Origin of the sequence: Sphingomonas aliaeris, from assembly GCF_016743815.1 — a bacterium.
GTDB lineage: Bacteria > Pseudomonadota > Alphaproteobacteria > Sphingomonadales > Sphingomonadaceae > Sphingomonas > Sphingomonas aliaeris.
In genome coordinates this window covers 111,576-167,180 of the sequence record NZ_CP061036.1, presented here as the reverse complement: position 1 = coordinate 167,180, position 55,605 = coordinate 111,576, and the positions used below count along the sequence as shown (strand labels likewise).

At 64.2% G+C, this 55,605-nt stretch carries 59 protein-coding genes and 2 pseudogenes (2 of these 61 running past the window's edge); 26 read left to right on the top strand and 35 right to left on the bottom strand.

All coding sequences use genetic code 11. The features are described from left to right. Both H5J25_RS19560 and H5J25_RS19555 read left to right on the top strand, forming a co-directional pair. Positions 1-631, top strand: the 3' portion of a protein-coding gene (locus H5J25_RS19560) for a hypothetical protein (RefSeq protein ID WP_093067984.1). 5 nt of this gene lie to the left of the window's left edge; the window shows 631 of its 636 coding nt (coding positions 6-636); its start codon lies off the left edge, out of view; it ends in the stop codon at positions 629-631. Between the two features lie 515 nt (positions 632-1,146). Next, positions 1,147-2,121 (top strand): HWE histidine kinase domain-containing protein, encoded by a 975-nt coding sequence (locus tag H5J25_RS19555; protein ID WP_125945982.1) that lies wholly within the window; start codon positions 1,147-1,149, stop codon positions 2,119-2,121. A 6-nt stretch (positions 2,122-2,127) separates the two neighbouring features. Here the strand turns inward: H5J25_RS19555 and H5J25_RS19550 are convergent, their stop codons facing one another. Next, positions 2,128-2,316, bottom strand: coding sequence for a hypothetical protein (locus tag H5J25_RS19550; RefSeq protein WP_114688876.1), 189 nt, complete (start codon positions 2,314-2,316; stop codon positions 2,128-2,130). A 256-nt stretch (positions 2,317-2,572) separates the two neighbouring features. Here H5J25_RS19550 and H5J25_RS19545 point away from each other — a divergent pair, with 256 nt between their 5' ends. The 3 genes from H5J25_RS19545 (at position 2,573) to H5J25_RS19535 (ending at position 5,244) form a co-directional block, all read left to right on the top strand. Continuing rightward, on the top strand, positions 2,573-3,052 hold the full coding sequence (locus H5J25_RS19545) for a DUF892 family protein (RefSeq protein WP_114688875.1): 480 nt from the start codon (positions 2,573-2,575) through the stop codon (positions 3,050-3,052). A gap of 354 nt (positions 3,053-3,406) precedes the next feature. Next, the gene (locus H5J25_RS19540) at positions 3,407-4,396 is read left to right on the top strand and encodes an aldo/keto reductase (protein WP_114688874.1); all 990 of its coding nucleotides are present in this window, start codon (positions 3,407-3,409) and stop codon (positions 4,394-4,396) included. Then, positions 4,393-5,244, top strand: coding sequence for an SDR family NAD(P)-dependent oxidoreductase (locus tag H5J25_RS19535; RefSeq protein WP_225883564.1), 852 nt, complete (start codon positions 4,393-4,395; stop codon positions 5,242-5,244). Before H5J25_RS19540 ends, H5J25_RS19535 begins: the two co-directional genes overlap by 4 nt. A gap of 519 nt (positions 5,245-5,763) precedes the next feature. Here H5J25_RS19535 and H5J25_RS19530 read toward each other — a convergent pair. From H5J25_RS19530 to H5J25_RS19515, 4 genes are all read right to left on the bottom strand, one after another. Further along, the gene (locus H5J25_RS19530) at positions 5,764-6,441 is read right to left on the bottom strand and encodes a sigma-70 family RNA polymerase sigma factor (protein WP_225883563.1); all 678 of its coding nucleotides are present in this window, start codon (positions 6,439-6,441) and stop codon (positions 5,764-5,766) included. A gap of 177 nt (positions 6,442-6,618) precedes the next feature. Continuing rightward, positions 6,619-8,232: an ABC1 kinase family protein gene (locus H5J25_RS19525; RefSeq protein ID WP_116462998.1), complete on the bottom strand. Its 1,614-nt coding sequence runs from the start codon at positions 8,230-8,232 to the stop codon at positions 6,619-6,621. Further along, the gene (locus H5J25_RS19520; protein WP_225883562.1) at positions 8,232-8,906 is read right to left on the bottom strand and encodes a TetR/AcrR family transcriptional regulator; all 675 of its coding nucleotides are present in this window, start codon (positions 8,904-8,906) and stop codon (positions 8,232-8,234) included. The genes H5J25_RS19525 and H5J25_RS19520 overlap by 1 nt, the downstream gene beginning before the upstream one ends. A gap of 125 nt (positions 8,907-9,031) precedes the next feature. Then, a complete protein-coding gene (locus tag H5J25_RS19515) occupies positions 9,032-9,940 on the bottom strand; it encodes an MlaD family protein (RefSeq protein ID WP_225883561.1) in 909 nt (302 codons plus the stop codon). Positions 9,941-10,094: 154 nt separating this feature from the next. On the opposite strand from H5J25_RS19515, the gene H5J25_RS19510 reads away from it, so the two are divergent. From H5J25_RS19510 to H5J25_RS19485, 6 genes are all read left to right on the top strand, one after another. Next, positions 10,095-10,508 (top strand): PaaI family thioesterase, encoded by a 414-nt coding sequence (locus H5J25_RS19510; protein ID WP_165800952.1) that lies wholly within the window; start codon positions 10,095-10,097, stop codon positions 10,506-10,508. 75 nt (positions 10,509-10,583) lie between these two features. Then, the gene (locus H5J25_RS21750; RefSeq protein ID WP_202096533.1) at positions 10,584-10,910 is read left to right on the top strand and encodes a PaaI family thioesterase; all 327 of its coding nucleotides are present in this window, start codon (positions 10,584-10,586) and stop codon (positions 10,908-10,910) included. Between the two features lie 33 nt (positions 10,911-10,943). Then, complete coding sequence (locus H5J25_RS19500; RefSeq protein ID WP_114688869.1) at positions 10,944-12,182, top strand: HlyD family secretion protein; 1,239 nt, start codon at positions 10,944-10,946, stop codon at positions 12,180-12,182. After that, positions 12,182-13,708, top strand: a complete 1,527-nt coding sequence (locus H5J25_RS19495) for a DHA2 family efflux MFS transporter permease subunit (protein ID WP_114688868.1) — start codon at positions 12,182-12,184, stop codon at positions 13,706-13,708. The genes H5J25_RS19500 and H5J25_RS19495 overlap by 1 nt, the downstream gene beginning before the upstream one ends. After that, the gene (locus tag H5J25_RS19490) at positions 13,708-15,135 is read left to right on the top strand and encodes an efflux transporter outer membrane subunit (protein ID WP_083949046.1); all 1,428 of its coding nucleotides are present in this window, start codon (positions 13,708-13,710) and stop codon (positions 15,133-15,135) included. Before H5J25_RS19495 ends, H5J25_RS19490 begins: the two co-directional genes overlap by 1 nt. A gap of 100 nt (positions 15,136-15,235) precedes the next feature. Then, complete coding sequence (locus tag H5J25_RS19485) at positions 15,236-15,667, top strand: MarR family winged helix-turn-helix transcriptional regulator (RefSeq protein WP_096362248.1); 432 nt, start codon at positions 15,236-15,238, stop codon at positions 15,665-15,667. A 66-nt stretch (positions 15,668-15,733) separates the two neighbouring features. On the opposite strand, the gene H5J25_RS19480 is transcribed toward H5J25_RS19485, so the two are convergent. Then, positions 15,734-16,144, bottom strand: coding sequence for a DUF4142 domain-containing protein (locus H5J25_RS19480; protein WP_225883560.1), 411 nt, complete (start codon positions 16,142-16,144; stop codon positions 15,734-15,736). Between the two features lie 20 nt (positions 16,145-16,164). Between H5J25_RS19480 and H5J25_RS19475 the strand changes: the two genes are divergently transcribed. Then, positions 16,165-18,009, top strand: coding sequence for a DUF4403 family protein (locus tag H5J25_RS19475; protein ID WP_225883559.1), 1,845 nt, complete (start codon positions 16,165-16,167; stop codon positions 18,007-18,009). Positions 18,010-18,089: 80 nt separating this feature from the next. Then, positions 18,090-18,767, top strand: coding sequence for a phosphoribosylanthranilate isomerase (locus H5J25_RS19470; RefSeq protein ID WP_083949045.1), 678 nt, complete (start codon positions 18,090-18,092; stop codon positions 18,765-18,767). Positions 18,768-18,833: 66 nt separating this feature from the next. Here H5J25_RS19470 and H5J25_RS19465 read toward each other — a convergent pair whose 3' ends face one another. The 3 genes from H5J25_RS19465 to H5J25_RS19455 all read right to left on the bottom strand — a co-directional run bounded on the left by H5J25_RS19465 (position 18,834) and on the right by H5J25_RS19455 (position 21,915). After that, the gene (locus H5J25_RS19465; protein ID WP_066516394.1) at positions 18,834-19,211 is read right to left on the bottom strand and encodes a response regulator; all 378 of its coding nucleotides are present in this window, start codon (positions 19,209-19,211) and stop codon (positions 18,834-18,836) included. A gap of 514 nt (positions 19,212-19,725) precedes the next feature. After that, positions 19,726-21,069 (bottom strand): IS1182 family transposase, encoded by a 1,344-nt coding sequence (locus H5J25_RS19460; RefSeq protein ID WP_202096655.1) that lies wholly within the window; start codon positions 21,067-21,069, stop codon positions 19,726-19,728. A gap of 177 nt (positions 21,070-21,246) precedes the next feature. Beyond that, positions 21,247-21,915 (bottom strand): recombinase family protein, encoded by a 669-nt coding sequence (locus tag H5J25_RS19455; RefSeq protein ID WP_066516455.1) that lies wholly within the window; start codon positions 21,913-21,915, stop codon positions 21,247-21,249. A gap of 249 nt (positions 21,916-22,164) precedes the next feature. Between H5J25_RS19455 and H5J25_RS19450 the strand changes: the two genes are divergently transcribed. Genes H5J25_RS19450 through H5J25_RS19440 form a run of 3 tightly spaced genes read left to right on the top strand, consistent with a single transcriptional unit; the run spans position 22,165 to position 24,247 of the window. After that, positions 22,165-22,413, top strand: a complete 249-nt coding sequence (locus H5J25_RS19450) for an AbrB/MazE/SpoVT family DNA-binding domain-containing protein (RefSeq protein WP_018251286.1) — start codon at positions 22,165-22,167, stop codon at positions 22,411-22,413. Next, on the top strand, positions 22,406-22,804 hold the full coding sequence (locus H5J25_RS19445) for a type II toxin-antitoxin system VapC family toxin (protein ID WP_093068112.1): 399 nt from the start codon (positions 22,406-22,408) through the stop codon (positions 22,802-22,804). Before H5J25_RS19450 ends, H5J25_RS19445 begins: the two co-directional genes overlap by 8 nt. 48 nt (positions 22,805-22,852) lie before the next feature. After that, a complete protein-coding gene (locus tag H5J25_RS19440; RefSeq protein WP_093068110.1) occupies positions 22,853-24,247 on the top strand; it encodes a toll/interleukin-1 receptor domain-containing protein in 1,395 nt (464 codons plus the stop codon). Between the two features lie 305 nt (positions 24,248-24,552). Here H5J25_RS19440 and H5J25_RS20995 read toward each other — a convergent pair whose 3' ends face one another. Continuing rightward, a complete protein-coding gene (locus tag H5J25_RS20995) occupies positions 24,553-24,789 on the bottom strand; it encodes a hypothetical protein (RefSeq protein ID WP_225883558.1) in 237 nt (78 codons plus the stop codon). 22 nt (positions 24,790-24,811) lie between these two features. Between H5J25_RS20995 and H5J25_RS20990 the strand changes: the two genes are divergently transcribed. Beyond that, positions 24,812-25,780 (top strand): argonaute/piwi family protein, encoded by a 969-nt coding sequence (locus tag H5J25_RS20990; protein ID WP_225883557.1) that lies wholly within the window; start codon positions 24,812-24,814, stop codon positions 25,778-25,780. 420 nt (positions 25,781-26,200) lie between these two features. On the opposite strand, the gene H5J25_RS19430 is transcribed toward H5J25_RS20990, so the two are convergent. The 3 genes and pseudogenes from H5J25_RS19430 to H5J25_RS19425 form a co-directional block, all read right to left on the bottom strand. After that, entirely contained in the window at positions 26,201-27,760 is a 1,560-nt protein-coding gene (locus H5J25_RS19430; RefSeq protein WP_450097631.1) for an ATP-binding protein, read from the bottom strand. A gap of 45 nt (positions 27,761-27,805) precedes the next feature. Then, positions 27,806-28,453: pseudogene (locus tag H5J25_RS21830) on the bottom strand (PAS domain-containing protein); the annotation flags it as partial. A 203-nt stretch (positions 28,454-28,656) separates the two neighbouring features. After that, the gene (locus H5J25_RS19425; RefSeq protein ID WP_225883556.1) at positions 28,657-29,100 is read right to left on the bottom strand and encodes a MerR family transcriptional regulator; all 444 of its coding nucleotides are present in this window, start codon (positions 29,098-29,100) and stop codon (positions 28,657-28,659) included. A gap of 69 nt (positions 29,101-29,169) precedes the next feature. Here H5J25_RS19425 and H5J25_RS19420 point away from each other — a divergent pair, with 69 nt between their 5' ends. Both H5J25_RS19420 and H5J25_RS19415 read left to right on the top strand, forming a co-directional pair. Next, complete coding sequence (locus tag H5J25_RS19420) at positions 29,170-29,832, top strand: cation transporter (RefSeq protein WP_202096530.1); 663 nt, start codon at positions 29,170-29,172, stop codon at positions 29,830-29,832. Positions 29,833-30,170: 338 nt separating this feature from the next. Continuing rightward, on the top strand, positions 30,171-30,620 hold the full coding sequence (locus H5J25_RS19415; RefSeq protein WP_199860798.1) for a hypothetical protein: 450 nt from the start codon (positions 30,171-30,173) through the stop codon (positions 30,618-30,620). On the opposite strand, the gene H5J25_RS21745 is transcribed toward H5J25_RS19415, so the two are convergent. The 18 genes and pseudogenes from H5J25_RS21745 to H5J25_RS19325 form a co-directional block, all read right to left on the bottom strand. Continuing rightward, on the bottom strand, positions 30,551-30,697 hold the full coding sequence (locus tag H5J25_RS21745; protein WP_225883583.1) for a YHS domain-containing protein: 147 nt from the start codon (positions 30,695-30,697) through the stop codon (positions 30,551-30,553). The two genes, H5J25_RS19415 and H5J25_RS21745, sit on opposite strands and share 70 nt — an antisense overlap. 347 nt (positions 30,698-31,044) lie before the next feature. Further along, positions 31,045-32,043: pseudogene (locus tag H5J25_RS19405) on the bottom strand (HAD-IC family P-type ATPase); the annotation flags it as partial. A gap of 208 nt (positions 32,044-32,251) precedes the next feature. Next, the gene (locus H5J25_RS19400; protein WP_159513023.1) at positions 32,252-32,458 is read right to left on the bottom strand and encodes a hypothetical protein; all 207 of its coding nucleotides are present in this window, start codon (positions 32,456-32,458) and stop codon (positions 32,252-32,254) included. Positions 32,459-32,514: 56 nt separating this feature from the next. Beyond that, the gene (locus H5J25_RS19395; RefSeq protein WP_202096529.1) at positions 32,515-32,757 is read right to left on the bottom strand and encodes a hypothetical protein; all 243 of its coding nucleotides are present in this window, start codon (positions 32,755-32,757) and stop codon (positions 32,515-32,517) included. A 55-nt stretch (positions 32,758-32,812) separates the two neighbouring features. Beyond that, positions 32,813-33,730 carry an NAD(P)/FAD-dependent oxidoreductase gene (locus H5J25_RS19390; RefSeq protein WP_202096528.1) on the bottom strand — a complete coding sequence of 306 codons (918 nt, stop codon included), beginning with the start codon at positions 33,728-33,730 and terminating at the stop codon, positions 32,813-32,815. 79 nt (positions 33,731-33,809) lie between these two features. Continuing rightward, positions 33,810-34,217 carry a CopM family metallochaperone gene (copM, locus tag H5J25_RS19385; RefSeq protein WP_225883555.1) on the bottom strand — a complete coding sequence of 136 codons (408 nt, stop codon included), beginning with the start codon at positions 34,215-34,217 and terminating at the stop codon, positions 33,810-33,812. Between the two features lie 59 nt (positions 34,218-34,276). Further along, a complete protein-coding gene (locus tag H5J25_RS19380) occupies positions 34,277-34,963 on the bottom strand; it encodes a ZIP family metal transporter (protein ID WP_202096527.1) in 687 nt (228 codons plus the stop codon). After that, the gene (locus tag H5J25_RS19375; protein ID WP_202096526.1) at positions 34,951-35,292 is read right to left on the bottom strand and encodes a hypothetical protein; all 342 of its coding nucleotides are present in this window, start codon (positions 35,290-35,292) and stop codon (positions 34,951-34,953) included. The genes H5J25_RS19380 and H5J25_RS19375 overlap by 13 nt, the downstream gene beginning before the upstream one ends. A gap of 68 nt (positions 35,293-35,360) precedes the next feature. Continuing rightward, on the bottom strand, positions 35,361-35,717 hold the full coding sequence (fliE, locus tag H5J25_RS19370; RefSeq protein ID WP_202096525.1) for a flagellar hook-basal body complex protein FliE: 357 nt from the start codon (positions 35,715-35,717) through the stop codon (positions 35,361-35,363). A 59-nt stretch (positions 35,718-35,776) separates the two neighbouring features. Further along, entirely contained in the window at positions 35,777-38,260 is a 2,484-nt protein-coding gene (locus H5J25_RS19365) for a heavy metal translocating P-type ATPase (protein WP_202096524.1), read from the bottom strand. Next, positions 38,253-38,870 (bottom strand): cation transporter, encoded by a 618-nt coding sequence (locus tag H5J25_RS19360; RefSeq protein ID WP_151989788.1) that lies wholly within the window; start codon positions 38,868-38,870, stop codon positions 38,253-38,255. Before H5J25_RS19360 ends, H5J25_RS19365 begins: the two co-directional genes overlap by 8 nt. Then, positions 38,867-39,244 carry a hypothetical protein gene (locus H5J25_RS19355; RefSeq protein WP_151989789.1) on the bottom strand — a complete coding sequence of 126 codons (378 nt, stop codon included), beginning with the start codon at positions 39,242-39,244 and terminating at the stop codon, positions 38,867-38,869. Before H5J25_RS19355 ends, H5J25_RS19360 begins: the two co-directional genes overlap by 4 nt. Further along, positions 39,241-39,729, bottom strand: a complete 489-nt coding sequence (locus H5J25_RS19350) for an SRPBCC domain-containing protein (protein ID WP_202096523.1) — start codon at positions 39,727-39,729, stop codon at positions 39,241-39,243. The genes H5J25_RS19355 and H5J25_RS19350 overlap by 4 nt, the downstream gene beginning before the upstream one ends. A 55-nt stretch (positions 39,730-39,784) precedes the next feature. Continuing rightward, positions 39,785-43,003: an efflux RND transporter permease subunit gene (locus tag H5J25_RS19345; RefSeq protein ID WP_202096522.1), complete on the bottom strand. Its 3,219-nt coding sequence runs from the start codon at positions 43,001-43,003 to the stop codon at positions 39,785-39,787. Between the two features lie 4 nt (positions 43,004-43,007). After that, a complete protein-coding gene (locus H5J25_RS19340) occupies positions 43,008-44,180 on the bottom strand; it encodes an efflux RND transporter periplasmic adaptor subunit (RefSeq protein WP_151989792.1) in 1,173 nt (390 codons plus the stop codon). After that, entirely contained in the window at positions 44,177-45,490 is a 1,314-nt protein-coding gene (locus H5J25_RS19335) for a TolC family protein (RefSeq protein WP_151989793.1), read from the bottom strand. The genes H5J25_RS19340 and H5J25_RS19335 overlap by 4 nt, the downstream gene beginning before the upstream one ends. A 57-nt stretch (positions 45,491-45,547) precedes the next feature. Then, on the bottom strand, positions 45,548-45,880 hold the full coding sequence (locus H5J25_RS19330; RefSeq protein ID WP_151989794.1) for a hypothetical protein: 333 nt from the start codon (positions 45,878-45,880) through the stop codon (positions 45,548-45,550). Between the two features lie 32 nt (positions 45,881-45,912). Continuing rightward, on the bottom strand, positions 45,913-46,563 hold the full coding sequence (locus tag H5J25_RS19325; protein ID WP_202096521.1) for a cation transporter: 651 nt from the start codon (positions 46,561-46,563) through the stop codon (positions 45,913-45,915). Positions 46,564-46,633: 70 nt separating this feature from the next. Between H5J25_RS19325 and H5J25_RS19320 the strand changes: the two genes are divergently transcribed. After that, positions 46,634-47,026: a MerR family transcriptional regulator gene (locus tag H5J25_RS19320; RefSeq protein ID WP_202096520.1), complete on the top strand. Its 393-nt coding sequence runs from the start codon at positions 46,634-46,636 to the stop codon at positions 47,024-47,026. Between the two features lie 320 nt (positions 47,027-47,346). On the opposite strand, the gene H5J25_RS19315 is transcribed toward H5J25_RS19320, so the two are convergent. Further along, positions 47,347-47,730 (bottom strand): MerR family DNA-binding protein, encoded by a 384-nt coding sequence (locus H5J25_RS19315; RefSeq protein ID WP_151989797.1) that lies wholly within the window; start codon positions 47,728-47,730, stop codon positions 47,347-47,349. Further along, positions 47,727-49,988 (bottom strand): heavy metal translocating P-type ATPase, encoded by a 2,262-nt coding sequence (locus H5J25_RS19310; protein ID WP_263973989.1) that lies wholly within the window; start codon positions 49,986-49,988, stop codon positions 47,727-47,729. Before H5J25_RS19310 ends, H5J25_RS19315 begins: the two co-directional genes overlap by 4 nt. A 415-nt stretch (positions 49,989-50,403) precedes the next feature. Here H5J25_RS19310 and H5J25_RS19305 point away from each other — a divergent pair, with 415 nt between their 5' ends. Beyond that, positions 50,404-50,736 carry a four-helix bundle copper-binding protein gene (locus H5J25_RS19305; protein WP_202096519.1) on the top strand — a complete coding sequence of 111 codons (333 nt, stop codon included), beginning with the start codon at positions 50,404-50,406 and terminating at the stop codon, positions 50,734-50,736. A gap of 34 nt (positions 50,737-50,770) precedes the next feature. Here H5J25_RS19305 and copD read toward each other — a convergent pair whose 3' ends face one another. Beyond that, a complete protein-coding gene (copD, locus tag H5J25_RS19300) occupies positions 50,771-51,700 on the bottom strand; it encodes a copper homeostasis membrane protein CopD (RefSeq protein WP_202096518.1) in 930 nt (309 codons plus the stop codon). A 2-nt stretch (positions 51,701-51,702) separates the two neighbouring features. Next, on the bottom strand, positions 51,703-52,074 hold the full coding sequence (copC, locus tag H5J25_RS19295; protein ID WP_202096517.1) for a copper homeostasis periplasmic binding protein CopC: 372 nt from the start codon (positions 52,072-52,074) through the stop codon (positions 51,703-51,705). A 119-nt stretch (positions 52,075-52,193) separates the two neighbouring features. Here copC and H5J25_RS19290 point away from each other — a divergent pair, with 119 nt between their 5' ends. The 5 genes in view from H5J25_RS19290 to H5J25_RS21825 are tightly spaced (at most 45 nt apart) and all read left to right on the top strand, a layout consistent with a single transcriptional unit that may run on beyond the window. Next, on the top strand, positions 52,194-52,466 hold the full coding sequence (locus H5J25_RS19290) for a hypothetical protein (RefSeq protein ID WP_202096516.1): 273 nt from the start codon (positions 52,194-52,196) through the stop codon (positions 52,464-52,466). Further along, complete coding sequence (locus H5J25_RS19285; protein WP_202096515.1) at positions 52,463-52,903, top strand: periplasmic heavy metal sensor; 441 nt, start codon at positions 52,463-52,465, stop codon at positions 52,901-52,903. The genes H5J25_RS19290 and H5J25_RS19285 overlap by 4 nt, the downstream gene beginning before the upstream one ends. Then, on the top strand, positions 52,900-53,493 hold the full coding sequence (locus tag H5J25_RS19280; protein ID WP_056025241.1) for an RNA polymerase sigma factor: 594 nt from the start codon (positions 52,900-52,902) through the stop codon (positions 53,491-53,493). Before H5J25_RS19285 ends, H5J25_RS19280 begins: the two co-directional genes overlap by 4 nt. A gap of 45 nt (positions 53,494-53,538) precedes the next feature. Beyond that, on the top strand, positions 53,539-55,515 hold the full coding sequence (locus H5J25_RS19275) for a copper resistance system multicopper oxidase (RefSeq protein WP_202096514.1): 1,977 nt from the start codon (positions 53,539-53,541) through the stop codon (positions 55,513-55,515). After that, a protein-coding gene (locus H5J25_RS21825; RefSeq protein WP_202096513.1) for a hypothetical protein crosses the window boundary here: on the top strand, positions 55,512-55,605 show its beginning. 170 nt of this gene lie beyond the right edge of the window; only the first 94 of its 264 coding nucleotides appear in the window; it begins with the start codon at positions 55,512-55,514; the stop codon falls past the right edge of the window. The genes H5J25_RS19275 and H5J25_RS21825 overlap by 4 nt, the downstream gene beginning before the upstream one ends.

The following is a 55,605-nucleotide window of genomic DNA, read 5'->3' as shown; positions in this document are numbered from 1 at the left end:
GGCCGTCCAGACGTCGACGGACGACGTCTTCATCAATTGTCCCTTCGACGACGCGTTCGCGCCGACGTTCCGGGCGCTGATCTTTGCCATCCTCGTCTGCGGCTTTCGCCCGCGCTCGGCGCGCGAGCTAGATGACGGTGGCCAGACCCGGATCGACAAGATTTTTGCGCTGATCGAACAGTGCCGCTACGGCATCCATGACCTGTCGCGCACCGAGCTGGACGCGGTTAACAACCTGCCGCGCTTCAACATGCCGCTCGAACTCGGGCTGTTCCTTGGCGCCAAGCGGTACGGCGGCAAACATCAGAAAGCCAAGCGTGTCCTGATCCTCGACGTCGAGCAGTTCCGCTACCAGCGTTTCATCTCCGATCTGGCCGGCATGGACATCCACGAGCATGGCGGCGACCCGGCTCGGGCGCTCCGCGAGGCGCGTGATTGGCTCGCCAACGTGTCGCGCCGCGAGTTGCCGAGCGCCGACCGCGTGCAGCGCGTCTATGAGGCGTTTCTGGCCGATTTGCCCGATTTGGCGGCCGTGCTAGAGTTCGACCCCGATCGGATTCCGTATGTCGACTTCGAGCGGATCGTCGGGCGATGGCTGATCGAAGCGCCCGCGGCGATCGGGGCCGCGTGAGACACCTAAAAAGCCGTTACGCTTCCGGTCCGATAACATAGATTATGTTAAATTCGCGTGTTGTGCGGTGTGAGAGGGAGGATCCGGCGAGGAAATCCGCTGGTCGTCGGCTGAACCTCAGCCGCGTTGACGGACGCACAGACCAGTTCCTGCACGAGATTTAAGAGACGCGACAGCGCAGCACTTATGAGCGCCTCCTCGTCGCGGCACACCCGTCGGCTGCGTAAGGCGGGAACCACGTTGAAACGGAACGGTTTCCTTTTGTTGCGCTTCTCCTCTATCCCGCAGGTGCGACAATGCGGCCTGATCAAGAGAATGTCAGAGAACATGAACCGGCACAATCCGGCACTCGCCGGGCGAGTGTTCCGGGAACTCTTCTCGAAAGCTATGGCCTCTGCTCGCGCGGAGAATGCCGGCAGGGAGCGAAGCAGGCGATTTGATTGAGACCTGAGCGCGGAACGAAGCTCGGGGCTACAAGCGGGGCCACAGAGCAGATCGAATGGAAGAGGATCGTCGTGGATAAAGAGGCAGCGGAGCGAACGGCGGCCGTTCTTGCTCGGAGAGCGCTGAGCTTGTTGGACGGCGTTGACGCCGGCGGCAGCCTCTTTGCTTGTCGTCTCTCCGAGGCGCTGGATGTCGCCGTACCGAATGCGACCGACATGGCACCGCGGTCCTCAATGATGGAGCTGGTCTCTCCCGGCCCGCACGCGGCTACGCCGCTCGCCACCTTTGGCTTGGCTGATGGCCAAGTCGTTGCGATCAATCCCGCTACCGTGTCGCACCTGTGCAGCGACGATTTCGCGACGACAATTCGCTTCCTTGATGGCTCGCAGGTGCAGCTCAAGGTTCCGTACGAAAAGGTCGTGATGGGGCTCGGTCTGCCCTCCAAAAGTCAGCCGCCAGCAAATGGCTTCATGCCAGTCAATGGCGCTCGCCATGTTCTTCGAAACCTGCTCACCATCGTCTCAGCGACGACCAATCAGGTGTTGGACGGCGACGAGCCTCTTCTTGAGAAGGGCCGAGAGCTGTCAGCCCGGGTGGCGATGCTCAGCAGGATCAGCGACTTGATCGTGCAACCCGAGGCCCACGTCACCGATCTTCAGACACTGGTCGAGCTGGCGCTTGCCGAAGGGGGTCGTAGTCGCGTTCGCATCGTCGGCTCACCTGTTCCGGTAGGACCGAGCACGGCGGCGGCCCTTGCGCTCGCTGTTCACGAGCTGGAGGTGCATTCGCTGCGCTACGGCGCCTTAAGTGAAAAAGACGGATACGTGTCATTACGTTGGGAGGTCAACGTCACGGACCAGCCGCACATCTGGCTTCAATGGGCAGAACGTGACGGTCCGCAAGTAAGGACGCCGCTTTGCACATGGAGTGAACGCTTGCTCGAGGTCGCCACCCCAAAGCGGCTAGGCGGTGTTGGAGGCGTCGATGACCTCCCAACCGGGCTGATCTGGTCGCTTCATGCACCCGTCGCTGCGCTTCAGGCCTGAACTGCTTTAGTGACGGTCGCCCGGTTCGCTGAGGTTCTGTTCGACAAGCGCCTCGACCGCAGCACTGCTGATCCGCTCGGCCGTACGCAACGCTGCTTTTGGCGTCATCACGACGTCGACGGCATCCGGGCCTTTAACTGCGACCAGGCCGTGGTTCGCCTCCGCTTCCGAAGGGGCGTCGTGTACCTCTTTCATAGTTCTGCTCCTCTCAAGTGGGAACGCAAGAGCTCTTGCCAAGGTTTCCACGATCACGTTGGCGACGATTGCTCAGGTGGGCGCGCGGTTCCTAACTCATTCCGACGCCGGTGCCTTCCCCAGGCGATCATCCGCGATCGACAAAGGGTATAGTCCATACTCCCGCCTCGTGTTCCGACGGAACTTCAATCGCCTTCAAGGTTAATGAACAAGCCGCTCTTCGTTCGAGCCGGCCGCAGGATGAGGATGAGGCTCCATGGAAAAAGACAATCTGCAGAAGCTCGTAGTTCAGGGACTGGCTGCGATGAAGGCCGGCAGTGATGTGGCTGCAAAGGCAACCGACGAGGTCAATAATGATGCCCGCCACCCGGCCCTGAAAGCGGCGCTCGAGGAAGGAAACCGGGCATCCCGGCAGTGGGCCGATAAGATCGAGCGTGCTGTCCAGCAGACGGGGTCGGGTGAGCAGCAGGACAACCCCGTGCTCGAAGCCCATTACGAAGTAAGTCGCAGGATCCGCCAACAGGCTGCGGACGACACCTCACGGGACCTCGGCATTATTGCAAGCGGACAGTTGGCGCTGCACTACTGGGTCGCATCCTTCGGCACGATGGCGAGCTATTGCGGACACCTTGGGATGGAGGACGTGGCGCGTGACATGAAGGCGTGCGCGGACGAGGCAAAAGAGGCGGACGCCAAGCACACCGAACTCGCCGAACAGCTGCTAAGCGGGAACTGAGCGACAAGCGTTTCGAACGGCCTCAGAACTCGTCCGGGATCGAACGGTTTCAGCAAGGCGAAGGAGCAGTGGGTGATTGTGCCCCTGCCCTTTCGCCTGGAACGCAATGATCATGGATACGGCTGGTAAGCGCCTCGAAGCCAGGACTGCGCGCTAGGTTGTACCACACGAACTGCACAGGCCGAGGGCGCGCCGCCAGTCGGCCGGCTCGTGTGGCATGTCGGTATCAGGACGGCCGAGTCCCGGTCGGAACAAGAAGTGAGCGGCGCCGCTGAGTTCGCCACAATCGCTGATTTGCACAATGGGAAGCGGGCCCAGACTTGGCACACTCGCCCGAAGACGAGAGGATCAACAATGACGGTAAAACAACGAACGCTGGGCGGTGAGTTGCGCGTGTCGGGGCTGGGACTGGGATGCATGGGTATGTCCGAGTTCTACGGACAGGCCGACGACGCCGAGGCGGTAGCAACGATTCACCGGGCAATCGAACTCGGCGTGACCTTTCTCGACACGGCCGATATGTATGGCGTCGGCCGTAACGAGGAGCTGGTCGGGCGCGCGATCCGCGATCGTCGTGACAAGGTCGTGCTTGCGACCAAGTTCGGCAATGTCCGGGACGAGGACGGGAGCTTCAGGGGCGTGTGCGGGCGACCCGATTATGTCCGAGCGGCCTGCGAAGCGAGCCTGCGCCGGCTAGGAATAGAGGTGATCGATCTCTTTTATCAGCACCGTGTGGACCCCGACACGCCGATAGAGGACACGGTGGGTGCGATGGCCGATCTGGTCCGCGAGGGCAAGGTGCGCCACCTCGGCCTTTCGGAAGCGGCGCCCGCAACAATCAGGCGCGCGCACGCCGTTCATCCGATCGCGGCGCTCCAGACCGAATATTCGCTTTGGAGCCGTGACCCGGAGGGCGAGATCCTGGAAACCATTCGGGAGCTGGGGATCGGCTTCGTGCCGTACAGCCCGCTTGGCCGAGGCTTCCTGACGGGCGCAATCCGGCGGGTGGAGGACCTCGCACCCGATGATTATCGCCGGCACAGTCCGCGATTCCAGGGCGACAATCTCCAGCGTAACCTGGAGCTTGTCGCCGCGGTCGAGGCGCTTGCGCGGGAAAAGGGCTGTACGCCGTCCCAGCTCGCGCTCGCCTGGGTGCTGGCACAAGGCGAGGACATTGTTCCGATCCCGGGCACCAAGCGCCGCCGCTATCTGGAGGAGAATGTCGCCGCGCTCGACGTCATGCTGAGCCGGGAAGAACTGGAACGTCTTGATTACGCGGCGCCAAGGGGGGCTGCCGCGGGCGAGCGTTACGCGGCACCTCAGATGCAGGCGCTAAACAGGTGAGCGCGCCCGAGGAGCACGGGCTCGCCGGCCAAGTCGCGATCGTCACGGGCGGCGGTCGCGGGCTGGGCCGCGCCATGACGCTGGGGCTAGCGCAGGCCGGCGTGCGGGTGATCGCCACCGCTGCACGCGAGCTTGCCGAAGTCGAGGCGGTCGCAAAGGAGGCAGAGCGTGAATGCGGCGACGATCGGGTGCGGCCGCTGCTCGCCGACGTGACCCGGGCGGCGGATTGTGCCGCGGCGGTGCGCGAAGCGGTCGCGCGGTTCGGCCGGCTCGACATCCTCGTCAACAACGCCGGGCGCGGCATGAAGTATGTAAGCGATACCTTCCTGACCGAACCGACCCGATTCTGGGAGGTCGCCCCCGACACCTGGCGCCTGGTGATCGACACCAACGTCAACGGACCGTTCCTGATGGCGCGCGCGGCTGTCCCGGCGATGCTGGAGAGAGGCAGCGGGAGGATCGTCAACGTCTCGATGAACCGCGAGACGATGCGGCGCAGAGGCTTCTCGCCCTATGGCCCGTCCAAAGCGGCGCTGGATTCAGAAACCGCGATCTGGGCGCAGGACCTTGCTGATAGCGGCATCACGGTGAACGCGCTGCTGCCAGGGGGCGCAACGCTGACCGGCATGATCCCCGAAGGGCTGCCGGACAGTGCCCGCGCCGGGCTGCTGTCGCCCGAGATCGTGGTCCCGCCGCTGCTCTGGCTCTGCTCCGACGCTGCCGCGACGGTGACGGGCAAACGGCTGGATGCCTGGCGGTGGACGGGGGCGCAGTCGGCGGGCGAGCCGGGGCATGACGCGATCGAGGATGCCGCCTGGCAGGACAGCCACGGGGCAGAACTCGCCTGACCAGCCGAGACCGCGTCCTTTCACGATCGCAGCGTCGTCCAGACGCGTAGTGCCCAGCGTGGCAGCGCCGAACGATCCGCAATCGTCCGATCGCCCCACCTTCCCCAAGCGACGCCCAGACGCGAACCAGCGCGTTCAGCTGCTGCTCCCGGACAGTGATGGCGTTGAGCTCGACCGCGAAGAGGTTTCTGTGGGCATCAAGCTCGTCGAGGTACGAGGCATAACTCCGCGGTAACGATCGCGAGCGAGATTCGACGGTCGCTGCAGGATCGACCGTCGAACCGAAACGTGGACGATCTGTTCCCGTAGCACCTGCTCGCTTGTAACCAGGGCGCAACGATCAGAGGTGAATGCTAACGAAAATACATGATCCAGGGAAAATCGCCTGTTTGGCAGCGATTAACGGGCAAACTCGCGAGACGACTCCATCGCGCCATCATTAACTCGTGGCGCCACGGGGGCTCATCGCGGGTCTGAAACGGAAGGGACACAAACGAGATCTGGTGGATCCTAAGAAAGTCATCCGACGGCGCAGCGAGCGGCCGCACGCTCCGCGCGCCACCTTCGCAGCAGTTCGATCTGCTTTGAGTGTTCATCATCAACGCGCGACGGCTCATACCGAGGGGACGAATCGACCGACAGGATCCGGGATGCTGTCCCCTTGGCTGGCACGACGTTCGCTTGATCCAGGAGTGCGCGCAGCATCTGCCGCCCTCTCACCACGCGGCTCTTGATCGTACCGACAGGAACCTGTTCGATCGTGGCTGTCTCTTCGTAGCTCAAACCCTCGATCCCGACAAATTGGATGCACCGCTGCTGCTCGGGTGTCAGGCGCGGCCACAGGCGGCGAACATCGCCCAATGTCACGACCGATTCTTGATTTGACGCCACCGGAACATCAATGAGTTCGGCGGTCTCGCCTGCCTGTCCCGCACCTTTACGACGAACCTGCGACAAAAAGGAGTTGCGAAGGATACGGAAGGTCCAAGCTTTCAAATTCGTGCCGGCCTCGAAGGACGCACGGCTGCGCCAGGCTTTCAGCACGGTATCCTGAACGAGATCCTGTGCAGCATCGGGATTTCTTGTTAGCGATCGCGCATAGCTCGCCAGCCTGGGCATCAAGTCGCTCAGTGCAGCACCGAAGTCAGACAACTCCTCAGCCGGTACATGCGCTTCGTGATCCGGTTGTTCCGACACGCAAAAGCCCTCGCTCGATCGAACCAGGGTGCGGTTTATACACCGCCTGGTTTACTTGTTCGGAAACGCCCCCTCTCGTGGGTTGTTCCACTTCTCAGCGAGGAGCCGGATACCCGAACAAGCGCGCGAAAGGGTAAGGGTGGAGAGTCGGGTGTGGGAAGGTCGGGCAGCAGGAAGTCAGCGCCTCTGCCTGCTCGAAAACCAAGCCCAGCCTGCAGGCAGCACCGCAGACGCCATCAACATCGCGCCGACAACATCATGGTCGCGCTGAAGGATCGCGCCCGCGACAAGCAGTCCGGTGGACAGAATGTTGGGATCGGCGCGCCGGGGCGATGCCGGAGTTGGGAAAACCGCGCCTCCCTGCAATTCGATCGGCAGCGCACCCGACCGCGCAACCCGCTCGGCGAAGGCCACCAGCTCGGGCGAGGCGGCGGCCAGACGGCCCAGGCTCGTCGCCAGCCGGCGTCCGCCACGCTTTAGGCCGGCTGGGCCGATCCGCTCCCGCAGCAGTTCGCGCGCGATCGGTGCCGCGCGCGCGGCAATGTCAAAGCCGGGATCAAGCCGTCGCACGAATCCTTCGGCGATCAGCAGGGTGCGCAGCAGCAGGGCGAGGTCGGGTGGCAGCGCCAGGCGGTAGGTGCGCAGCAGCGCGAACACGCGGCCGAAGATGTCGGCGAGCTCGATCTGCTGGAGTACCGCCCCGCGGAACTGGTCGATCAGCGCGTCGAGGTCGCGGGTCAGTGCCGGGCGATCGACGTCGGTCTCGCCCGACCATTGCAACAGTACGTCCGTCACCGATCGTGTGTCCTCACCCGCGATGGCAAGGACGAGCGTGACAACCTCGTTCCGCCGGGCGGGACTGAGCACGCCGACCGCCCCGAAGTCGATGAACGCCAACGACCCGTCGGCCAGAACAAACACGTTGCCGGGATGGGGGTCCGCGTGGAACCGGCCGTTGAAGATGATCATCCGCAGCACCGCATCGGCATATCTGCCGGCGACGTCGGCAGCGCCCTGACCCGCCCCGTCCTCACCCGCTCGGTCGAGGATCGCGCGGACCGGCACGCCGTCGAGCCGTTCCTGCACGTTGATCCGGCGACCAACCTGATCCCAGTAGAAGCCGGGCGTGCGAACGCCGAGCGGCTGCAGGAACACGCCGATGCTCTCGCAGGCTGCCGCTTCGGCGCTGAGGTCCATTTCCTGCGACAGGCTCTCAGCGAAGAACCGGAGCAGTTCGTCAGGCTTGAGGCGACGGATCTCCGGTGAGTGTCTCGCGGCGAGCCGCGCAATGCGGCGAAGCAGCCTCAGGTCGGCATCGACGCGTTCCGCGATCCCCGGTCGGCGTACCTTTACCACGACCTCGGTTCCGTCGCGCAGGATGGCGCCATGAACCTGCGCGATCGAGGCCGCGGCGATCGGTTCGCGGTCGAAGCTCGCGAACACGTCCGCGATCGGGGAGCCAAGCGCGGTCAGGATCGTCGGCTCCAGCGCCTCGAACGGCAGCGGGGTCACCCGGTCCTGCAGCGTCGACAACGCGCGCACCCATTCCGGCCCGAGCAGGTCTTCACGGGTCGCGAGCACCTGCCCCAGCTTGACCGCGACGGGTCCAAGGTCTCGCAGCAGCGCGACGACCCGCTCGGGGGTACCGACGTCCACCGGCTGCTCCGAACGACCGGGCAGCAGGCCCAGGCGCGAGGCGAGCCCGTTGAAGCCATGGCGCCCCATGATCTGGAGGAGCTCGGCCAGGCGCGCGCGCTCACCGATCTGAGGTTCGTCGTCGGTGGTGGGCATCAGGCGCTGCAACCATCCGCCTCGCGCGGACGGCAGCCATCGAGGAACAGGTCGATACCGCGAGAGATACGATCACGTGCGGCATCGTCGTACGCGGGAGGAGACAGCCCGAGCGCTGCGCGGCGCATGGGTGCGACCACTACGAGGGTGACGAACTGCTCGGCGGCAAACACCGGGTCTGCCAGCGATAGCTCACCCTTTGCATCGGCATGGGCGAGGATCGAGGCCACCCACTGCACGGCCCGCTGGTAGCCGAAGTCGTGGATGTTTGCCGCAAGCGCTGGAAAGCGCACGGCCTGCGCGATGACGACGCGTTCCATGGAGGTGATCCGCGGCGTCAGCAGCCACTCAAGCAGACGATCGGCGATTACGCGAAGCCGCGATCGGATGTCGGGTTCGTCGCTGCCGGAAGGTTCGAGCGCGCGCAGCTGCGTATCGATCTCGTCGAGGATCACCGCCTCGAACACGCGGGCCTTGCTGCCGAAGCGCGCGTACAGGGTTCGCTTGGAGATACGCGCCTGTTCGGCGATCATGTCGGCACTGGCGCCGTCAAACCCGTGTGCGAAGAACATCTCGCGGGCGCTCTTGAGGATATGCGAGGTCAGGCGAAGCGCATCCTCGGTCGTGGGTCTGCCCATCTTCCTGGGCCGACCTTTCTTTTCGTTGTCGCTCAATCTCGTTCTCCTGGATCGACGGTAGCCTGATCCGGACAGGTTGACGAGAAATCACGCCGAGAGGGTCGCTTGCTCGCCTGCCAGCTCGATCTCAGCCCAAGGCTGTGCTTTTGTATCGCCGTCGCTCAATCCTGTGACGTTGGCTTGTAGACGGGAAGAGACGCAGCACCCACGCCCAGTCCCTCCTGATCGATGCGAACGGCCGTATCCCTGACAGCACCGACCTTGTTCCTTGCTGAACGAATGGTCTCACGCAGTTGAGCCTGTTTGGCAGTCGTGCCGCGGATCGCGGGTCGAACCGCCTCAACGCGCGCCACAAATCGCTCGGCTCCGTCTCGAGCGTTCACCAACGTGCGGTTCGCTCTCGCGAGAACGGTCGCGCTGCGTTCGTCCACTGCCGCTCTCAGCTGTTGGGCGCTGTCGCGGGATCGCTGCAAGGCGTCGCCCACGGCAATCACGCGGCCGCGCGCACCGGTGAGAGCATCGGACGCTGCTCCGGCTTTGTCTGCCCAACCGGCGGAACTTTCCGCAAGCGCCGCCAGTCGATCGCTGGCCCGCTGCTGCTGAGCGGCGTCGAGGTTGCGAGAAACAGAATCCACGGTGCGGCTGATCTTTTCGACCAGTGCGACGGGGTCCCCTCCGCCGCCAAGGAGCCCGCCTTCCTTGGCGGGAATGACGGGAAGCTCGGTGTCGCTCGCCGCAACGATCGGGGGCGCACCAGATGTAGCGCCGTCGAGGCTGATGTTCGCGGTGCCGGCCAGTGCCGATCTTGCGATCGACGCTTTTACGCCTGCGACGATGGGGATCCGCGGGTCAAGGCTGACGGTGACGAGAACCGCTGACGGGTCATCCTTATCGAACCGTATCGATGTGACATGACCGGCCGGTACGCCCGAGAAGGTCACCGGCGACCCCTTCTCCAGGCCGGCAACGCTCCCGGTGAAGCGGATCATATAGGGATTGCCGTCTCCATCGCGTGCATCAAACAGCCACAGGGTGAAGATCAGGAGCGTGCCAAGCAGAAAGCCGGTCACTACGAGCACCAGGAATTTGTTCGACCGCGTTTCCATGCGAGACCATAACCATTAAGAAGCAGGACCATATATGTAAACCGTACCGTTTCCCAGGTGGCTGGAGCAAAGGCGGCCTTTTAAGCTGGCAAGGCCTGATCAGGACGAGGATGGAATCGTGGCTGGAGACTGGAGCCTGCAACCAGGCGACATACCGTGGGGCAACAGGCTTGGCCTGGAGCTGGTTTCGATCGGCGATGGCCTCAGCTCGCTACGTGTCGGTTGGCGTGAGGAGCTGGCGGACGACGACGAGACTTTAGCAACGGGCGTGTTGACGAGCCTTATCGATCAGGCCTGCGGCGTTGCTGTAATGTCCCGACTGGGAAGGCGATTGGCAATCTCGACTCTCAACCTGAAGGTGGACCATGTGCGGTCCCCCGAGGCGAGATGCTCCGCGACAGCGTGGGCGCATTGTTACGACGCCACCGAGCACCGTGCGTTCGTACGGACCGAAGTCTGGGATACCGATCCTTCTCACCTGATCGCGACTGCCCAAGGCGTCTTTTCGATCAATCGGGCTGTCGGGTCATGAGCGGCTTCCGCGCAGCTGCTAGGCTCCACGATTTCGGAGAGCGGTGACGCCTTTGTTTTGACGCCAGTGGAATACATGATCGGCAACCCCCTCCTTCCCGCCTTGCATGGCGGAGCTGTGGCATCCTTTCTCGAAGTGGCAGCGAAGCGTGCCCTTGCACGCCAACTTCCGCATGGGCACGTCCCGAAGCTCATCAGCGTGAACCTCCAGTTCCTTGCCTCTGCTCGGCCCGATGCCCTTGTCACGACGCCTAAGGTCAGGCGTGTCGGGCGTCGGATCGCAGTCGTTCACGCCGAAGCATTCCGCCGCGGAGATCCCGCGGCTGTATGCTTCGCGCAGCTTGAGTTTGCTGTGCACGAGCCCATCAGAGTGGGTGGCAATGCCGACCGACACACACTATGATACGGCTTAGTTTACATACGATAGGGTTGCTGGGTGGCTGACGAGCAGGCTGAAGATCGAGGCGGCGACGCGCCGCATGACCACTCGGACGCAAATTCCCAGCAAAAAGCCGGGTCAGAGGACGGTTCCGAGGAGAAGAATGGCGAAAAGAAGCCCTCGCTTCTCGAGCGCTTTCCGATCATCCGCTACGTCCTCATCGCCGCGCTCGTTGCGGGCATCCTCGCGGCGGTCGTCTGGTACCTGAACTACCGCGCGAGCGGCCAATACCTGCAGTCGACCAACAACGCCTATGTGCGCGCGGACTTCGTGACCGTTTCACCGAAGGTGGGCGGCTATGTCGAGCGAGTGCTCGTCGCCGACAACCAGCCTGTCGGCCGCGGCCAGCTGCTTGCCGTCCTCGATCCTCGTGACTACCGCGCCAATGTCGAACAGGCGCAAGCTCAGATCGCCGCCGCCGGCGCCAACATTACGACTGCGCGCCGGACGCTTGACGAACAACAGGCCACTGTCGCTCAGGCCGCCGCCCAGGTTGCGAGCGCCGAGGCTGCCGCCGCAGCGGCAGAGAACGAGGTAAGACGCTACGAACCCCTTACTCGGACAGGAGCGGAATCGCGTGAGCGTCTGGCAAACCTTGTCCTTCAGCGTGATCGAACCGCCGCAGAGCTGCGCGCGCAGCGAGCCGCCTACCTCGCCGCCCGTCGTAGTGTCGCGACGCAAGCGGCTCGCATCGGCCAGGCGGAGGCGCAGCGTGGCACCGCGCAGGCGCAGCTTGCGCGCGCCTCGACGGACCTCGGTGCGGTCGAGATCCGCAGCAGCATCGACGGCATTGTCGCCGACAAGGCGGTCCGGGCCGGGCAATATGTCCAGCCGGCGACCCGGCTGATGTCGGTGGTGCCAGTCGATCAACTCTACATCGAAGCCAATTTCAAGGAGACCCAGGTCGCACTGATGCGCGTCGGGCAACCCGTGACCATCAAGGTGGATGCACTGGACGGCGCCGAACTGCGCGGCCGGGTTGCGAGCTTCTCGCCAGGCACGGGCGCGCAGTTCTCGCTCATCCCGCCCGAGAATGCGACCGGGAACTTTACCAAGATCGTTCAGCGAGTGCCCGTGCGGATCAGCATTGAAGCCGGGCCGGAGGCGCGCCGGGTGCTGCGTCCCGGCCTGTCGGTCGAGGTCACGGTCGACACGATCAGCGCAAAGGGAAGTCGTGACCGGATCGAGCAGGAAACCGAGCGGCTGAAGCGCGACGAGACGCAGGGCTCGCGCTGATGGCGTCCGAACGCGCCGGCCTGCGCGACTGGCTCGCCGTTGCGGCGGGCACGATCGGGTCGTTCATGGCGCTGCTCGACATCTCGATCGTCAATGCGGCCTTGCCCACCATTCAGGGCGAGATCGGCGCGAGCGGCACCGAGGGCACCTGGGTCGCGACCTCCTATCTCGTGGCAGAGATCGTCATGATACCGCTCAGCCCCTTTCTCGTGCGCCTGTTCGGCCTGCGCAACTTCCTTCTGGGGGCAGCGGTCAGCTTCACTGGCTTTTCCATCGTGTGCGGGATCTCGACGACGCTGCCGATGATGATCGCTGGCCGCGTGGGCCAAGGCTTCACCGGCGGTGCACTGATCCCGACCGCCATGACCATCATCGCGACACGGCTGCCGCCGTCGCAGCAGCCGATCGGCACCGCCGCGTTCGGCGGCACCGCAATCCTTGGTCCGGTGCTCGGGCCGATCATCGGCGGTTGGCTCACCGACAATTACAGCTGGCATTACGCCTTCTTTCTAAATGTGCCGGTCTGTGCAGGGCTTGTCCTCCTCCTGCTGTTCGGGCTCAAGCACGAGCATCTGCGGCTCGACCAGCTACGCCATGCCGACTGGTTCGGGATCGCGGGACTCGCGATCGGCCTGGGTGCGCTCACCGTCATGCTCGAGGAGGGGCAGCGCGAGATGTGGTTCGAGTCCGCCATGATCGTGAAACTCGCGATCGCCACGGTCTTCGGCTTCGCGCTCATCACGATCGGACAGGTCCGCTCCGCGCATCCCGTGCTCAAGTTGTCGCTGATCTTCAGCCGCTCCTTCGGTAGCGTATTCGTCCTCAGCCTCATCATCGGCGTCGTGCTCTACGGCGTGACCTTTCTCATCCCCCAGTTCCTCTCGTCGATGGCGGATTATAGCGCGCTGCAATCGGGCAAGGTGGTCTTCGTCTCCGGTATCCCCGCCCTGATGCTGATGCCGTTCCTGCCGCTAGCGTTCAAATATCTTGACGTTCGCCTGGCGGTTTTCGTCGGCATGACGCTGATCGGCGTCAGCTGCGCCATGGACTGGCACCTCACCGCGCAGTCGGCTGGGGGCGACCTGACGGGTTCACAGCTCGTCCGGGGCTTCGGGCAGATCTTCGCCATGATGTTCCTCAACCAGGCAGCGATCAGCGCTGTAGCACCCGAGGATGCTGGTGATGCGTCCGCGCTGTTCAATGCGGGGCGCAATCTCGGCGGATCGATCGGCCTTGCCATGATGGCGACCCTCCAGGACCGGCAGACCTTTCTCCACTTCAATCGGCTGGGCGAAACGGTGTCGGCCAATGCAGCGACCACGCAGGAATGGTTCGCGAAGGCTATGGCCATGCCGTCCGGCGAAGCCGGCGCCTATCGGCAGCTTGCGGGTCAACTCCTGGAGCAGTCCACCGTTATGGCCTATAATGACCTGTTCTTCGCGCTCGGCGTTGCGATCGCGGTCACGACGCCGCTGGCACTGTTCCTCCGCCCGATCTCCTCCGACACGCAGATGGCGATGCACTGATGAAGCGACTCAGCTGGGCCATTCTGCCCGCCCTCCTGACCGGATGCGTCGTCGGGCCCAACTATGGAGGGCCGCCGGGCGTCGCGAGTGGGGAGCGCTCCGGATCGACATTTCGCCGCGCAGATCAGGCAGTCACGTCACCGCAGCTCCCTATCGCACGCTGGTGGGAAGGCATGGGCGACCCGCAGCTCACGACCCTGGTCAACCGCGCGCTTGCCTCCAATCCGGACGTGGCGATCGCCGAGGCGCGCATCCGCAAGGCGCGCGCCAGCTTGCGCGAACAGCGCGCGAACCAGCTTCCCACCGTGTCGGCGTCAGGCACTGCGATCGTCGCCGATCTTCCCGCAGGCTCGCTCGCGCTGCCGACGCAAGGCGAGCAATCCGATCGTATCAGGGCCGAGTTCTATAATGCCGGCCTGGACGCATCGTGGGAGATCGATCTGTTCGGCGCGCGACGCCGCGCTGCCGAAGGTGCCGAGGCCCAGGCTCAGGCGGCCGAAGCCAATAAAGCTGATGCGCAGGTTCGTCTGTCGGCGGAGGTTGCCCAGAATTATGTGACTCTGCGCGAACTTCAGCAGCGCCTGATCCTGGCTCGCCGCTCCGCGCAGCTTCAACAGCGATCACTCGCCCTGCTTCAACAGCGCGAACAACGCGGTGCATCGTCGCGCGACGAGGTGGTTCGGCTGAAGACCGAGCTGACCCGCACGGAGGCCGGGCTGTTGCCGCTCGAGGGACAGATCGCGACCACGCTCGACCAGCTTGCCCTGCTCACCGGCGACGAGCCCGGAACACACGATGCCTTGCTGTCCACTCCTGCCCCGATCCCGATGATCCCAGGAACTGTCGCGATCGGCGACCCGGCCGCGATGCTGCGACGCCGGCCTGACATTCGCGCAGCCGAGCGGCAGCTGGCGGCATCGAACGCGCAGATCGGGGTCAACGTCGCCCGGCAGTTCCCATCGGTCAGCATTATGGGGATCATCGGGCTCGGTGGTCCCAATATCGCCGATGTGGTTGATCCTGACAGCGTCGCGGGCCTGCTCCTGCCGCGGATCAGCTGGAGCTTTCTCGACTTCGGCCGTAATCGTGCCCGGGTCGAGCAGGCGCGGGCTGACCGAGACGAGGCGGAAGCACAATACCGCAAGGCGGTTCTCGGCGCGCTGTCTGATGCTGAAACCAGCCTGACCCGCTTCGGCAATCAGCGCCGTAACCTGTTTTCGTCTGTCGCGAGCCGTAACGGTGCCAGACAGTCAGCGACCTATGCCGGGCAGCGATATGCACAGGGAGCGATACCGCTGACCACGTCCATCGATGCCGAACGCGCGGCGCTGGCTGCCGACCAGTCAGTGCTGGAAGCGACCGGCGAACTTGATCGTGCCTTTATCGCCCTCCAAAAGGCGATGGGACTTGGATGGAGCCAGCAGTGACAGTCTTGCAGCGATGCGAGGGGAGGGCACCGACCGCGTGACGGCTCCGCTTCTGCCGCCTCCTGCCCAGTATCTGCGTGATGACGCGATCAGGGGAGGAATGGATCTGATGTTCTTTGCCCACAGATCCCATCTGGCGCATGCCGACGCCGAGCTGGCAACGCGTACCCTCGGACGGGCGCATCACCGCGCCCTGTACTTCCTCGGCAGGTACCCGGAAATCTCAGTCAGCGAACTACTGGACGTTCTCTGCGTCACAAAGCAATCGCTCGGCAGGGTAATGCGGGATTTGATAGACCGCGGGCTAGTCTGCGGACGTGTCGGGGAGCGCGATCGACGGCAGAAGCTGCTGTCGCTCACCGACGAGGGACGTGCGCTCGAGCACGCGCTGTTCGAGGAGCTCAGGCGTAACATGGCGAACGCGTATCAGGCGGCAGGAGAGACAGCCGTCACGGGCTACTGGATCGTAATGCAGCATCTCATGCGCGGTGAAGCACGGGACCAGTTCCGCAGGCTGCACTCCCGTCAATAATCGCCATAAACAGGTACCGGACCAGGTCTAAAGGGGGCTTCATCGACCTGGCCCGGTGGGTATCACCTATCCTGCAAGCCCGGAGGGAGTAAGCGACTTGCCGGTGGTGAGCTCGTTTTCCAGCACCGGGACCGCGGTGCCGGCGACCTGCTGCAGCGCCGGGTCGGTCCCGTCCTGCGCGTAACCCTTGTGCACGGCCCAGGCGGCCTGCTGAACCTGCGCGGACTGCGTCAGATACAGATTGTCAAAGGCGCTCTTGGGCGCCTTCTGGAGCAGCTTGAGGAGGGCAGCGCGGTCGGCGGACAGGCTCGAGGACGGCGCCTTGATCGTGCGCTGATCATTCTTCAGCGCCGCCAGCAGCGCCTTGTGGCTGCTCTGCGTTTCCGCCAGCACGCGCTTTGCATAGGCCTTGACGTCGTCTCTCTGCGCGCGCGTCGCGGCAAAGCTGCGCGGCCTTGATCTGGTAAAGGTTCGCATCGGCCGCAGCGAGCACGTAATTGGGTCCGCTCTGGCTCGCGATCGGCGAGACGCCGACGTCAGCGCTGGTCATTGTTCCCGAAGTGGCGGGCGAAACGGCCTGCGCCAGCACTGGTACCGGCGCCAGGGTGAGCAGCGCAGCGACAATCGCAATCTTCATCGAGGTTCTCCGTTGGTGTTGTCAGGCATTGACCGAAATCAACGGGTCGAACGATAAGGAAACGGAACGGTTCCCTTTCTTGCGACGCACCTCGGCGCTCTGCTGGAGAGGTGGCCGCTCGGACGTCTGGAGGTACGCGGCGATGATGAACATGGCGGCTCTTGAAGCCGTTCCAATGCCGGTTAAGTCGAAATCTGAAGCGGCAGACCGAATTGCGAGGTTTTCCTTGCGCAAAAGCGACGTCTCCCGCGCCTCGATCGTGTTCGCTCTGCTCTGCGTTGCCATCCTCACTGGCTGCGACCGAACTCCTCGCGAGGCGCCTCCGCGAGCGAAGGACACGATCAGCGTACCGCCGCAGACCTCCACCATCGACGTGCCGATCGTCGCGGACCTGGGCAAGCTGGCGGCAACTCTCGAAAAGGCGGTTCCGCGTCGCCTTTGGTCAATCGACAAGCCGGAGCAGACCTGCGTCCCGCCGAAGAAGGTCAAGATCCTCTTTGCGAGAATTAAGACGCCCGCGATCCGGTGCCGCATCACGGGCACCGTAGTCCGAGGGCCGTTGGTGCTGGAGGGCTCGGGCAAAACGATCACCGTCACCATGCCGCTTCACGCCGCGATCAGCGCCCGGGACGTGGGAGGCGTGCTCAGCCGGGAAACAGCCGAGGCGGACGCCCGCGTTCGGGCAGTAGCCAGGCTCGACATCGCCGGCGACTGGTCGCCGCGCGCAACGGTATCGATCGCCTACGACTGGACCGACGAGCCGCACGTCGACTTCCTGGGCCAGCGTATCGAGTTCACCAGCAAGGCCGACGCCAAGCTCGCCGGCGTCGTCGCGCGCCTGGAGCACACTCTGCCGCAGGAGCTCGGCAGATTGCAGCTGCGCGAGCAGATCGCGCAGGTGTGGGGCGCGGCGTTCACCTCCGTCCAGCTGAACCGGGCGAACCCGCCGGTGTGGATGCGGATCACTCCCCGACAGTTGAGCTACGGAGGCTACACTATTTCGCGCAATCGGGTGAACCTGGCGCTGGGGCTGACGGCGGGGACGGAGACCTTTGTCGGCGATCGGCCGCCTGATCCGCAGCGCCAGCCGCTCCCCGCCATGACGCGCATGCAGCCTGGACCCGGCCGCATCCTGTTCGCCATACCCGTCATCGCCGACTATCGTCAGCTGGAGCCGGTGCTCGCAAAGGCATTGGTGAAGCGTTCCCGCCGCCCCTTCGAGGTGCCCGGTGTCGGTGCGGTGCGCGCGCAGTTTTACCAGGTGACCATCTACGGCACGACGGGCGGCAAGATCGCGGTCGGGCTCCGCTTCAGTGCGGCAGCCGAAGGCGGGGAGCCTTCGCGGGGCACGATCTGGCTTACCGCCACGCCGCGCAACGCCGTCAATGATCGCCGTGTCGCGTTTGACGATCTCACCGTCGCAGGTGTGACCGACTCGGTCCGAACAAGCCTGCTTCTGAAGCTCGTCAACGCCCCCGGCATCTCCAGCACCGTGTCCGCCGCGCTGACGCAGAACTTCGAAAAGGATTTCGACGAGCTGCTCGCCAAGATCACCCGTGCGATCGACGAGAAGCGGATCGGCGACCTGATCGTGCGCGCCCACATCACGGACGTGCGCACGGGCCAGCTGAAGGCGGCGGGGCAAGGCGTGTACCTTCCCGTATGGGGGCGCGGCACGGCCACGATCCGCCTTGCTCCACGATAGAGGACGCCCGACCTCACGACGGCAACCGGCACGGACCGGCGCATTGCCCTTGCATCGGCCTGGCGGCATGTCTCCATCCCATGAGAACTCGTATAAAGATTTGCTGCATCGCCTCGCCGGATGAAGCGCGGATCGCGATCGCCGCGGGGGCGGATGCGCTGGGGCTGGTAGCACGCATGCCCTCTGGTCCCGGTCCGATCTCCGACAGGGCGATCGCAGAGGTGACGGCGCTCGTGCCACCGCCGGTGGCCACCTTCCTGCTGACATCCGAGACGACCGCCGACGCCATCTCCGCCCATGTCCGCGCGACCGCTCCGTCGGCGGTCCAGATCGTGTCGCACATCGATCCCGCGGAGTCGGGCAAGCTGGCAGCGCTGGAGCCGCACGTCCGCCGGATACAGGTCATCCACGTCGAAGGGCCGGAAGCGCTACAGCTGATCCCGGCCTATGAGCCTTGCGTTCATGCCTTCCTGCTCGACTCCGGCAGGCCCAACGCCCCGGTCGCTGAGCTGGGCGGAACCGGCCGCGCGCATGACTGGGCGGTCAGCGCCGCTTTCGTCCGTGCGACCGAGAAGCCGGTGTTTCTTGCCGGGGGCCTGACCGCCGCTAACGTGGCGGAAGCGATCGGGCAGGTTCGCCCCTATGGTGTCGACCTGTGCTCCGGCGTCCGGACGGGTGGTCAGCTCGACCCGCAGAAGCTGTTCGCCTTCGTCACCGCGGTCCAGCAGATCGACCGGGAAATGGCGCGGGCGATGTGACGGCACTGGCACCGGCGTGAACGCCTTCCTCCGCCGGAGTCCTGTGCAGTTAAGGTTAGCCCCCCGTCACAGACTTGCCGCCTCCAGTTCGCGAAGCAGGCGATGCGGATCGAACGGCTTGGGCATGAACGCGGTTCGGACCGGCAGATCCTCGCTGTCCAGGGGCACGTTGCCCGACACCACGAACAGGACGGTTGGCGGATAGCGCCCGCGCACGTGATGAGCGAGTGCAAGGCCGTCCATCGACCCAGGCATGTTGACGTCCGTCAGAACAGCGCCGATCTCCCTGTGACGATCGAGCAATTCGATGGCGCTCTCGGCATTCGTGGCCTCGAACACTTTCCAACCTGCATGTTCGAAGAAGTCGACCAGATCGAACCTGAGGATGGCTTCGTCTTCCACGATCAGGATCGTCTTGTTCGCAATCGGCTTACGCTGGCCCACTAATTGTTTCCATCATTGATCGAGACGTCTTCAAGGCGTGCATGGAGGGTGAACGTGAACCCTTCCGCATCGAATGCAGCTTCCGTCTTGCCGCTGGTGTACGCGCTCAACGATCGCTCGATGAGAACTGAGCATCGCCATCGCGCGCCGTGTAGGTCGCGCACGCATCAGAGGAAGCGCGAGCGCGGCCAGCGCCATCCAGCCTGCCAGCACGCCCAATCCGCCCGGCGACGCGCCCCACCGCTCGATAAGGCCCGCCAATGACGCCGCGCCGTAACCCAGCAGCAGGATTAGCACGGCCGCGACAGAGAGCGAGGCCATGCGGCTCGGAGGGTAAGGTGCGGCAATCGCCATCGAAATACGATAGCGTGAACCGGTTGCCTTGAAATTAAAGTTCGGCAGTAATTTCCGCAGGCTCGGGTGTCACAACCGGACGAGACCGTTGAAAAAGGCCTGCGCGAAATCGGCGTGGCGGATGGCTGGTGACGCCGGACACCGGAGGATGCGCCGCGTATCAGGCTGGCGCGGCCTGCCGGGCGAGCAGCTGAAGGTTGTATGCCGCGGCGGCCATGGTGAACTCCTCGGCGGCTCCTGACAGGCCCCGCAGCTTGAGCGTTCGTAGCCCCAGGTTGCGTTTCAGGTGGCCGAACACGCGCTCGATCCGCTGTCTTCGACGCCGTGCGTGCACATAGGCGTTGGTGCCGGCAAGGGCGCGCACGGTATCGCGGGCTTCCTCGCTGACGAGCCGGGTGACACCCCGCTTCGGACTGATGGTGCATTGCGGCTTCAGCTCGCAGGCGGCGCAATCGGCCGGCCGGCTTCGGTAGACGCGCACCTGCTTGGTCCGGTTGGTGCCGCAATAGCCGAGCAGCTTGTCCGCCGGACAGCGGTAGGTATCCGCTTCCCGGTCGTAGCGGAAGGCATCCCGGGTGAAGAAGGCGTCCCGCTGGCGGGTCCGGTCGATGACCGGGATGTATGGCGTGATGTTCCGGTCGATCAGCCAACCGAGCAGCGGACCGCTACCATACGCCTTGTCGGCCGAGAGACTGGCGGGTTCGATGCCCAGCCTGGTGCCGGCGCGTGACACCAGCGTCCGGGTCGCCCCCACCTCGGCTGCGAAGCGGGCGGGCGTCGCCTCCACATCGAGGATGCAGTCGGTATCAAGGTCGAGCAGCGGGTTGATGGCGTATGCGTACCGCGCTGGCCCATGCTTGCAGGTGAGCGCCGCCTGCGGGTCGGTCGGCGAGATGCTGGTCGGATCGACGGACGCAGGTTCGTCGGGATCTGGCGGCAACGCGGCATCCAGCGCCGCCAGATATTCGGCGACGGGTCGCGATATGTTTTCCCCGGCACGAAGCTCGTCTGCGGCGTTGGCCCCCTTCAGCTTCTTCTCGCGACTGGCGTCGGCCATGATCGTGCTGCCGTCCACCGCCAGGTCGCGCCCCGCTACCAGCCCGGCCGTGGCGCATCGCGAAACTACCTGCTCGAACAGCAGACGATGTAGGTCGCAGGCGCGGAAGCGGCCGTGCCGGTTCTTGGAGAAGGTCGAATGGTCGGGCACCCGGTCAGCCAGATCGAGCCGGCAGAACCAACGATAGGCGAGATTGAGGTGCACCTCCTCGCACAGGCGGCGTTCCGAGCGAATGCCGAACAGGTAGCCGATCAACAGCATCCTGAGCATCAGTTCCGGATCGATCGAGGGCCGCCCGCTCGTGCTGTAGCTCGCTGCCAGCGCATCGCGCACGAAGCCGAAGTCGAGCAGCCCGTCGATGCGTCTGAGCAGGTGGCCGGCCGGCACATGGTCGTCGAGCCGGAACCCGTAGAACAGTACGCCCTGTGCCACCTGCCGACCCATCATGTCCATGCCCCCCCGAAGCCTTGCAGGAGTGAATCACGCCCTCGTCACCGTCGCAAGCAGCCGTTTTTCAACAGTCTCGGACGGTTGTGACGCCGTCCCGCTGCCCCAGCCTTTCCAAGGTTTGCAGGTGTCAGAACCCCGTGTCAGATCACCGATCAGGATTATGGCGGCAGTTGGCTACCTACTGTTGTCGGCTGACGCACTTGAAGGCGGTGCTGATCTAGCGCGATGGATCGCCGTCACCCGCTTGACGTGAGCGATGCTGCACCCAGCGAGCTCAGCCGTCTTCGCAATGCTCATACCAGCCTCGCGCAAGCCTACGATGCGGCGGTGATGGGCTAGGTCAGGTTTGCGACCGGTGTACCGCCCTGCCTTCTTCGCGATCTCAATGCCCTCGCGCTGCCGCTCGCGCCGGGTTTCGTAGTCGTCGCGCGCTGTTTGGAGTGCCACGCGCAGCAGCATGTCCTGCACCGCCTCCAGCACGATGCGCGCCACGCCCGCGCTGTCCGCCACCAGATCGGACAGATCGACGATCCCGGGCACTGACAGCCGCGCCCCCCTGCCCCTTATCGCCTCCACGAGCAGTTCGGCTTCCGGCAGCGGCAGGCGGCTGATTCGGTCGATTTTCTCAGCGACCACCACTTCGCCCGGCTGCAGGTCCGCCACCATGCGCAACAGCTCCGGCCGGTCAGGTCGCGCGCCAGACGCCTTCTCCCGGTAGACCGCCGCGACGTAGAAGCCGGCAGCCCGCGCGCCAGCAACGATGCTCTCCTGCCGCGTCAGATCCTGCTCGTCCGTGCTCACCCGCAGGTACACCCGCGCCGCCCGTACCTCGCTGCCTTTCACGTGGTCGTTACTCCTGCCCGGCTTAGTTAGGTACACCCTTGTGAGCCAGTCATGCAGCAATCGGCTCAGAACGGCAACTACCGGTCCTACGTAGCCTAGCTAAGCGGACCGGGTCTAAGTAGCTGCCCCATTATCGATGAACGCTATTTCGGTGATCGGCCGTGCATTAATCCCTGCCTTCACGCTGGCGTCCGACTTTGCTCTCCGGTACAAGGTCTTGGACGGGTTGTATCAGCGGGTTTGGTGCAGATGGAAGCACAGAGGGTCAAGATCGTGGACGGTGGTAAGCTCGTGATCCCGGCGGCAATGCGCCGTGAGCTCGGGATCACCACGGGTGACACCGTCCTCGTCGATGTGGACGATGGCGAGCTGCGGGTACGTTCCGTACCTAAGGCACTTGAGCGTGCTCGCGCGATCCTGCGCAAGTATGTGCCCGAAGGCGTCGGCTTGGCTGACGAGCTGATCGCGGAGCGTCGGCGTGAGGCGGAGCGTGAGTAGCAAAGTCGTACTCGACGCCTCCGCCCTGCTCTGCCTTCTAAACGATGAACCCGGGGCGGATCGGATAATCGACGTCCTGACCCGCAGCATCATCGGAACAGCCAACCTCGCGGAGGTCGTTTCCAAGCTACGGGACCGAGGATTGCCGCTCGACGAGGTACGTGAGGCACTTGGCGGGCTGCATCTCGATGTCCGGCCGCTCACTCCTGCCCAGGCGCTCATAGTAGGCGACCTTCGGCCAGCGACGAAGGCGCTCGGTCTGTCCCTCGGCGATCGGGCATGCCTTGCCTTGGCGATCGACCTGCAAGCTGAGATGCTTACAACGGACGAGCCACTTGCGAGCGCCGATGTAGGCATCACCATCACCAACGTGCGCCCCTTGGCAGAGTAGTCGCACATTCGTGCTTTTAGGTTCGGCACTCTGCTGGCGGGGACTCCCATGACTACCGCTCCGACACCGGTGCGCGACACAATTCTGATCACGCACGCCAATCCTGAGGACAATCGCTTCGCCCGGTGGCTTGCCGGGCGCCTAACCACGGCCGGATACAAGGTCTGGGTCGACGTTCGCGCGCTTCGGGGCGGCGACGATTTCTGGGACAAGATCGAGCACGTGCTGCGGCACGAGGCGATCAAGCAGATCGTCGTCGTGTCCGAGCACATCGGCAAGCAAGGCGTAAAGAAGGAACTCGCCCTCGGCGACGTCATGCGTCGCAAGCTAAACGACCCGGAGTTTATGGTCCCAATCCGGATCGCCGCCGTGGACTTCGGCGATTTCCCCACAGAGATCCTCCGCCAGAACGCACACAATGCGTTCCCTAACTGGGCAGCCTGCCTTCAGCCCTTGTTCGAGACGCTCGACACCTCACGTGTACCGAAGGTCGAGCATCCGGACGCCGAGCAGCTTGCGATGATCGTCGCTGCCCAAGAGGACGGTCGAAAGCTGGTCACGCTAAATTCCGAGACGCTTTACAGCAACTGGTTCGAACTCCGGGCGAGGCCTGACGTCTGGATCCTGGAGGCGAAGGGAACGACTGCGCAGCTGGAAGCGTGGAGCCAGTTCACCAAGGTTCCCCACGTCCTTCACGAGGGAGGCGCTATCGCCTTCTGCGGACCCGATGCGATCGAGCGTCTCGATAATGGCGCGCCGCCGTTGAAGGCACGCGCTAGCCTGCCCTTCAACGGCGTGATCGACGGTACATATAGCCGCCACTTCGGTGAGCGTTCCAACGCGCGGCGGATCGCCGTCAACCTGATGCGTCAGCATTGGGACCTGGCCATGCATCGTCTCGGGCTACTTCCTGTCGATTTCGCCTCGGGCGCCCGAGGCCGCTTCTTCCCCGACGGACTCATCGACGGAAGGGTGAAGCTGACGCTGAGCGACGGCCATCGGGTCGACCGTGTCCTGAGCGGCAAGTTCAAGGACCGGCGCTGGCATCTGTGCCTTGTCGCTCAACCCAAGCTCTGGCCGGATGCTCTCTTCCGGGTCCATGCCAATGTTGCGGTGACGACCAATGGCCGAACCCCGCTCCCGGGTGAACAGCTGCAGCGCATCCGGTTGCGCCTCACGCGGTCTTGGTTCAACGACAAATGGCGCGACATGCTGCTTGCCGCAATGGGCTGGCTTGCCGAAGGTGATGCGACCTTAGATATTGCCGCGTCCGGTGAGCGCCTCGCGGTCGCTAGCCTACCAATGAGCTTCGACTTTCCGGTCAGCTTCGCCGCGGAAGAAGACCGCCGAGCCGAGGAAGACGAGGGAGGCCAGATAACTCTGTCAGAGGACTTCGAAACGGCCTTCGACCGGGATGGGATACCGGAGGAGGCCGACGCATGAGCATCCTCACGCACCGCATCGCCGAGCCTTTGCTCGAGTTCGGTCACGGGCAGCAGATGGAAGCGCCAAAAGATGGGCTCTTCCTCTTCGGGCCGCTCGAAGGTCCAGATGGCCGCTCCCAGGTCCGCTTGGGCGTCATCGGGACGGAGAGCGGCGTCGGCCTATCCCGCCGCTGGTTAGAGCGGATCAGCCTGCATATTCCCGGTAAGGTCGATGCAAAGGGCAAGCCCGTCCTATGGGCACCCGCATGGCCAGGCTTCGAGGCCTGCTTCGGCATCGCGCTGCCGACCCGCGGCATGGTCGAGCTAGCGGTCAAGAGCGGCGACATCGATCATTGCATCAAAAAGAACAATCGCGCCGACGCGGTTCGTTCCACGGTGCTGCTGTTCGCCGACGCGATCCGCGCGCACATCCGCGCCGAGGAGCGCCGTCCCGACGTCTGGCTCGTTGTCGTTCCGGACGTCGTCTATCGCTATGGACGCCCCCAGGTCGCACCACCGCCCAAGGACGAGCGCACCCCTCTCCGACATCACGAGCTTCAAGGACGCCAAACGCTTCTTCCAGATGGGCGGCGACCTGTTCCCCGACACGGTGCGGGATGCCGAGACCTACCTGTTCTCAAGCAATTTCCACCATCAGCTGAAAGCCGAGTTGCTGCAGGACGGCGTCGTCCTGCAGCTGATTCTCGAGAGCACGTTGGTCGACCGCAACCTCAACATTGCCAACGACCGCCGGCGCGGCCTCCAGGACGAGGCCACGGTTGCCTGGAACTTCTGCACCACGCTCTACTTCAAGATGGACGCCAAGCCGTGGGCGTTGGCTCATGTCCGTCCTGGCGTTTGCTACGTCGGACTGGTGTTTAAGAACGACGACACGCCTGCGGCAACGGGCGAGGCCTGTTGCGCCGCGCAGATGTTCCTCAACTCAGGCGACGGCCTCGTCTTTCGCGGCGCCCTCGGCCCCTGGTACTCCGACGAGCGCAAGGAATATCACCTCTCGAGGAGCGCGGCGGCGAATTTGATGACCTCCGTGGTCGAGGGCTATAAGCTCAAGCACGGCAAGCCACCGAACCAGCTGTTCATTCATGGGCGTCACCGCTTTTCCAACGATGAGTGGGACGGCTTTTGCAGCGCAGTGCCCACCGAAACACAGCTGGTAGGAGTCAGGATCAAGCAGCTCGATGATGTTCGGCTGTTCCGTCCCTCTGCGTCGACACCCGTCCTCCGCGGCACGGCCCTCACCGTGGGTGACTGGTCAGGTTACCTTTGGGCGCGGGGGTTCGTGCCTCGGCTGGCAGGGTATCAAGGGTTCGAGACCCCCAAGCCGCTCACCGTCGACGTGACGCATGGCGAAGGGGACATCGTAGAGGTGCTCGGTGACATCCTTGCGCTCACCAAGGTCAACTATAACGCCTGCGATTTCGCGAGCGCCCTGCCCGTGACGCTCAAGTTCGCCGATCGGGTAGGTGAGATCCTGATGGCGTCGCCACATACCGTTACCGCACCGCCGCTGCCGTTCCGGCACTACATCTGATCCCATGAGCGCCGACTGAGGCAGATGGGAGTTCGATCCTAAGGCGAAGACGCTGACGTCCACCAATTTAGGTACAAATCCGCTGTTTTGGGTGCGTGCCGCTGGGCAGATGCCGTCCACCATTTCAGGAAAACCTACAGTCCTGGTGTTGGTTCTCTCGGAAATATTGAAACCTCCACCCGAGCGACATCCATCGGCGATTGTCGTCCGAAGCAGTAAACGGTCGGATGGAGCAGGAAGTCGTGGGGTGTCACGCGGCACGGGTGGGAGTGACCGAAAGCTCCTTGATTTTCGAAGGCGTCTCTACCCAATTGATGATCGGTTTTGAGACAGTCTTTTGAGACGATCAGCGGCTTTCCGATACGGTCCTAGAAATCTTCAGTTTGACCGTTGCCGCATGAGAGCGGCCACCGAACTCCGTCATGAGGTGCCACCGGCGTTCATCATCTCCGCGACCTTAGCCGCGAGCCCTTGCATCGTGAAAGGCTTGGTCAGCAGCTCCATGCCGGGTTCGAGGTGGCCGTTGCCGACCGCTGCGTTCTCCGCATAGCCAGTGATGAACAGCACCTTCAGGTCGGGGCGGAGAGAGCGTGCGGCGTCAGCGACCTGTCGGCCGTTCATGCCGTTCGGCAGACCGACGTCGGTAATCAGCAATTCGATCTTCGCGCCCGATTGCAGCACCTTGATGCCCGATACGCCATCTGCCGCGCCGATCACGGTGTAGCCCTGCTCGTCGAGCACCTCGTCGATGAGATGCCGAATCGTCGCTTCGTCGTCGACCACCAGGATCGTCTGACCGCTGGCAGCAGCGGCGGAAGCGAGCGCTTCTTCCTCCTCGACCAGCAAGGCATCGCCGGCATAGCGGGGAAGATAGATACAGATCGTGGTCCCCTGGCCCAGCTCGGAGTAGATCCGTACTTGGCCACCCGACTGACGAGCGAAGCCGTAGATCATCGACAGCCCGAGCCCGGTTCCCTGGCCGATCGGCTTGGTGGTGTAGAAGGGCTCGAAGGCGCGCTCGATTGTCGCTGGCGACATGCCCGTGCCGCTATCCGTGACGCAGATCGACAGATATTGCCCTGCCGACAGGTCGCGCGCACGAGCCGCCCGGTCGTCGAGCCACTTGTTCGCGGTCTCGATCGTGATCCGACCGCCATCGGGCATGGCATCGCGCGCGTTGATGCACAGGTTGAGGATGGCGCTTTCGAGCTGGGTCGCGTCGATCATGGCAAGCCACAACCCCGCCGCTCCCACAACCTCGATATCCGTGGTCGGCCCCACCGTCCTGCGTAGAAGGTCTTCCACCCCTGCGACCAGGCGATTGACGTCGGTTGGCCTTGGATCAAGCGTCTGCCGCCGCGAGAAGGCGAGCAGGCGCTGAGTCAGGGAAGCAGCGCGCCGCCCGGCTCCTTGCGCTGCGTGAATGAAGCGCTCTGCATCGTCGAGCTTGCCTCGCTCCAGACGCATCTGGAGCAGTTCCAGATTGCCCATCATGCCTGTCAGGAGGTTGTTGAAGTCATGCGCCAGCCCTCCGGTGAGCTGGCCGACCGCCTCCATCTTCTGCGCCTGGCGTAGCTGATCTTCGAGTTGCCGCTGCCCGGTCATATCGACACCGACGCCGGTTCGCCGGACAGGCTTGCCGCTCTCGTCGAAGTAGGTGTGTCCACGCGACAGCACCCAGTGGATCGACCCGTCGGGGTGAACCAGACGATACTCAAGTTCCAGATCGCCTGATCGTTGCAGCCCGCCAGCCATCGTTTTCTGCAGCGACGAGCGGTCCTGCGAATGGACGTTGGCCAGAAACTCTTCGCGCGGCAGGCCCGCTGCGGCTCGCTCTGGGTTGAGCGCGTACAGGGCCGAGATCGCCGCGTCGCAGAAGAAGCAGTCGGACGCGACATCGTAGGTCCACACGCCGACGCCACCGACGGCTGAGAGGGCGAGGCGCGCAAAGTCCTGCTCGTCGTGCAGCCTTGCCTCCATCTCCCGCTCAGCAGTGACATCGCGACCCGTTGCATAGGCGATGCCGCCGGCCGGGGCGGCAACCCATGAGATAGTACGGGTCGAGCCATCCTTGTGACGGTAGCGGTTCTCGATCCGTGGCTGATTGCCGGCTGCAGCCGTTTCATAGGCGTCGACCGTCTTGCTGTGATCGTCCGGAACGACGAACTCGTTGACGTGATGCCCGACGAGTTCGTCAGGCGCATAGCCGAGGACCGTGGTCCAGGCTGGGTTTACACGCTGGAAGACCCCGTCGAAGTCTATGACCACGAGAAGATCGGGCGATGCTTCCCAAAGGCGGTCGCGCTCGGCCGTGCGTTCGGCGATTTGCTGCTCGAGAGTTTGGTTGAACTGGCGCAATTTCGCTTCGCTCTCGCGCAGTGCAGCCTCAGCCTCACGCCGAGCGCTGATGTCGCTTGCCGCCCCGAACCACTCGATGATCTCGCCATCTGCGCTCAGTAGCGGAACGGCACGGGACAGCGTCCAGCCGACGGTCCCATCCGCACGCACAACGCGATGTTCGAGATCAAATGTCTTCTTGAGCCGTATTGCTTCATCGATGGCGGCGGTGACCGCCGGCTGATCGCTTTCGGGAATATAGGCCAGTAACCAGGAACGGTTCGGGTTCGATGACGGGGTGCTGGGCAGGAAACCGCCCCCATCCAGTTCCTTCATCTCGCCCCAATCCGGACTCATCCGGTACAGGACGTCTGTACTCGCTTCGGTCAGGAGCCGGAGCCGGGCTTCGCTTTCGAGTAGGCGCTGCTCGACGCTAACAGCGCCAGTGGTTCGATCCGTCATATCACTCTTATCACGCTGATCTTCTTTTGGTCTCTAGCACTGCCAAGTGCGGCACCAAACGCAATCACGGCCTTCCATCAGTCAGGGCCGTGAGCTCGGCTCTGTGTGAAAGGCATGTCCAAGGTCGGACCCAAGGCTTCGATGATCCTGCAATCGGCCACAGTGTTGCGGCTACAGGAGGCGATAAGCGCGTCTAGCTCGCCCGCGAGAGCCGTCAGATCAGCAATCTTCCGTGTAATCGCATCCCGATGCCGATTGGCGATCACGTCCGCGGCCAAGCAGGATTGTTCGCGACGATCGGCGAGCCCCATCAACTCGCGTACCTGATCGATCGAGAAGCCGAGATCGCGCGCTCGACGGATGAAGGACAATCGTCGCAGATGCTCGCCCTCGTACGTCCGGTAATTACCGGCCGACCGGGCTGGTGCCGGCAGCAAGCCGATCTGTTCGTAATAGCGGATCGTCTCGACCTTGGTGCCTGTCGCCGAAGCCAGCTTCCCGATCGTCAGTTTCTCAGACACAGCGCTTGACCCTCTACCGACTAGAGGGTGCATATAGGTTGCCAGATCGATTCTACCGAGGTGGCAAAGATGGCCTGCACGAGCTGCGCGTCCGATAAGCCGGGCACCCTGAACGACCCAAAGTGGCGGCGCGCCTTATGGATCGCGCTCGCCATCAACGGCGGCATGTTTGGGGTCGAAATCGTCGCTGGGATTACGGGCGGATCGAAAGCGCTTCAAGCCGACGCGCTCGACTTTTTCGGTGACGCCGCCAATTACGCGATCAGCTTGGGCGTCGCCGGGATGGCGATAGCTTGGCGCGCGCGGGCAGCGATGCTGAAGGGCGCGACGCTTGCCGTGCTCGGGCTCTATGTCTTGCTCGCGGCAGGCTGGGGGGCGCTTTACGGCACTGTACCCCATGCCGAGGTCATGGGCATCATTGGGGTCGCGGCGCTTATTGCAAACCTGCTGGTCGCAGTCATGCTGTACCGCTTTCGCAGCGGTGACGCGAACATGCGCTCGGTTTGGATCTGCTCGCGCAACGACGCGATCGGCAATATCGCCGTGGTGCTGGCTGCAGGCGGCGTCTTTGGTCTGAACAGCGCCTGGCCTGATCTTGTGGTGGCGACATTGATGGCGGTGCTCGGTCTGTCGGGCGGCTTCCAGATCATGCGACAGGCGCGTGCCGAACTGCGATCTGGTCTCACGCCTGCCCCCTCCGCTTACAGGCAGCCGTTGGAACGGGTTGGGTAAGCTTCTCCGGTAAAAAGCCGAATAAAGGGCTACCGACTTTGCCGTGTATTTTCGCCTTACACTCGTTCAGTCTGTTGAACTTGGGCCCGTCTCAGGCGGAACCAGGGCGTGAGATGCGTCGGTTCCACCATCGCTTGCCCGCTCGCGAATAGCTCTAGAACGGTTAGTAGGGACCTGTCGCTACCGAGGCGATCCTCGCAAAAACGTTCGATAGATGAACGCTCAGGTGCGGCGCGCGGCTGTCGCTCCTGCCGAAGAAATGCCGTCGCAATCTACCTCGGCGGGGAGGGCCTCGCCGAGGTAGCATTTCAGTTCGAGCCAGAATCGCTCTTGTCACGATGGCCGTCTGGATCGACATCGCCCGGAGTATGGCCAGGGTGATCGTGGTGCTCGCCTGGCACGTCCCGCTGGCCACTAGTATCCCGGTGGCCGTGTTCGTCGAGATCGCCGGGCACGTGGCCCGGGTGATCGTGGTGCTCTCCTGGCACCTCTTGCTGCCCGCTCGTGTCGCGGTGACCGTGGGGGTCGAGATCACCAGGCGTATGTCCGGGATGGTCGTGATGCGAGCCAAGCTTCTCTTCGGGCATTTGCGCTCTCCTTTATTATGGATTGTTCTAACGCGCTCGGAGGGGGTTAGTGTCCCGCTCGCGCCGTCGGCGACATATGATCGGGAGCCATGTTTAATGAAGGGCTGCCTTGATCGTGCGGCATCTCTCCCTCATCGATACCGGTCTGGCTCTGCTTCAAACCTTTGTTGGCATGCCGATGAGCAGAAAAAGAGCCGCTGATCCTCGCTATCGACGTAGTGTCTCGTCATGTGAGGGTCGATGGTTGCGCCGCAGACCGGATCTACCACGTCGTTCATACCAACCGTCGCGCCACCTCCATGATGGTGGTGGCCGTGATAGCCGTAATGTCCCCCCGAGCCGGCAGCGGAGCTGCTCATCTTCTGATCGTCCCCATCGTCCATTGTTGCTTCCCATTTAAAGTATGCATTCGACCGCTGAACCCAATTCACGCTTCTATCGTTCCCATGTATCGGCCGCCGTTCTTCTCAGGGAAGCCGGGGGTGATTGCGGGAAAAGGGTTCTATTCAGCGCGGCTAAGATCTTTGTCGACACCAATGATTTAGCGGTCGCAGCGGTGAAGATAGAGGGCGCACGTCACGCCGGCGGCTCTGCCGCCGACGAGCGATGCATTGTGCGATCGGCGTCATGCAGCTCGTACAGCGGGATCGCGATAGGCGAGCAGGCGCAGCGCATTAAACACGACCAGCAGCGTCGAGCCTTCATGCATCGCGACGGCCGGGCCGATCCCAAGGCCGAGGATCGTCGCGGGCACGAGTAACGCGACGACCCCGAGGCTGACGAACACGTTCTGCCGGATGATGCCGCGGGTATGGCGGCTCAAGCCGACGGCGAACGGCAGATGGGCGAGATCGTCCGCCATCAGTGCAACGTCGGCGGTTTCCAGCGTGACATCTGATCCGGCAGCGCCCATCGCGATGCCGACTGTCGCACTCGCCATCGCCGGCGCATCGTTTACGCCGTCGCCGACCATCGCCACCTTGTCCTCGCCAGCGAGTGTCTTGATCGCCGCGACCTTGTCCTCCAGCATCAGATCGCCCCAGGCCTCGTCGAGCTCAACCTCCTGGCGACGACATCGGCAACCTTGTGATGATCGCCCGAAATCATAATCATCCGAGTGATACCCATGTCGCGCAGACTCCTGAGCGCAACCTTGGCTGCCTCGCGAGGCATATCAATCAGGCCGATCGCGCCGATGTCCCGGTCACCCTTGCGCACCCATTGTGGTACGTCCGCTCTCGCGAAGGGCGGCGATCGCTTCGGTCGTAGCGGTGTGTAGTGCGGGGACACCCTCAACGGCGAACATCTCGGCCTTGCCGATCCAAACCGTTTCACGGTCGACAGTTGCGGTGACGCCGCGCCCTGTCAGGATCTTAAGATCCGTAGCGCTCGTAAGGTCGCGCCCACGTAGGCGCTCGCCTCCATCCTTGACGATCGTCTGCGTCAGCGGATGATCGCTCAAGGCTTCAACCGCTACGGCGAGTGCCAACAGATCCTCCGCACTCGCGCCGTCGACGGCCATCGTGTCGGTGATGCACGATCGCCCTTCCGTCAGCGTCCCCGTCTTGTCGAACGCAAACGCCTTCAGCGAGCCGAGGTTTTCCCTCGGCGCGCCGCCTTTCAGCCTGTAGCACACCCGGCACTCGGCACTCGGCACAGCGCTTCGCCGACAGTGCGGGCGCGCCGTTCATGGCTTATACCCTCAACCTGCCAAGTCGTATGGTCATATCGCCAGCTAATCGCAGCGCCCACAGTGAGGTGGTCCCATATTTCGGGCAGCAAGCTACCCTTCTTGGCCGAGCCAGCGCGCCCGCGACACCCCCTCCGCAAATTTAGTGAAACCAATCAATTTCACCTGCTACTTTCCGGAGAATACCAATGACCAAGTTCAAGCTCATCAGCGCCACTTTCGCCCTCACGCTCTCGACCGGCGCTTTCGCGGCGTGGCGAACTGCTGCGCCGACATGGCGGGCTGCAAGGACGGCGCTGACTGCTGCGATCATGGGGACAAGGCCAAGGGCGGCGATCACGTCGGCCACGCCATGCCGAACATGAAGTAACAAGGTTGCCGGGGGCGGGGGCCGCTCCCCGGCATTTAATTCTCGCCAGTCGAGCTAGGGTCCGGCCGCTGCATTCGCGGTCCCCGTTTTACCCCCTCGCGCCACGGGCGCATAGTCGAGGGCAGAGAAAGGCGCAGCGTTGCCGCTCGCCCACGGATCGCATCCTGCGTCCGCCCCATGTCGCGCGCGATCTGGCCAACACTCTGGCGTGCGTCGATCCGCTTGCGCAGTTCGACGTCGGTCTCGTCCGACCAACGCTGGCCATAGTTATGGGTCAAATCCCGGGATTCCATTGCGGGTAAGGCTGATAATCTTCCTTCAGCTGATCTTCGTTCAGCGGGTATGGCCATCGCGCTTGCGAAGGTCATTATGCAAAGTTGTCGCGGCGATAGCTGCATGGCCCATGGCGACGCTTATCTGATCCAGCGATATGACGATGTCGCCGGCAGCGTAAACGCCCGAAACGCTGGTGCGCTGTTTGGTGTCGACCACAATACAGCGCTCGTCGCTGAGCTTGGCCCCGAGCTGCCGCGCAAGGGCGTTATTGCTATCCGAACCGAGCGCTGGGTAGATCGTGTCAAACTGCAATTGTGTCTCATCGGCCAGACGCAGCGTTACGTGTTCTTCAGCAAAATCGATTTGGTCGAGCGCACTTGGCGCTACCGCAATACCTGCCGCCTCCAGCGCCCCGCGGTCGCAAGCGTCGAGTTCGAGCGTCTTGTGCGCCACTAGCGTTATTCGATCGGAAAACGTGCGGAGAAACAGCGCCTCAGCGACGCCATGAGTGTCCGCGCCGATGACGCCGATAGCTTGGCCAGTCGCTTCATAACCGTCGCAGATCGGGCAGTAGCGTAGCAGGCCGCGCTCCAGTGCGTCGCGATGGGTCGCAGCGTCGATCGAGGGGCGACGGTTCTCGACTCCCGTTGCGATCAGGATCGATCGCGCGGACAGGGTTATTCCAACTCCGCAAGCGTCGAAGTCATCAGCGTTTTGCGCCACCGTGTCGATGCGGCCGTTCACAATCGTAGCACCGTAGCGCTCGGCCTGTTCGCGCATCCGGTGTAAAAGGTCTTCACCTGCAATCCCGTCCGGAAAACCGGCGTGGTTGTGCGAACGCGGTATCCATTTCGCCCGGCTGTTTCCCTCATCGACCACGATAATGCGCCGATGATAGCGTGCGAGGTAGATCGCGGCGGTCAATCCTGCTGGCCCCCCGCCGATGATGAGCGCATCGCATCGATATTCCGTCACGCCACCCGCCCCATCTGAGCCCGAGCGGGCATGGGGCACAGGGGTAGTGCAGCATCATCGGAATGACTGCGAGACATCATCAGGAGCCCTTTCTGGCAGCTCGACGCTCGGCAAGCCAAGCCCGCATCGTCGTGATCTCGGCCTGTTGCGTTCGGATCACCTCCTCCGCCATTTCCCGAATTTTCGGATCGGTGCCGTTGGCGATCTCGGCACGCGCCATCTCCACTGCACCTTCGTGATGCGGGATCATGCCGCGCAGGAAGTCGGTGTCCGGATCGCCGGTCGATGGCATGACCATGCTTGTCTTATCGTGCGCAGGGTTCGCCCCGTGGATCGCGTCCTTGGCATGCTGCACGTTCGATCCATGGATCGCATCGGTCGGACCGGATTCATTCGACGTGAATTGGTACGAAGGCTTCTCGGCCGAACACGCGGACAGGGCCGCAGCCACGCCCAAAATAAGCCATTGTGCCTTGATTATCGACATTTCATTCCCCTTGCTGGATCGATCGCGGCGCACGTCGGCGCCGTTTGAGGTCAGGCTCGTCACATCGCGATTTCCTCAATGAGGAGGAGCGAGAGGAAGCCGACGAAGAACATCGCACTGATGAGCGGCGTGTCCGGCTTCTCGTGTGCTTCGGCCAGCAACTCTTCGGTGACGAGGAACAGGAGTGCCATGAGGCCGAAGCACAGGAAGCCCGCGACTATCGGAGGCGACAGGCCAGCGACCGGGATCGCCAGCAGCGCACCGACCGGCAGCAGCAGCGCTAGACCCGTCACGGTAAGGATGATCCTTAGTTTCGAGGTGGTGGATTCGGCGAGTTCCGTTGTCAGCGTCACGCCGAGAAACAGCACCTCCAGCGTGAGCGCGACGGTGAGCAGGACGCCCGCCTTGGCACCAGCGACGAACGCAAGGCCCAGAACCAGACCGTCGACAACGATGTCGATACCGACCGCTGATATCAGCGCGACAGGTCCAGCCGCACGAGCTTCGTACGCCTTCAGTCCTAGCATTACCGCGACCCCCACCGATCCACCGATGAACGTGGCCAGCGGTGAGCCGGCGTGCAGCACCTGCGGTAGGATTTCGGTTGCCGCAGCGGCGAACACGACACCGGCGGCGAGGTGCTGCATCGCGGATATGAAGGCATCGCCGGGCCGACGCCATGTCGCAAAGATGCCGCCCAGGATCACGGCAAGCACCGGAATGATCGTATAGGTCAGCGCCAGCATGATTTTCCCCTAAACGACAGATGCTCGTCGATGCCCTGCTTGCCGATCCGCTCGAGGTGGAGCCGATCCTGGCCGATCATGACCGTCAGCCGTCCACCGGCAGTGCGGACCTGGGCGCGTGGTACAGTCAGTTGCTCACCATCCTCCCGCGTCGCACCGATGAGGTCGACGACGAAGGTATCGGCACTCAGATCAGTGACGATCGACGTTCCATCTTCACAGGTGAAGACACGCATTCGCATTTCGGAACTGGACGGCAACGTGTTGTATGCATCGGCGTCGTCGTCCTGCCGGACGGGCGAGCAGGCGCCAGCCAGCACGGCGATCAAAGCTATGTGCGTACGCGTACGCCACATGCTCTTCGGCATGGTCGTATGCACTGGCGCACAGAGGTGCGTCATCCAAGGGGCATGCTCATAATGTCCTTGTAGGCCGACAGGAGCTTGTTCCTGACCTGAAGCGTCGCCTCGAAGGATATCGAAGCGCGGTTCTGCATCAGCGCCACGGTGGCGATATCGGTAGTCTCGCCACGCTCGTAGCGTTCGGTGGCGACGTCCTCGGCTTCCTGTGCCGCGTTCACCTTGCCGACGATGCTCTTCAGGGTGTCTCCAAATGTCGCCGGCGCTTCGGTCCGCGGCACGGTCGAAACCGCCCCAGGCGTCACTTCTGGTGGCGTCAGGCGGTTGAGCGTCTGACTGCGCGCAAGGATCTGCGCACGGACGGCAAGGACACCGGACACGGTGGGATCGGACATCACGAACACTCCTTTCTAACCTGCGGAGACCGCATCTAATGGATGCGGTCTCCAAGGCATCAGCCGGTCCGCGCCACGACGAACCGGTCGCGATACGCGAGCAGGCGCAACGCATTCACGACCACGAGCAACGTTGACCCTTCGTGCATGGCGACGGCAGCCCCGATCCCGAGACCAAAGATCGTCGCAGGGACCAGGATCGCCACCACGCCCAAGCTGACAAAGACATTCTGCCGAATTATCGATCGGGTCTGTCGCGACAGGCCGACCGCGAACGGCAGATGGGCCAGATCGTCCGCCATCAGCGCGACATCGGCGGTCTCCAGCGCGACGTCTGACCCCGCCGCGCCCATCGCGATCCCAACGGTCGCATTGGCCATCGCGGGTGCGTCGTTTACGCCGTCGCCCACCATCGCGACCTTGCCGTCACCGCGCAGCTTCTTGATCGCCTCGACCTTGTCTTCCGGCATCAGGTCGCCCCACGCTTCGTCGATGCCGACCTCGCGCGCAATCGCATCCGCGACCGCTTGATTATCGCCCGAGATCATAATCATACGGGTGATGCCGAGGGTGCGCAGCGTCGCCAGTGTCGCCTTGGCGGCAGTCCGCGGCGTGTCCATCAGCCCGATGACCCCCAGATCCACCTCGCCGCGTCGCACGACCATCGTCGTCCGCCCGCCCGCACGGAGCCGTTCGACTGCGGCCATCGTTTCATCGGTCAATGCGGCGATGCCGTCGTTGCCGAACATCTCGGCCTTGCCGATCGTGACCGGATCGCCCTCCAGCATTGCTCGGACACCCCGGCCAGTCAGACTTTCGAGGTCGCTTGCCTGCGGAAGTGCTACGTCGTTGAGGCGCGTCCTACCGTCCTTCACGATCGCCGCAGCTAGAGGATGATCGCTCAGGGTCTCCACGGCGACGGCCGTCGTGAGCAGCCGATCTTCGGCGATGTCCGTCATTGCGACGACATCGGTGATCTTGGGCTGGCCTTCCGTTAGCGTGCCGGTCTTATCAAAGGCGATGGCGGTCAGCGAACCAAGGTTCTCCAGCGGGCCACCGCCCTTTACCAGCACACCACCGCGCGCAGCGCGGGCGACACCCGACAGGACTGCGCTTGGTGTCGCAATCGCGAGCGCGCAGGGGCTGGCTGCGACGAGGACCGCCATCGAGCGGTAGAAGCTGTCGCGGAAGGGTTCGTCGATGACGACCCACGCGAACAGTAGCAGAACGGCGAGGCCCAGCACCACGGGCACGAACACCCGTTCGAACCGATCGGTCATTCGCTGCGTCGGCGACTTCTGCGTCTCGGCCTCGCTGACCATCTTCACGACCTTGGCGAGCGCGCTGTCGGTCGACAGACGCGTGACCTCGATCTCGATCGCGCCGCTGCCGTTGATCGTGCCGGCGAACACGCGGCTGGCGGCGTCGACGCGGTCGGGATCGGCTCGTGCCTGATCCGCATCAGTGACTGCGGTCTTGTCGACCGGGATACTTTCGCCCGTCACCGGCGCCTGGTTGATGCTGCTCGAACCCAGCGTCAGGAAGCCGTCGGCAGGCAACCGTGCATTGGGTTTGACCACGACGATGTCGCCGACCACCAGCGTGTCGACGGAAAGCTCGCTGATCCTGCCTTCCCGGCGGACGAAGGCGGTTTTGGGCGCCAGCTCAGCCAGGGCCTCGATCGCCCGCTTGGCGCGACCCATTGCATAATGTTCGAGCGCGTGGCCAAAGCTGAACAGGAATAGCAGCAGCGCGCCTTCCGCCCAAGCGCCAAGCGCGGCTGCACCCGCTGCGGCGACCAGCATCAGCGTGTCGATCTCGAACCGGCGCATCCGCAGATTGTCGATCGCCTCGCGGACGGTGAAGAAACCGCCCAACACATAGGCGATCAGGTAGCAGGCGAGCGGCAACCACGACGGCGCCCCGGCGACCAGCTTCTCGATCGCGAAGCCGATGCCGAGGACGGCACCGCAGCCCAATGCGAAGAACAGCTCGGTGTTCGGCCCCAGGATGCCGCCATGATTGTGGTTATGCCCCTCCTTGCCGTGATCGTGCTCGCCGGGGCCATGGTCATGGCCGGCGTGATCGTCGCTAGCGGCCTGCGGGACGGCTGCTTCGCGCTCGACGACGGTGCCGCGGATCGTAGATTCGTCGGTCTGTTCCCGGTCGAACTCGACCCGCACCCGGCCACTTGCAGCAACCTCGGCCTCCAGAACGCCGGACACAGCCTTCAATCGATCGCTAAGGGTGCGGGCGCGCCGCTGATGCATCGTGCCGATGTCGAATACGGCATGGCCGTAGCGCTCACCTATCTGCGCGCCCGCGCCGGTCGCGACCTCGCGAATACGGGATAGCGGGAGCTGGTCCGGATCGTAATGGATGCACAGTTGCGCCGGCGCCTCGCCACTGGCGGGGACGACGTGCGCTTCGCTGACGCCCTCGCGGTCCGCCAGCCGTTGAACAAGCCGCGCGACGCAGGCGTCAGCCGCATCCGGGACGTCGGGCAGGACGACGGCGAGGTCGAGCCTGGTCTTCTCAGCCATTCTGATTGTCCTTGTTTTTGCGCGCGTCCTGTTTCGCGTCACGCAGGATCTTGATGCCGCCCCACAACTGGATTGCGGCTGTCGCCAGCCCGACCACGAGGTCCGGCCAGTTCACGCCCAACCACATGACAAGGACGCCAGCGACGACGATCCCGCCGTTCGAGATGAAGTCGTTGAGGCTGAAGGTCGTCGCCGCGCGCAGGTTGACGTCCTTGTTCTCCAGCTTTTGCAGGAGGCGCAGACACAGATAATTGATGATGCCAGCGACAATCGACATGCCGATCATAGTCGGGCCGATCGGATCGCTGCCCTGGGTAAAACGCCGCGCGACATCGATGAGGACCGCGACCGCGAACAGGAGCAGCATGATGCCGGACACCCTGGCCGCAGCTTGCTTCCAGCGTGCGCCGCGGCTCAACGCAACAAGGCTGAGCCCATATACCGCGGCATCGGAGCCGTTATCGAGGCCATTGGCGATCAGCGCACTGGAATCACCGAACAGTCCTGTGGCGACGAACGCCAGTGCAAGCCCGGCATTGAGGATCAGGACGATCCAGAGCGTACGTCGCTGGCGATCCGTCCCGCTGGTTTTAGATACAAGATTGCTCATAGGCTTGTCGCTTTCTCACAAAGCACGGGGCGTTTGCCGGGTGCCTCGATCTTGATCTGGTTGCCCGAGAATGTCGCGCTTTCCGCATCGCCGACATACTGGAGACCTTGCAACGGCGCGGTTAGAACGACCGCAGGTGCATTCGCATCGCGCCGTAACTCGACTGTGAGCCCTTGATCCTTGAAGTCGACCAGAAGCGTCTGGTTATCGTCGCATCGATAGGGGTGACGGCCGGGTGTCCTGCTGGTCACCGCAGTGTCCGCAGCGTGGATCTCCTGCTCGGTCGGTGGACCCTTCCGGGGCTCCTCGGAACAGCCTGCCAACACCAGCACGATGCCCATGCCAAAACCCAAGCCAAGATGATGCATCGTCATCGCTGCCTCCGTGCCCCAGTGCGCGCAGGTCCAGTCCGTCTATTGGAAACCGGCACCGCCGACAGGCGCCGAAGCTGGCGATCGAGGCACCTGTCCGACTGCACGAGGCTTGCTTGAAGCCTGCGGCGCATCAGTGCCCAGAGCGGACGACCCAAGATGCCTGAGAAGCGCAGGCTATGGCGCAGGCGGGTTCCAGCGGGATCGCTTTCCAGCGCGTAAGATTCCTCGAACAGCAAGAACCTGGCGACGCCCGCCGTCCATGCGAACGCCAGCGGCTTATCGACGCGGATGATATCCGCCTTGGCCGTCACCGGCTTGTCGAGTCCGCCGATGCGGAACGTGTAGTTGGCATCACCGCCGCAGACCGCGGCACCGGAAAGCTGGATGAACGGCTTCCACTGCGGGTGGCCGGCGAAGTCCGTGAGGACCGTCCAGACACGCAGCGGGGATACGGAGAGTGTCGTTACATTGTCGATCGTCGTCATGAGCGAGCCCCCTTTCTTGAGGCGTGGGGGAGGGCACGACCGCCCTCCCCCACGATCATGCGGGTTGCGGGAGCGGTGAGGTATCGTCCGTGTCGTCGACCTTGACCGCCTGCTGCCCGAAGCGGGCGTAGAGCGTCGGCAGCACGAACAGCGTCAGCAGGGTCGCCGAGATCAGCCCGCCGATGACGACGGTTGCGAGCGGCTTTTGCACTTCCGCGCCGGCCCCGCTCGCGAACGCCATCGGCACGAAGCCGAGACTTGCGACGAGCGCGGTCATGACGACGGGGCGTAATCGCTGAAGGGCACCCGTATGCGCCGCTTCGGCGCGGTCCATGCCGGAACGGATCAGGTCCTGCACCGAACTGACCATGACAAGTCCGTTGAGGACCGCGATGCCCGACAGCGCGATGAACCCCACCGCGGCCGAGATCGAGAAGTCCATGCCGCGCAGGAAGAGCAACAGGACGCCGCCCACCAGCGCGAACGGCACCCCTGTAAACACGATCGCCGCATCGCGTACCGACCCCAATGCCCCGTAGAGCAGGAACAGGATCAGTACGAAGCAGGCCGGCACCACGAGCTGGAGCCGCTGGCTGGCAGACTCCAGATTCTCGAACTGCCCGCCCCATTCGAGGTAGCTGCCCGCTGGCAGGCGTACCCCGCTCGACACAGCAGCCTGTGCATCTGCGACCACGCTGCCGACATCGCGCCCACGCACATTCGCCTGGACGACGACGCGCCGCTTGCCGTTCTCGCGGCTGATCTGGTTCGGCCCGTCGACGACGCCAATGTCGGCAACGCTGGACAGTGGCACATAGCCACCGCCGGCTACCGGCACCTGCACCTGTTTCAGCAGCCCCAGATCGGCGCGTTCGGCGTCCGACAGGCGGATGACGACCGGAAAGCGCCGGTCGCCTTCGAAGATCATGCCGGAGGTCCGTCCGCCGAGTGTGGCGGTAATGGTGTCCTGCACGTCCTGCGCGGTGACGCCGACCCGCGCCATCGCGTCACGATTCACTCGAATGTCGAGCATCGGAAGCCCCGTCGTCTGTTCGACCTTCACGTCCGCCGCGCCTTGCGTCTTGCGCAGGACGCTGGCGATCTGTTCGGCAGTGCGGTTCATGCTGGCGAAGTCGTCGCCAAATACCTTGACCGCGATATCGCCACGCACGCCGGCAATCAGCTCGTTGAATCGCATCTGGATCGGTTGCGTGATCTCATAGGCGTTGCCGGGGAACTGCGCGAGCTTTGTTTCCAGGCGTTCGACAAGTGCGGCCTTCTCCAGCTTGGGATTGGGCCATTCGGCATGCGGCTTCAGGATGACGAACATGTCAGTCGCGTTGGGCGGCATCGGGTCCGAGGCCAGCTCGGCGGTGCCCGTCTTGGAAAAGACGAACCGCACCTCGGGCTGTTTCGACACCATCCGCTCGATCGGCACCTGCATCGCCTGGCTTTGCTGGACCGACGTCGCCGGGATGCGTAGCGACTGGATGAGTAGATCGCCTTCGTCGAGTTGAGGGAGGAACACCTGCCCCAGGGTCGTGAAAGCGAATGCCGCCAGCACGAGGCTGACTACGCTGGCGCCGATAGTTATCATCGGCCGCTTCATCGCCTTTTCCAGGCCCGGCTCGTAGCGCTTCTTCAGCCACGAGATGATCCGGCCGTCCTCCTCGTTGACCTTCCGCGACAGCCAGATGGCAATCGCCGCAGGTACGAAGGTCAGCGACAGAACAAAGGCAAAGAGCAGCGCGATGATGACGGTCAGCGCCATCGGCACGAACGTCTTGCCTTCCACGCCGGTCAGCGTGAGCAAAGGCACGTACACGAGGATGATGATCGCCTGCCCATATACGGACGGCCGGATCATCTCTCGCGCTGCGGTCGCGACCGCATCCAGCCGCTCCTTGACGCTTAGCAGCCGGCCTTCGTGATGCTGTTTTTCGGCAAGACGCCGCAGGGCATTCTCGACGATGATGACCGCGCCGTCGACGATCAGCCCGAAGTCGAGCGCACCCAGACTCATGAGGTTTGCTGACACCCCGAGCCGAAGCATACCGAACCCGGTGAGCATCATCGTGACCGGGATGACCGCGGCAGCTATTAGCGCCGCACGGAAGTTGCCGAGCAGCAGGAACAGCACGACGATGACGAGCAGCGCGCCTTCGGAGAGGTTCTTGGCGACCGTTTTGATCGTCGAATTGACCAGCGCGGTACGATCCAGCACCGGCTGCACCACCACATCAGGTGGCAGCGAGGCGTTGATAGTTTTCAACCGGTCGGCGACCGCGGTCGCCACGTTGCGGCTGTTCTGGCCGATCCGCATGATCGCGGTGCCGACGACGACTTCGGTGCCGTTCTCCGACGCCGAGCCCATCCGGATCGCCTGCCCCGTGCGGACGTTGGCGACCTGGTCAAGAGTAATGGGGATACCGTCACGGGTGGCAACGACGGTGCGCGCCAATTGGTTCGCATTGCGCACCAGCGCGTCCGACCGGACCGCCAATCCTTCACCGTTGCGATTGACGAACCCCCCTCCGACGCTGGTGTTGTTCTTTTCAAGCGCGGTGCCAAGATCTGTCAGTGTAATCTTGAGCGACGCCAGTTTCTGCACGTCGGGGACGACAAGATATTGCTTGGCGTAGCCACCGATCGAATCGATGCCCGCCACGCCGGGTACGTTCTTGAGCAGAGGCGTGACGATCCAGTCCTGCGCGGTCCGCAGATAGGTCGCCTTATCTTCAGGCGTAGTCAGCCGCTCGCCTTCCGGTGTGATATAGCTGCCGTCAGGTTGCTGCCCCGGCTCGCCAGCGCGGTGCTTGTCGTCCTTTCGGTGTTCCAGCCGGACAGTCCACATATAGACCTCGCCCAACCCGGTCGCGATCGGCCCCATCTCTGGGTTCACGCCATCGGGCAGGCTTTCCGCGACGCCCTGCAACCGTTCGCCGACCTGTTGGCGGGCGAAATAGATGTCGGTGGATTCGTCGAAGACCGCGGTGATCTGCGCGAAGCCGTTGCGGCTGAGTGAGCGGGTATTGTCGAGGCCGGGGATGCCGGCGAGCGCGGTTTCGATCGGGAACGACACCTGCTTCTCGACCAGCTCGGGCGAGAGCGCGGGCGCGCGAACGTTGATTTGCACCTGATTGTTGGTGATGTCCGGCACCGCGTCGATCGGTAGCCGGGAGAGCGAAAAGGCGCCGATGACGGCGACGATGGCGGTGAGGAGCAGGACGAGCCAGCGCTTCTCAACCGCCCAATTGACGATGCGAGCGATCATGACATCAATCCTCGTGCGCCGCTTCGCCCTTGCCGAGTTCGGCTTTGAGCGTGAAGCTGCCGGTGGTGGCGATCTGCTCCTGGCCGGTCAGGCCCGAGCGGATGATGACGGTATCGCCGGCCGCGTCGCCGAGCGTGACCGGGGTCGACTGGAACCCCTTGGCCGTACGGACGAAAACGACTGATTTGCCTTCGACCGTCTGCACTGCCGTCGTCGGCACGCGGACCGCATTGCTGCCTCCGCTACCGCTGAGTTGGACCGCAGCGGTGACGGGCTCGCCGACGCGCCACTGACCGCCACCATTGTCGAGCGTCGCGATGACCGGCACCTGCCGTGTCTGCGGATCGAGGGCTGGCGACACGAAACTGATTCGAGCGCTCGCCTGCCGCCCCGGCGCCGTCACGGTAACAATATTACCTGGCTTCACCCGGCCGGCATCTTCTGGCCTGAGGTTGAGCGCCAGCGACACCCGGCTGAGATTGGCGATGCGATAGAGTTCGCTGTCTGCTGCGACCGTCTGCCCTAGCACGACCGGTCGGGCGATGACCTGACCGCCGATCGGCGCGACGATGCCGAGCCGGTTGAGCCCGCCCCCGCCCCCGCCCGCTGCCGACACCTGGCTCTGCGCCTGCCGGTAGGCGATACGTGCTTCGATTGCCGCGGTGCGCGCGGCGATCAAATCCTGCTCGGGCGACACGCGCTGCGCGAACAGCCGCTGCTCGCGGCTGAGATTGGAGTTGGCAAGCGCGAGCCGGGCACGCGATGCCTCGACCTCACCCTTGAGCTGTGCGGCCTCGCGGCTTTCGATGACGGCGATCGTCTGCCCGCGCCCGACCGATTGGCCGAGGTTGCGCGTGAGTGCCACGACACGCCCGCCGATTGCGGCCGAAACGACCTGCGTCCCCTGCGGGTCGCCCTCAATCGTCGCCGGCAGTTCGATCGTCCCCGCACCGCCCGTGAGCGGGCGACCGATCTGGACGCCCGCCGCGGTGATCTGGTCCGCCGAGAGCGTTACCGCACCCTCATCGGCATGGGCGGCTTCGTTACCGCCGGCTTCGGCACCTGCGCTGGTTTCGTTTCCGGCAGTCTCGTTGCCGCCTTCGGAGCTGCTGCCACAGGCCGCGAGCAACAGGGCAAGGCCGAACGGCAGAACGCCGCCCGTCAGGATGGTCTTCATCGGTCGGTTCCCCCGGTGTTGGTGGTCGGCGCAGGCGCGGTCAGCCGCTCCAATCGCGCACGGGCATTCTGATAGTTGGCGAGCGCGTCGATCGCGGCGACGCGCGTCTCGGCGAGCGTGCGTTCGGCATCGAGGAGATCCAGCTGGCCGAACTTGCCCTCGCGGTAGCCGATCCGCGCGATCCGCGCGGCCTCTGCTGCTGCTGCCAGCGCCGGCCCGACCGCAGCGCGCGCGGTCGTTGCCGCATTGGCGGCTTCGGCTTGCGCGTCGGTGATCGCCTGCTCGACGTCGAGCGCGGTTACGCGCCGCACCGCTTCGGCGCGCGTCCGCTCCGCGGTCGCCTGCGCGATGGCGGCGCGGCCGTTGTTGAAGAGCGGGATCGGGATCGAGATCGCGAACACCGCGGCGGTATCGTTCGTCGCTTCCAGCCGTCGGAGCGCCGGTCCGACGTTGATGTCGGGTACGCGGTTGGCGCGCGCGAGCCTGATGCCGGCATCGGCGATGGCAAGATCGGCATCCGCCGCCGCCAGCGCCAGCGTGCCGGCAGTCTGTAGCGGTGCTGCAGGGCCGAAGGTCGCCGGCGGCAACCGGTCGAGCAAGCCTGCGTCGAGCGTGCCGTCGATCGGACGGCCGAGCCGCCGCGCGAGATTGGTCCGTGCCGCCTCGGCGAGCCGGGTCAGCCGCTCGACATTGGCATCGGCATTGATACGCGCGACATCGGCGCGCTGTTGCTCCAGCGGCGACGCTCGCCCCGCCTGGACGCGCACCGCAGCCCCCCGCAGCACTTCGGCCGCGATCCGTGCCTGGTCGCGCGCCGTCACCAGCCGGCGTTCGGCCGCGATTGCCTCGACATAGAGCTGTGTGACCTGGACGCGGATATCGGCCGCGACGATCGCGCTCTGGAGTTGCGCACGTGATATTTGCGCGTCGGCAACAGCAACGCGGGCACCGCGCTTGCCGCCAAGCTCGATCGGGATCGCGACCCCCACCGTCGTCTCCGCGCTCCGCACGCCCCGATAAGGACCGGAGCCGACGACGTTCTCGACCTGCCCTTGGAAGACGGGGTTCGGCCGGAGCCCGGCCACCGTGCGGGCCGCCTGCGCCGCCTCGACCGATGCAGTAGCAGCGGCACCCGATGGCGCTGCTCCGCCCGCGGCAGACACCGCCTGATCAAGCGAGAAGCCGGGGAGCGGTTGCGCCGCGGTCGGCGTTTCAGACGGGGTGGCCGCCTGCGGCGCCGCCTCCTGTTGCGCCTGCGCTATCGATGCGCAGGACGCCGCGGCCAGCATGGCCGCTAGCATTGTTTTCATGAAATATCGATCCTGACAGAACACGTCGGGCCGGCAGATGCCGGCGAGCGGGTGTCGTCAGGCGGCCGGGGGCCTCAGCGCGGGATCGACGAGATGCGACGCGATGGCACTGGCGGGTGCGGGGAACGGATGCAGACCGTCAGCGCATGCCATCAACGGCAGCGCGTTGCTCGCTGGCAGGTTCAGTAACTGTCCGTGGCAGGTGGCATGGTGGTGCGGCACCGCCTTGTCGGCATCGCCTTGCGATTGATCGGCGTCGCCGTCGCTATGCACTGTGCCGCTGCACTCGATAGTCACCGGCCCTGCAACCTCGCGCGCGTGCACGGTCGCCGTCATCACCAGGGACGACGCAATCATGACGAGCAAAAGGGACCAGAGCCTGCGCAGCATTTCAGGCCGTCTAGTCGAAATACGTCCGAGTGTCATCGCAAGACTTCCGGTGCTACCGGCCGGGTCTCTCGCCATGCCGGGATCGCTTCGGCGAGAACACGCCACGCTGACCGCAGGAAGATGAGCGCGATGACGCCGCCCACCGCGATATCAGGCCATGCCGCGCCGGTCATGGCGATAAACCCGGCCGCAATAAGTACGCCGACGTTTGACGCCACGTCGTTGCGCGAGCACTCGAACGTGCTGGACATATTCACGTTCTCCGACCGGAAGCGCCACAGCATCGCGAGGCAGGTCAGGTTGGCGACGAGCGCGGCACCGCCGAACGCCAGCATTAGTGAAGACGAGGGCGAAACGCCGTTGACCACCTTGTCGACGATCTCGAATACGACCGCGATGCCAAACATGAGGATGATGCCGCCCTTGGCCAGTGCCGCCCCGGCTTCCCAGCGGGGGCCGCGGCTCAACGCATAGAGGCTGAGTGCATAGACCACGGCATCGCCGAGCATGTCGACTGAGTCCGCCATCAGTGCGGACGACCGCGCGAACACCCCCCCGCCGAACTCGGCAACGAACATAACGAAGTTGATAACCATGACGGCGATCAGCACGCGTCGTTGATCGGTCTTGCGGCCGAGCTGCGCGATCGTGTCGCCTTTTCTGGAACAGCAGTCGTCCGCCATGATGCACTCGATTCGTGTGTCGGACCCCCCATATGCACCTTCATGTCACTAGAGGGTCAAGGGCTCATCCATGAAGATCGGCGATATTGCGAAGCGCACCGGGCTGAAGGTCGAGACCGTCCGCTTTTACGAGGGTGAGGGTTTGATCGCTGCACCGCGTCGGAGCGGGGGCAATTACCGCCTTTACGATCAGTCGCACCTTGATCGCCTGACGTTCATCAAGCGCTCGCGCGACTTGGGCTTTACGCTCGATCAGGTGCGTGACCTGCTCCGCCTGGCGGACGATCCGCGCGGATCGTGCGATGCAGTTGACGAGATGGCGGTGCTGCACATCGCAGAGATCGACCACAAACTCGCCGGCCTACAGACGCTGCGTGAAGAGATCGTCAAATGGGGGCGCTGCGACGCCACAACGATCGCCGAATGCCGGTTGATCGACGCGTTATCTTCACGGCTACCTTGAGCATTGGCTCGACAATGTCATCCAAAGTAAATTCGTTCGCCCCGCTCGAGTCGGTTCAACGAGAAGCCGGAAATGATCGGAAGAACCATAAGGATAAATTGAGGTGACCACCCGGCGCGGCGCGCCTTGGACGAGGAGGACGACGCCGAACTTCGGCGGCGTGTGGCTGGGAAGCAGACCATTAGCCAGATTGTCCGCGAGTTGGGTCGCACGATGGACACAATCCGCGGTCGTGTGGCGACTTTGCGGATCACGCTTCGCTTTTCGCAACGCCCGTGGCGGGACGGCGTTGCTCGTCGCGCCAGCGAGTAGGCGCGACCCTATGCTTCCATACGGCGAAGGATCGGGCAGTCCGGTCGATCATCTCCGTGGCAGCGGTTCACCAGGTCCAGCAGCGTCGATCGCATAGCTTCGAGCGTAGCCGCCTTACGCCCAAGTTCATCGGCGCGCGCCTGGGCGAGCATCTTTACTTCGCTGCTCGAACGGCTGCGATCCGACCAGAGGCCGAGGAGTGTGCGGATCTCCTCGATCGGGAACCCCAGATCGCGCGCATTGGCAATGAAGCGCAGCCGGTGAACATCGGCCTCTGAATAATCCCGGTAGCTCCCGCGCCGAGGCGGCGCAGGCACGAGGCCGATTTTCTCATAGTGGCGGATCATGCGCTGAGAGACGCCGCTGGCGTCCGACGCCGTTCCGATGTTCACAACTTCACCGCGTTGAGCCGCAGCGCGTTCAGAACGACAGTGAAAGACGAGAGCGCCATCGCCGCACCGGCTAGCATCGGCGAGAGCAGAATGCCGGCGACGGGATAAAGCACCCCCGCCGCGACCGGCACGCCGATGCCGTTGAACAGGAACGAGAAGAACAGGTTCTGGCGGATATTGCGCATCGTTGCGTGGGCGAGCTTGCGCGCCCGCACGATCGCCGACAGATCGCCGCGCGTGAGCGTCATGCCGGCGCTTTCGATCGCCACGTCCGTTCCCGTGCCCATCGCCAGGCCCACGTCCGCAGCGGCAAGCGCCGGGGCGTCATTGATGCCGTCGCCGGCCATCGCGACCTTGGCGCCGCTTGCCTTCAGCTCGCCTATGATGCGCGCTTTGTCTTCCGGCCGCAGATCGGCGCGCACGTCATCGAGACCGCCTACCGCGCGCGCGACCGCATCCGCGGTCCCACGATTGTCGCCGGTGAGCATGACGACGCGCAAGCCCTCTTTGCGAAGTGCGGCAATGGCGTCGCGTGCCGATGCCCGCACCGGGTCGGCGACCGCCAGCAAGCCAGCGAGCGCCCCATCGATCGCGACAAGGATGACACCCGCGCCTTCGCTACGATGACGATCAGCCGCGGCATCGACCGGCTTGGGATCAGCGCCGATCCGGCTCATTTGCGCGGCGTTGCCGATGACGACCGAGCGGCCGTCGACCGTGGCGCTGACACCCAGGCCGGTTTGCGAGGCGAAGTCCGCTACCGTGCCGAGCTGCAATGCCCGCTCTTTGGCGGCAACGATGATCGCGTGAGCGAGCGGGTGTTCGGATTGCCCTTCGACGGCCGCGGCAAGCGCGAGCATGTCGTTTTCCGCGACTGCGCCGACCGTCTCGACCGCGACCAGCTTAGGCTTGCCTTCCGTGAGCGTGCCCGTCTTGTCGATGACGAGCGTATCGACCTTCTCGAGCCCCTGTAAGGCTTCCGCATTCTTGACCAGCACCCCGGCTGTCGCGCCGCGCCCAGTGCCGACCATGATCGACATAGGCGTGGCGAGCCCGAGCGCGCACGGACAGGCGATGACCAGCACGGCGATGGCGTTGAGCAGGGCATGGCCCATGCGCGGCTCAGGGCCGACCAGCGACCATACCACGAACGTCACCACCGAGATCAGCACGACCAGCGGCACGAACCATCCCGACACCCGATCGGCGACCGCCTGAATCGGGGCGCGGCTGCGCTGCGCTTCGGCGACCATACGGACGATCCGCGCCAGCATCGTATCCGGGCCGATGGCGCGGGCTTCCAAAACCAGGCTACCCGTGCCGTTGACGGTCCCCCCCGTGACGGCCGCCTCGACTTCCTTGAGGACCGGCGCAGGTTCGCCGGTGAGCATGGATTCATCGACCGACGAGCGGCCTTCGACCACCACGCCATCGACCGGGATCGCTTCGCCGGGACGGACCCGCAATCGATCACCGGCGGCGACGTCGGCAAGGCCGACTTCTTCCTCGGAGCCGTCAGTCCGCAACCGCCGAGCTGTCTTGGGAGCGAGATCCAGGAGGGCTCGGATCGCGCGCCCGGTTGCCGCCCTGGCGCGCAGCTCGAGCACTTGCCCGAGCAGCACCAACGTCACCACGACACCGGCAGCCTCGTAATAGACCGGGACCATGCCCCCGTGCATTCGGAACGTCGCGGGGAAGATGCCCGGCGTGAGCGTCGCGACCACGCTGTAGAGGAAGGCGGCACCGACCCCGATCGCAATCAGCGTGAACATATTGAGATGGCGGGTGCGGATCGAGGTCCACCCCCGCTTGAAAAACGGCCAGCCCGCCCACAGCACGATCGGTGCGGTTAGCGCGAGTTGGACCCACGGCGAGACCGTGGGGCTGACGACATTGATGCCGAGCATCTCGGCAAACATCGAAACGACGAGGAGCGGGATCGTCAGTGCGCCGGCCACCCAAAGCCGGCGTGTGAAATCGACCAGCTCGGGGTTGGGTGTGTCGTCGAGCGACGGTTCTTCGGGCTCGAGCGCCATGCCGCAGATAGGGCACGTCCCCGGCCCTTCCTGGCGGACTTGCGGGTGCATGGGGCACGTCCACATCGCCCCTGGCGTCGCTGTTGGCTCAGGTTTTGGCTTATCGCCGAGATAGGCGTTCGGATCAGCCAAGAACTTGTTCCGGCACCCGGCGCTGCAAAAATGATATTCATGGCCGGCGTGCTCGGCATGGTGCGCCGTTTTCGCTGGATCGACCGTCATGCCGCACACCGGGTCCGTTACCTTGGTCACGTCGCCGGGCACCTTGGGTCCCGAACAGCAGCCACCCATTTTGCCGGCCTGTTCGACTGGCACTGACGCGGTAGAGCCCCCAGAGCAGCATGAAGCGGGCTCGGCAGCCGGCTCGGCTGACTTTGCTGAGCAGCCGCAACCCCCAGTATGGGCATGAGAATGAGGATCGTTCATGGCGTAACTCCTTCGACCCGAAGGCATGTAGGGTCTGACACCGTGTCAAGGTCAAGGCCAGGTCGAGCTTAACCCGCGACCGTGCGGCCAAGCCGCCTAATATGAGCTACGCGGCCGAAGGCTTTGCCCCTCGAAAAGGGCCAAGAAGGCGAGGGAAAGTGCGATCTGGCGCGTATCTCCTTTAGGGCGGGGATAAGACGGAGAATGACCGATGCATCAGATGGACCCGGCGATGAAGGCGTGCATGGACGCCTGCCACGAATGCCATATCACCTGTCTTTATATGGCGATGAACCACTGCCTTGAGGCAGGTGGGAAGCACGCCGAGCCGCAGCACATGAAAATTATGGCCGATTGCGCGCAGATTTGCGCAGTCGCGATCGACTTCATGGCCCGCAAATCCGAACACCATCGTCATATCTGCCACGAGTGCGCCGAGATTTGCCGGGCGTGCGCGGCGAGTTGCGAAGGGCTCGCCGGCATGGAGGATTGCGTCGCGGCCTGTAACCGTTGCGCCGAGGAATGCGAGAAGATGGCCGCCTGAACGGCGAGGCGGGCGGCATTCGGCCGCCCGCCCCTCACATCGCCGAAGCAGGCGGTTCGAGTGTTCCCAGCCATGCGACGAGCGCCAGGATCGCCACTGCGCAGCTTGCCTCGACCGCGAGGCTGCGCCGCAGGGCGCGAAGCGCACCGTGATGATCGGCCACGGCGATCGATCGCTCGAACGCCGGCGTGAGGCGAAAGCGGTTGAGCGATGCGAGCGCGAGCATCGCGCCGAAGAGCGCGAGCTTGGCGATCAAGAGCTGGCCGTAGCGCGTAGTCAGGAGGTCCGGCAGATTGGCGAGGCCGACCAGCAGCCACGCGTTGACGACACCCGTGACGACGATCGTGCCGACCAGGATCGTGCCGACCAGGCCGAATCCATGCAGTGCGCGGTGCGTCAGGGTCAGATGGGCGGCGTCGACGCGGCCAACCGGCCGGGCGACGAGAAGCACGAGCCCGAGCAGGGCTCCGGCCCAGGCTCCGCCGGCAAGCAGGTGGAGAATGTCGGCGCCCAAATGCACCCAGCCGACAGCGCCCTCGTCCATCGCGCCGTGCCCTGTCCAAGCAAGCGTGGCGAGCGCCACGGCCGCAGCGAACGCCACCAGGCCGAGCAAAGCCGCGCGACCGGCTGCCACGAGGGCCGCGATCGACGCCACCACGAGCGCCGCCATGCGCGCTTCCCACGCCGTGCCCGTCGCGGACCCGGAGAGGAGCATTCCGATCGCCTCCTGATCGATCGGCCAGGGCGGTGCCCCGGCCATCGCCGCCGCGAGCAGCGCGAGGGCGATCCCGGAGAACAGGAGGCCGAGCAGGCCGCTTCCGACGAGCCAAGGGCGCAAGGCGAGCGCGTCGGCGCGCTCGCCGGCTTTGAGGCCGTAGAGACTGAAGGCCGACAGGCCGAACAATCCGCTCAGCGTTGCATAGAGCGCGAAGCGAACCGCGATCAGCGGCCAGTCGGTCTCCACCCTTACTTGACCGCGAAGGCGAAGTTTCCGGCTACCCGGTGGGTGTCGACCGAGACCACGTGCCACGCGACGCTGTAGCGCCCCGCGGCGAGCGGCGCCTTGGGCGTGACGACGAGCGTGCGGCCATCATCGGCGACCCCGGCCGCAGCCGCGACCTTCATGGGCGGGTGCGCGGTGCCGCCATGCGCGGTCATCATCAGGTCCGCGCCCGAGAACTTCGGCATCAGCTTTTCGCTGAACCGAAGCGCGAGACGCGCTGGCTTGGCGACAGTCGCGTTCGGCGCCGGTGAGGCGGACAGCAACTTAGGGTGAGCCTGGGCGGCGCTGGCGAGCCCGAGGATGGCAAGGGCGGCAGGGACTAGGGCGCTACGCATGAGGCTACTCCGTGATGTTCTGTCCATTCTACGCGGCACAGTCGCGCACCCCTCACGCGACCGATGAGGGATGATGGGCAGCGCTGCGTAACCAGTGTTAGAGGGGCGGAGTGGAAAACATGGATGATCTGGACAGAGCGTTGGCGAGGTTGGCGGGAGCACCTGTTCCGGCTGCGCTCGACGACGTCGAAGCACGTGTTCTCGCGCGCATCGGCACACGGCCGGTCGTGCGACAGGCCGGGCTCGGCATCGGTGCGGTGACGGTCGCGGCATTGGCGATCGGCATGATCGGCGCCGAGCTGCCCGCGACCGCGAGCCCTGCGGTGTCGCTCGCACCGCTCGGCGGGGCCTCGCCGCTCGCACCCTCGACTTTGCTGATCGGCGAGCCGTGACCTCGACCAAGCGCGTCCTGCTGTGTGTCGTCCTCGCCTTTCTCGCGGCGATCGGGGGCGTGTTCGTTGGACGGGCGCTGTTGCCCCAGCCCAAGCAGCCGGGCGCCGCGCTGCACGAGGTCCTGCACCACAAGCTCGCGCTTGATGCCGATCAGCAGTCGAAGCTGAAGGTCCTAGAAGATCGGTTCGCGGTGCAACGGCGCGCTCTCGAGCTGGAGTTGCGCGCGACCAATGCCCGGCTTGCCGAGGCGATCGAGGCCGAGCACGGCAACGGACCGCGGGTCACGGCCGCGGTCGATCAGAGCCATGCCGCGATGGGCGAGCTGCAGAAGGCCACGTTGGCGCATATCTTTGCCATGCGGCAGCTTCTGCGGGCCGATCAAACCTCCCAATTCGATGCTGCGGTGGTGAAGGCGCTCACCGACGGCCAGGGGTGAGCCTCGATTGGACCACGCTGTCCGATGGCGAGCTGGCGACGCTCAGCATTGCCGGTCGGCAGGCCGCTTTTGCCGAAATCGTGCGACGCTACCAACAGCCGGTGTTCCGGCTCGCGCGGGCATGCGTCGGCGAACCCGACGAAGCGCTTGATCTGGTGCAGGAGACGTTCGTCGCCGCACACCAGGCCCTCCCGCGCTACGACGGGCAGCGCGCCATGAGAGCGTGGCTTTCGACGATCGCGATCAATAAATGTCGTGACTGGGCGCGAAAGCGCACGGTGCGCCGGTTCTTCTCCTTCGCGGCCCCCATCGATCATCGGGCTGAAGCTGTGGTGGACGATCAGGTGGCAATCGACGACGGCGCAGCCGACCGCCAGGAGTTGGACCGGGTAACAGATGCCATTTCCGCTCTGCCCATGAATTTAAAAGAGGCTCTTGTGCTGCGCACCATCGAGGGTTTGAGCCAAGCCGAAACCGCCGACGTGCTGGGGATCAGCCAGAAGGCTGTCGAAACCCGCCTCTACCGTGCCCGCTCGCGCCTCCTCGAAAAGTTGAACACCGAACAAGGGATCGGCGTGCGGGACGCGTAGAAGGAGTGAAACGGGCCGGTAGCGGCCCACCTTCTAGGAGCTTTCATGTCGCGCGTTCTCGACCGCCGCCAAGTGCTGCGCGGTGCCACCCTAGCCGGAAGCGGCCTTGCTCTGTCGGCCTATATGCCGGCGTGGGCGCAGCCGGTGTCCGCGGGCATCGCCAAGCCGTTGCCGACAGTTTCGGGCGACGACATTACGCTAAAGATCGCTCACCAGATGATGATGATCGACGGGCGGCAGAGCCACGCGATCGGCATCAACGGCACCGTGCCCGCTCCGCTCATCCGCTTGCGCGAGGGGCAGAACGTGCGCCTCCACGTCGTTAACGAATTGGATGAGGAAACCTCTATTCATTGGCACGGGCTGCTGGTGCCCTTTCAGATGGACGGCGTGCCCGGCATTGCCTTTCCAGGCATCCCGGCACGATCGACCTTCACCTACGAGTTCCCGATCATCCAGAGCGGCACCTACTGGTATCACAGCCACTCGGGGCTTCAGGAGCAGGAGGGGCACTACGGGCCGATTCTGATCGACCCCAAGGACCCCGACCCGGTGCAGTTCGATCGCGAGCACGTCATCGTGCTGTCCGATCACAGCTTCCAGCATCCGCACTACCTGTTCGACCGCCTCAAGAAGGAGTCGGGCTACTTCAACCGCCAGCGCCAGACCCTAAGCGGGCTGCTGGCGGGCAAGGATCAGCCGCTCAAAGAGCGGCTGATGTGGGGCAAGATGCGGATGGACCCCGCCGACGTCGCCGACGTGACCGCCTCGACCTACACCTATCTGGTCAACGGCCATGGTCCCAAGGACAATTGGACCGCGCTGTTCCGGCCGGGCGAGCGGGTGCGGCTTCGCTTCATCAACGCATCGTCCATGACGACCTTCAACGTCCGCATCCCCGGCCTGCCGATGACGATCGTCGCGGCCGATGGCTTGAACGTCCGCCCCGTTCAGATCGACGAGTTCCAGTTCGGTCCGGCCGAGACCTATGACGCGATCGTCACGCCGCCCGACATGCGCGCCTACACGCTGGTGGGCGAGAGCGTCGATCGCTCCGGCATGGCGCGCGCGACGCTCGCACCCCGCGAGGGCATGGCTGCCGAAGTCCCGCCGCTTCGCAAGCGGCCGCTCGCGACCATGAAGGACATGGGCATGGGCGGCCATGACATGAGCACGATGGATCACGGCTCCATGCAGGGCATGGGAAGCGCTGCGACGGGCGCACAGGCTGGATCGATGGCGGGCATGGACCATAGCGGTATGGACCATGGCGCAGGTGGCGGTTCGATGCAGGGCATGGACCATTCCCAGATGAACCATGGTGCCGCCGGCGCCGCTGCCGGCGCCATGGCCGGGATGACCGCGCCGCAGGGTCAGAGTGGCGCAATGGTCGGGATGGATCACGGGTCGGGTGCGATGCCGGGCATGGCAGATGGGCAGTCGATGGCCGGCATGGACATGGGCAGCATGAACATGCGCGATTTTTCGAAGGCCCCGGGCGTAAAGAAGGGTCCGGGTGTCCAGACCATTTCGGCCATGCCAGTCGATCGCACCGGCGAGCCAGGTCAGGGACTGGAGAATGTCGGGCACCGCGTGCTGACCTATCGCGATCTTGTTGCCCTAGACCGCAATCCCGACACGCGGGCACCCGAGCGCGAGATCAAGCTCCACCTCACCGGCAATATGGAACGGTACATGTGGGGCTTCGATGGCGAGAAGCTGTCGGAGAGCCCCGATCCGATCACCCTGCTGCACGGTGAGCGGGTGCGCGTCACCCTCATCAACGATACGATGATGGGGCACCCCATTCACATCCACGGTCACTTCTTCGACCTAGTGACAGGAAAAGGCGCATACGCGCCCCGGAAGCACACCGTGCTCGTCCAGCCAGGCGGCACGGTGAGCTGGGACGTGACCGGCGAGGAAGGCGATTGGGCGTTCCACTGCCACATGCTCTACCACATGCACGCAGGGATGATGCGCGTCGTCCAGGTCCGCAAGCCCGGGGAGGCAGCAGCGTGAGCCGGTCGCTCCTTCTCGCCGGCCTCGCCTCGGCAGTCGTCGCCAGCCCCGTGTTCGGGCAGAGCATGGATCATTCCATGCACAACATGC

Bases quoted from the DNA above. Each gene is read 5' to 3' on its own strand.
- H5J25_RS19550 (WP_114688876.1), bottom strand. From the start codon at position 2,316: ATGAAAGAGGTACACGACGCCCCTTCGGAAGCGGAGGCGAACCACGGC.
- H5J25_RS19545 (WP_114688875.1), top strand. From the start codon at position 2,573: ATGGAAAAAGACAATCTGCAGAAGCTCGTAGTTCAGGGACTGGCTGCG.
- H5J25_RS19540 (WP_114688874.1), top strand. From the start codon at position 3,407: ATGACGGTAAAACAACGAACGCTGGGCGGTGAGTTGCGCGTGTCGGGG.
- H5J25_RS19525 (WP_116462998.1), bottom strand. From the start codon at position 8,232: ATGCCCACCACCGACGACGAACCTCAGATCGGTGAGCGCGCGCGCCTG.
- H5J25_RS21750 (WP_202096533.1), top strand. From the start codon at position 10,584: ATGATCGGCAACCCCCTCCTTCCCGCCTTGCATGGCGGAGCTGTGGCA.
- H5J25_RS19495 (WP_114688868.1), top strand. From the start codon at position 12,182: ATGGCGTCCGAACGCGCCGGCCTGCGCGACTGGCTCGCCGTTGCGGCG.
- H5J25_RS19490 (WP_083949046.1), top strand. From the start codon at position 13,708: ATGAAGCGACTCAGCTGGGCCATTCTGCCCGCCCTCCTGACCGGATGC.
- H5J25_RS19485 (WP_096362248.1), top strand. From the start codon at position 15,236: ATGGATCTGATGTTCTTTGCCCACAGATCCCATCTGGCGCATGCCGAC.
- H5J25_RS19480 (WP_225883560.1), bottom strand. From the start codon at position 16,144: ATGCGAACCTTTACCAGATCAAGGCCGCGCAGCTTTGCCGCGACGCGC.
- H5J25_RS19470 (WP_083949045.1), top strand. From the start codon at position 18,090: ATGAGAACTCGTATAAAGATTTGCTGCATCGCCTCGCCGGATGAAGCG.
- H5J25_RS19460 (WP_202096655.1), bottom strand. From the start codon at position 21,069: ATGATGGGTCGGCAGGTGGCACAGGGCGTACTGTTCTACGGGTTCCGG.
- H5J25_RS19450 (WP_018251286.1), top strand. From the start codon at position 22,165: ATGGAAGCACAGAGGGTCAAGATCGTGGACGGTGGTAAGCTCGTGATC.
- H5J25_RS19440 (WP_093068110.1), top strand. From the start codon at position 22,853: ATGACTACCGCTCCGACACCGGTGCGCGACACAATTCTGATCACGCAC.
- H5J25_RS20990 (WP_225883557.1), top strand. From the start codon at position 24,812: ATGGGCGGCGACCTGTTCCCCGACACGGTGCGGGATGCCGAGACCTAC.
- H5J25_RS19430 (WP_450097631.1), bottom strand. From the start codon at position 27,760: ATGGAGGCAAGGCTGCACGACGAGCAGGACTTTGCGCGCCTCGCCCTC.
- H5J25_RS19420 (WP_202096530.1), top strand. From the start codon at position 29,170: ATGGCCTGCACGAGCTGCGCGTCCGATAAGCCGGGCACCCTGAACGAC.
- H5J25_RS19415 (WP_199860798.1), top strand. From the start codon at position 30,171: ATGGCCGTCTGGATCGACATCGCCCGGAGTATGGCCAGGGTGATCGTG.
- H5J25_RS21745 (WP_225883583.1), bottom strand. From the start codon at position 30,697: ATGAACGACGTGGTAGATCCGGTCTGCGGCGCAACCATCGACCCTCAC.
- copM (WP_225883555.1), bottom strand. From the start codon at position 34,217: ATGTCGATAATCAAGGCACAATGGCTTATTTTGGGCGTGGCTGCGGCC.
- H5J25_RS19380 (WP_202096527.1), bottom strand. From the start codon at position 34,963: ATGCTGGCGCTGACCTATACGATCATTCCGGTGCTTGCCGTGATCCTG.
- fliE (WP_202096525.1), bottom strand. From the start codon at position 35,717: ATGTCCGATCCCACCGTGTCCGGTGTCCTTGCCGTCCGTGCGCAGATC.
- H5J25_RS19365 (WP_202096524.1), bottom strand. From the start codon at position 38,260: ATGGCTGAGAAGACCAGGCTCGACCTCGCCGTCGTCCTGCCCGACGTC.
- H5J25_RS19360 (WP_151989788.1), bottom strand. From the start codon at position 38,870: ATGAGCAATCTTGTATCTAAAACCAGCGGGACGGATCGCCAGCGACGT.
- H5J25_RS19355 (WP_151989789.1), bottom strand. From the start codon at position 39,244: ATGACGATGCATCATCTTGGCTTGGGTTTTGGCATGGGCATCGTGCTG.
- H5J25_RS19350 (WP_202096523.1), bottom strand. From the start codon at position 39,729: ATGACGACGATCGACAATGTAACGACACTCTCCGTATCCCCGCTGCGT.
- H5J25_RS19345 (WP_202096522.1), bottom strand. From the start codon at position 43,003: ATGATCGCTCGCATCGTCAATTGGGCGGTTGAGAAGCGCTGGCTCGTC.
- H5J25_RS19340 (WP_151989792.1), bottom strand. From the start codon at position 44,180: ATGAAGACCATCCTGACGGGCGGCGTTCTGCCGTTCGGCCTTGCCCTG.
- H5J25_RS19335 (WP_151989793.1), bottom strand. From the start codon at position 45,490: ATGAAAACAATGCTAGCGGCCATGCTGGCCGCGGCGTCCTGCGCATCG.
- H5J25_RS19330 (WP_151989794.1), bottom strand. From the start codon at position 45,880: ATGCTGCGCAGGCTCTGGTCCCTTTTGCTCGTCATGATTGCGTCGTCC.
- H5J25_RS19325 (WP_202096521.1), bottom strand. From the start codon at position 46,563: ATGGCGGACGACTGCTGTTCCAGAAAAGGCGACACGATCGCGCAGCTC.
- H5J25_RS19320 (WP_202096520.1), top strand. From the start codon at position 46,634: ATGAAGATCGGCGATATTGCGAAGCGCACCGGGCTGAAGGTCGAGACC.
- H5J25_RS19310 (WP_263973989.1), bottom strand. From the start codon at position 49,988: ATGACGGTCGATCCAGCGAAAACGGCGCACCATGCCGAGCACGCCGGC.
- H5J25_RS19305 (WP_202096519.1), top strand. From the start codon at position 50,404: ATGCATCAGATGGACCCGGCGATGAAGGCGTGCATGGACGCCTGCCAC.
- copC (WP_202096517.1), bottom strand. From the start codon at position 52,074: ATGCGTAGCGCCCTAGTCCCTGCCGCCCTTGCCATCCTCGGGCTCGCC.
- H5J25_RS19290 (WP_202096516.1), top strand. From the start codon at position 52,194: ATGGATGATCTGGACAGAGCGTTGGCGAGGTTGGCGGGAGCACCTGTT.
- H5J25_RS19275 (WP_202096514.1), top strand. From the start codon at position 53,539: ATGTCGCGCGTTCTCGACCGCCGCCAAGTGCTGCGCGGTGCCACCCTA.